A 56,744-nucleotide genomic window follows, 5' to 3' on the forward strand; every position below is an offset into this window, starting at 1 on the left:
GGCGACCGGCGTGATGCGCCATGCCGATGCCGGCTACGAGATCGCCATCGAGTGCGCGAGAGAGCACCAGCTCGACCTGCCGGGCATTCTCGGCTGAGAGGGGCCGCCCATGAAGATCCTGTGCGCCGCCGACCACAAGGTGATGCCGTGGAAGAACGGCGCCGGCTCCACCACGGAGATCGCCGTCTCGCCGGCGGGCGCCGGGCTCGACACGTTCGACTGGCGCGTCAGCATGGCGAGCGTCGTCGAGGACGGGGCCTTCTCGGCCTTTCCCGGCATCGAGCGTACGCTCGCGGTGCTGGAGGGGGAGGGGCTCGTTCTGGAGGTGGAGGGCAGGGCGCCGCAAACGGTCCTCAAGGACGGTGTGCCGGCTTCCTTTCCCGGTGATGCGCCGACCCGGGCGCGCCTGCTGGGTGGCCCGGTCGTCGACCTCAACGTGATGACGCGGCGCGGGCGCTACGCGCATCGCCTGCGCTGGCAACGCATCGACGCACCGACGACGCTGACGCCGGCGGAAGGGGCGCTCCTGCTGCTGGCGCGCACCTCCGGGCTCGCCGTCGAGGGTGCCCGTCTCAAGGCCGGCGACGCCGTGCTGCTGCGTGAGCCGGCGCGTCTCGAAACCCAAGGAACAGGGGAATTCTACCTTGTCGAGCTGTGGGAGGCCGCAGGCGACCTCGACAAGTAGGTCTATACAAATAAGATGGCGCCATGCAGGAGATGACCGGCATGAAGCGCTCGGACAAGTTGAAGCTCGGAACCTTCGTCTACACCTTCGGGTACAACCCGGCCGGCTGGTTGCACCCGGGCAGCGACGTCCACGGAGCCAATGATTTCCGCCACCTGCTCAAGGTGGCGCAGCTCTCGGAGGCCGCGAAGTTCGACTTCATGTTCATGGCGGATTCGCCCGCCGCCGCCATCGGCGATCCCGAGGCGCTGTGCCGCCTGCCGACCAAGATGAACCGGTTCGAGCCGCTGTCGCTGATCTCCGCGCTGGCCGTCTCGACCTCGCGGCTCGGTCTCGTGGCGACCGCCTCGACCTCCTATTACGAGCCGTTCAACCTCGCCCGCATCTTCGCCTCCGTCGATCATCTGAGCGGCGGGCGGGCGTGCTGGAACGTCGTCACCTCCGACCATGACGAGACCGGCTACAACTTCAACCGCGAGGGCCTCGACCCGCACGCGCTGCGCTACGAGCGCGGCAAGGAGTTCGTCGACGTGGTGTTCGGGCTGTGGGACAGCTTCGAGCAGGATGCCCTGCTGCTCGATCGGGCCAGCGGCGTCTATTACGACAAGGACAAGCTCCACACGCTCAACCACAAGGGCAAGCACTTCCAGGTGCGCGGCCCGCTCAACATTGCCGCGACGCCGCAGGGCCGGCCGGTGATCGCGCAGGCCGGCGGCTCGGAGGCCGGCATCGAGCTGGCGGCGGAAACGGCGGAGCTGGTGTTCTCGCTCGCCTCCAATTTCGAGCGCAGCCAGGCCTTCTACGCCACGCTGAAGGACCGGATGGCGAAGTTCGGCCGCGCGCCGGACGATCTGAAGGTGATGCCGGGCGTGGTCCTGAATGTCGGGCGTACCGAGGCGGAGGCGCGGGAGAAGGTCGAGTTCCTCGCCGGCAAGCTGCATCCGGATGTCGGCCGGGCGATGCTGGCCGAATTCCTGGAGGCGGACCTCTCCGGCGTGCCGCTCGACGCGCCCTTCCCGAAGGACCGCCTGCCGGCGGCGCCGAAGGGCTCCAAGGCGCTGTTCGACGAACTCACCGACTTCGTGATGAAGGGCCATACGGTCGGCGAGCTGATCCACCTGTTCAGCGAGAAGCACACCGGCAACGGCATCACCGGCACGCCGCAGGTGGTGGCCGATTTCATGGAGGAATGGTTCCAGGGCCGCGCGGCGGACGGGTTCATCCTCATGTTCCCGACGCTGCCTTCCGCGCTGGAGGATTTCGTCGAGCTGGTGGTGCCCGAGCTGCGCCGCCGCGGGCTGTTCCGTGATGAATATGAAGGCACGACGCTGCGTGCCAATCTCGGCGTGCCCGTGCCGGAGAACCGCTACGCGCTGGCTCGCCGCCAGCGCGGCATGGCGGCGAGCGCCACGGGAGCCTGAGGCGCCTCAACTGGCGGGCATCTTGCTTCCGGGTACGGGGTCGTCTTATCGGGAGGCGGCAGGCCGCGCTCGGGATGGTCGGCCTTCGCGGAACAAGGCGCGTATGCGGCTGGAGCCTTGATGTTCAATACGGAAATCATCGTCAAATCGTTGCCGATGCTGCTCCAAGCCTCGGTCTGGACGGTGATCTACTCGCTCACCTCGGTGGCCATCGGCTTCTGCATCGGCACGCTGATGTGCGCGGCGGGGCTTTCCGCCTCGCGCCTCGGCCGCGCCGTCTCTGCCTTCTATGTGAGCTTCTTCCGCGGCGTGCCGCTGCTGGTGCAGCTGCTCATCTCCTATTACTGCCTGCCGCTGATCGGGGTGAACGTGCCGTCCTCTGTCGCGGCGGTGGGCACGCTGGCGCTGTGCACCGGCGCCTACATCGCCGAAATCCTGCGCGGCGGTTTCCTCGGCATCCCGCCGGGGCTGATCGAGGCGGCGCGCATGGTCGGCCTCAGCCGGGCGCAGATCCTCACCCGCATCGAGGTGCCGCTGGCCGTGCGCTTCACGCTGCCCTCGCTGGTCAACGAGACGACGATGATGGTGAAGGCCTCCTCGCTGATCTCGGTGGTCGGCGTGCTGGAGCTCACCCGCCTTGCCCAGAACATCGCCACCTCGACCTTCCAGCCGCTGGAAATCTATCTGACCGCCGGAGCGATCTATTTCGTGATCAACGGCGCCATCACGCTGGCCGGCGAGTTCGCCGAGAGCCGCTTCCGGATGGAGAAGGCGCGATGAGCTTTATAGGCATGGTGGGCAACTCAGCGGTGTGGCTGGAAACGTCGTCATGGCCGGGCTTGGCCCGGCCATCCACGCCTTCGGTTCCGCCGGTGGAAAGGAAAGTCGTGGATCCCCGGGCCAAGCCCGGGGATGACGGGCGGAGTGGCGGCGAGGGAAATGTCCCATGACCTTCAATCCCGCCATCCTCACCGACAATTGGCGTGAGATCTTCGATGGGATGGTGCTGACCATCCTCATCTGGATCGCCGGCACTGCTATCGGCCTCGTCATCGGCCTCGCGGTGGCGGTCATCCAGCTCTTCACCAACCGATGGGTAGCGGCGCCGCTGACCCTCTATGTCGCGGTGATGCGGGTGACCTGAGACCCTAATCTCCTCCGGTCTATGGTAGAGTCCTGGGTTTCGTTTGTGGCCTCATGCGGCCTGTTTTTCCAGCGTGGATTTCATTGCGAACTCGACCGGCGCCATGTTGCCGAGTGCGGCCTTTACCGGCGATTTTTTCAAGGAGGGTTGGGTCTTCATCTTCGTTCCTTCGTCACTACGACGAAGCCCCAACCCTCCTTAATTCACAACCTCAAATCTGTGCCATTGGTGCTGACGGCGGACAGCCGCGCCGAGATTACTGTCGGTAGACACTGACAGCGTGCCGCCCTTGATCGCCGTACCGCCGGTGTAGCTGTTGTCCGCCGTCAGCACGATGGTGCCGGCCCCGATCTTGACGATGCCGCCGGCGCCTGTGATCGGCGTTGCGAGGGTCGCGGTCGTGCCTGCGCCTTCGGCCCACAAATGCGCCATGCCTGTCGGAGCCAGCGCGCCGCCGCTGCCGGCGACCAGCGCGTAGCCGTCGACGACGAATTCGAGGCTCTCGAAGGCCTGCGTGCCTTCCACCGTCACCGTGCCGGGCGTGCCGTGGAAAATCCCCTGCACCCCGCCCCAGAGCGTGGACATGCTGCCGTCGGCGTTCAGCCAGTTGGTGGCGGTCGCGTTCCAGACCCCGCTGCCCCCGACCGGGCTCGAGCCGCCCTGCCAGAACTGCGTCCTGGTGGGATCGGCGTAGACCGTGAGGTTCACCTGCTGCGCGGTGGCGGTGTTGATCGAGGTCATGAAGTCCGGCGGCTGGCTTGTGATCGTCAGGCCGTTGTCGGTGAGCGTACCGCCATACTCGATCAGGTGATACACGCCCGTGCCGAGCCCCGGGCCGCCGGTGATGTCGAGCGTGCCGTCGAGGGTCACGTCGCCGGCGACGTCGAACAGGGTGCCGCTCGGCGCGCCCAGCACCACATCGACGTTCGAGGTCGGGTTGAGCGCCAGCGCGCCCATGCCCAGCGTCGCTCCGTTCGTGCCGGCGAGGGTGCCGCCGTTCTGCACGGTCACCGTGCCGCCGATGCTGCCGGAGCCGGTCAGCGTGGCGCCACTGGCGACGCTGACCGGGCCGGCGCCGATCGAGCCGGCGACGTCGAGCGTGCCCGCATTTATGCTCGTCGCGCCGCCATAGGTGCTGGCGACGGTGAGGAGGGTGGTGCCGGTGCCGTTCTGCTGCAGGGCGCCGCTGCCGGAGACGACGCCGGCGAAGGTGAGCGTATTGGACTGGTCGAAGGCGAGCACGCCGTTGTTGACGACATCGCCGAGGATCGAGCCGGAGGTGTCGCCGTCACCGACCTGCAGCGTCCCCGCGCCGATGACCGTGCCGCCGGTGTAGCTGTTGGCGCCGGTGAGGATGGTGGTGCCGGTACCGTTCTGCTGCAAAGAGCCGCTGCCGGAGACGACGCTGGCGAATGTGAGCGTATTGGACAGGTCGAAGGCGAGCACGCCGTTGTTGACGACATCGCCGAGGATCCAGCCCGAGGTGCCGCCGTCGCCGATCTGCAACGTGCCCGCCCCGATGGCCGTCCCTCCGGTGTAGCTGTTGGTGCCGGTGAGCGTCAGGGTGCCGCTGCCCGCCTTGGTGAGCCCGCCGGCACCGGAGATGACGCCGCTCACCGTCAGGTCGGCATCGGTCTGCAGCGTGCCACCGCCGGCTTGCAGGGTGATGGCGCGTGCCGTGGCGAAATCGGAGCTGTTCTCCAGCACGCCGCCGTCGAAGCTCAGCCCGCCGGAAGCCGCGCCGAGATTGGCGTCGGAGGAGACCGACAGCGTTCCCTGGCTGATCGTCCAGGAGGTGACGGCACTGGTCGTGCCCGTCAGCGTCCAGGCGCTGGTCCCTGTCTTCTCGAAATTCTCGAAGCCCTGATATTGCTGGGTCGCGCCAATCAAGCCGACAGCGAAGGTGCCATTGGCCGTCCCGCCTAGCGCCAGTGTGTCGTCGGTTCCGCCATTGGCGTTCACATTGCCCTGGATGTCGGAGCCCGCACGCAGTTCCAGCCGGTTGTTGGCGCCTGTGAAAGTGATGGCGTCGGCGTGGTAGCCGGGGAGAACCGCGCTCGTGCCGCCGCTGATCGTGCCGCCGTTGATCACGGTGCCGCTATTCACCGACACGCCGGTGCCACCGACGACGTCGCCTCCGCCGCCGTTGATCGTGCCGTAATTGGTCAGCGTGGCGCCATTGGCGAGCGAGACGCCGGCGCCGCCGCTGCCGGGCCCGCCGCTACCGGCATATCCATAGGCGCCCTGGCCGCCGCCCCCGCCGAGGGCGCCGGCACCGCCGGTAATGGAGCCGCTATTGGTCAGGGTGGCGCCGGTACCGGAGAGCACGACGCCAATCCCGCCGCCGCCTCCGCTGCCGCCCGTGCCGCCATCGTGGACGCCGTAGCCGCCGCTGCCCCCGCCAGCGCCGGCGCCACCGTTGATGGAACCGCTGTTGCCCAGGCTGGCGCCAGTGCCGGAGAGCGAGACGCCGATGCCGCCGGTACCGCCGCTGCCGCCGCTGCCGCCGTCGTTGGCATCGCTCCCGCCAGTGCCGCCGGTACCGCCGGCGCCGCCGGTGATCGTGCCGCTATTGGTCAGAGTGATGCCGGTGCCGGAGAGCAGGACGCCGCCGCCACCACTGCCGCCGGCGCCGCCCGGCGTACCGATGAGGCCCTGGCGACCGATGCCGCCGCCGCCGGCGTTGCCTCCGGTGCCGCCGGCGCCGCCGGTGATCGCGAGGTTATTGGTCAGCGCGGCTCCGGTGCCGGAGAGCCAGACGCCGGCGCCGCCGCCGCCACCGCTTCCGCCATTGCCTCCATTGCCGCCATAGGTGCCGGCGCCGCCGGTGCCACCGCTGATGGAACCGCCATTGGTGAGCGTGGCGCCGGCAGACGAGTAGACGCCCGCCCCGCCGCTTCCGCTGCCGGCGCTGGTACCCGTGTTGGCCATGCCGCCGGAACCGCCGGTGCCGCCGGCAATGGTCGAGGAGGCGCCGATCCCGACCTGGCTGGCCCCGGTGAGCACGAGGCCGATACCGCCGGTGCCGCCCCCGCCGCCGTAGCCGGAAGTGACCCCCGCGCCGTAACCGCCGGTGCCGCCATTGCCGCCGGTGATGTCGCCGCCGATCCGGCCGAGGTAACCCGAACCGGTGACGACCGCGCCGAAGCCACCGGCGCCACCACCGCCACCGCCACCTTTGTGATAAAAGACGGCGCCGCTGCCCTCGCCGCCATTGCCGCCATTACCGCCAGTCGCATCGCCGCCCGACAGAACGCTGCCGTAAAAGCCGTGCGCACCGCCGCCGCCACCGCCGCCGCCGGCCCCGCCGCTGCCGTCGCCGCCATTGCCGCCGTTGCCGCCGGCGGCGGCCCCCGGAAGGCCGCCAGTGCCGGGACTGCCGTCGGTGGCATCATAGCTGCCGTAGCCGCCATAGCCGCCGCTCACGCCGGCGCCGCCGCCGCCGCCACCGGCGCCGCCATAGCCGTTATTGGCGTAGGTGGAGCCGTTGCCACCGGTGCCTGTCGTGCTGTCAGTCCCCCCAGGAGCGCCGGGGTTGCCGTCGCTGCTGGCGCCGCCGCTGCCGCCATCGGCAAAGACCGGCGTCGCCGGCACGAGGAGGAGAGTCCCCACCAAAGCGACGGCAACCAACGCCGTCGTGCCGATGAGCGCCCGCCTCAGCCGGCGCGCGCGGCCGGAAGGATCGCGCGAGAATTTCAGAAACCCTGCCTGACGAACGGCAGTGTCAAATCGCCCCCGCGCGGGGGCGATCGGAGCGCCCGACCGATCCAGGAGGGACCTGGGGCGCGGCGCCACCGCTATACCACCCGCACGCCGCGCAGATTGCGCTTGGTGTCGCTCCAGAAGGCGTCGTTCTCGACGCGGCGGACCAGGTCGGGCGGCAGGATGGTCTGCCGCTCGACATGCTGCACCTTGGCGGCGACGCGATGCAGGCCCGGCGTGCCGAGCCGCGCGTCCAGCTCCTCCTCCGCATAGTCGACATGATCGAAGTCATGGTCGAATGGCGGCTGGCCGATGAAGTCGTAGACCGCCGCCATCGCCCTGGCCGGCTCACGCGTCAGCGTCTCGTAGGTCAGCAGCATGAGCCGGTCGGCCTGCTCGCCGAAATAGGCTTCCTTCAGCGCGTTATAGGCGAAGCCGACCATGCCGTTCATGCCGAGCAGCCCGTCCACCCGGTTGTAGACCGTGCCGCCGGGCTCGAAGCTGAAGATCTTGGACGGCTCGAACTTGTTGCGCCGGACCAGCCGCTCCAGGCTGTCGAGCACCCAGTGTATGTCGCGCACGCAGGCGATCATCTTCGCGTCCGGGAACAGCGCCGCCAGCGCCGGCAGCTTGCTGCACCACAGGCGATTGGTGTCGAACACCAGCTTCGACGCCTGGATGTCCCGGTAATAATTCTCGAACAGGCCGGCGAGGATGGCCTTGCGCTGCGCCTCCGTGATGAACAAGGCGAACTCGTTCTCCTGGCTCATCTGCCGGAGCAGGGCGGTGAACAGCGCGGCGACCGGACTGCTCATGGCGGCATGGACGCCCGGGTTCTGGCGCAGAATGCCGGCCAGCAACGTCGAGCCCGCCCGCGGCAGACCGGAGATGAAATGGATGCCGTGCTGCATGCCGCCTCGCGTGCCGATTGCTTCCACTTAACCCGCGTCACGGCTCAGGCGTAAATGGCAAGCGGCGGTACAGGTTCTTCCTTCCCGTCCACGAATCGCTGCGATTTGCACCATTCCAGCCCCAAGCAAACAACCTGCTCTCAGTTCGGTGACACCAGACAATTCACGCGTTGCGCGCCATGCCGCAACATGCCGATCCATACTGCACCCCAGTATGGGAATGATGCGATACGACCGCCGGGACAGGCCATTACCCGAAGGAGTAAGGGAGGAAATGCCGAACTCGGCCAGGAGCTCGTCGCCCTCTGCGCGGCGGAACCCGACCTGACAAAACGGTCAAGGCACCAGACCTAATCATGCCGCGACGTGGTGAACGCAGGCAGTTCGACCGTCTGGACCAGCCCCCCGGCCGGGCCGTTGGCGATAGTGATGTCGCCGCCGGCCTTGCGGATGATCTCTCGGGAGATCGTGAGGCCCAGCCCGGCGCCGGGAATGTTCTGGCTGCGCGTCCGGTCGGCGCGGAAGAAGGGCTCGAACACCTGATCCAGCATATCGGGAGCGATCCCCGGCCCCTGATCGGCAATCGTGATCCGTGCCGTCGCGCCGCCCGTGACGGTCACCTTGCCCCGCACGCCATGGGTTGCGGCATTGATGCAAAGGTTCCGCAAGGCGCGACTCAGGGTCAGGCGGCTGGCCTTGACGTACACTTCGCAGGCCCCGGCCATTTCGATGTCGAAGTTCTGCTCCCGCAGTTCCGCCACGATGCTGCCGACCAGCTCATCCAGGCGCAATGTCTCGGCCGGCGTCTTCGTCGTCTCCTCATGCACGAGCTGGATGGCGCTGTGCGCGATCAGCTGCAGCTCATCGATATCCTTCAGCCACAGGGCCCGCTCCTCGTCGCCGGGGACGAACTCCGCGCGCAACCTCATGCGTGTCAGGGGCGTGCGAAGATCATGGCCGGCCGCGGCGACCAGGCGCATCCGGCTCTCGATGGCCTGTTTCAGGCGGGCGGAAAGGGCGTTGATCGCCGCCGCGGTCGCGCGCACCTCCGCGGGGCCCTGCTCGGTGAGCGCGGGAAGCGTTCCGTCCGCGTTGACGGCTTCCACGGCGCTTTCGAGAAGCGCCAGCGGCCTGCTCATGCGGTTGGCCGCCTTTACCGCGACCGATCCGACGCCGAGGCTCATCAGGGCCAACCACACCAGGACTTCGGGATCGGAGGGTGGATCGATATCCACGAAGACCCACCGGTCCTGCCCGGCCGGCAGAGAGACGGTGCGAATGCGGAAATCGTCCGCCCTGTGCGTCACCAGGAGCTCGATCCGCGTGCCAAGCCGCTCGGTCGCCGCACGCAGGAGCTCTGTTTGCTCGCCGTCGAGGGCGCCCGCGGCGGGAGCCGACGACAGGCCCTTGACATCCGGACCCTGCCTCGCAAGCCGCTCCATGGTGATGAACTGCTTGGCAAGGAGGTCGACTTCGAGATCCTTCGGGGTCGCGAAGACGTAGATCACCGCGAGCGTGATCAGCGCGACCACCGCGACGATGGAAGCCACCAGCAGCAGGGCGAACTTGGCGCGAAGCGTCCTCATGGCCGGCCGTCGACGGTGCTGACCCTGGCGGCGAACTGATACCCGCCGTTACGGATCGCCTTGAAGAGCTGGGGGGCGCTGTCGTTCGACAGTTTGCGCCGCAGCCGGCTGACCAGAACGTCGATCGACCGGTCGAGGACGTCGGCGCCGCTGCGGCCTGCAAGGTCGAGCAGTTGCTCGCGGGAAAGCACGCGTCCCGGGCGATCCAGAAAGATGATCAGCAGGTCGAATTCGGCGCCTGTCAGCGTAATCGTCCTGCCCTGGGGGTCTCTCACCGAGCGCAGGGACGGATCGACGACGAAGTCCTCGAACTGGTAGAGGCCCGTCGGGCGGGGTTCGGGACGGGCGTTGACGCCCCGCCGCAGGACGGCCCGGACTCGGGCGGCGAGCTCGCGGGGATTGAAGGGCTTGCCGAGGTAGTCGTCGGCACCGATTTCAAGCCCGATGATGCGATCGACATCCTCCTGCAGCGCGGTCAGCAATATGATCGGTATGTTCGATCGCGCGGCTCGCAGATCGCGGCAGAGGTCCAGTCCCGACCCGTCCGGCAGCATCACGTCGAGAATGATGAGATCCAGTTGATGGAGTACGATCTTCTCGCTGACCTCCATGCAGCTCGACGCGAGCAGAACGCGGAAACCTTGCTCGCGCATGTACCGGGCGAGCAGCTTGCGGATTTCGCTGTCGTCGTCGGCAACGAGAATTTGCGGCGCCTGCGTGCTCATGTTCGCTGAACAGTCAGTGTTTTCCAATGTGGAGACACGCTGCCGTAGCGGATCAGTGAGGGCTTTTATATGTCAACATCGACCCAAAACGCTGCCAGACATGTTTCGACATCAAAATAAGTCGCGCAGACGTATTCAGACATTCAAGGCCAGATTTTAATCCACAACCCCGGCTATTGATACCTCAGTGCAATACTAATTGGCACTGATCAATCCCGGGAGGCGCTGAATGCGCGTTCTTTCTGAGATAAGCGATATGCCTGCCAAAGAGTGGCGAGATATTCGCTCTCACGTACGAATTTTCGACTTTCTCTTGATGCGGATATCCTATGCGAGCAGCCGCATCCTTCCCAATTATTGGGACGCTCCCGGGCACCCCGTCGGCCTTGTTGCGATCGCCGCAACACTGACATCGTTCAGCTTCCGACACGTCTCCGGATTTCTCCAGCGCGGCGGCGCTCATTCGGCTGTGTCGACGTTCGGGCCGACCGGGCCGGCGCCCAAGCCGCATACCCCATATGGGCGGGGGGCGTCCGATGCGGCCGCTTCGTAGCATCGGCTATGGCGGCCTGGCGGCCGTGGCGGGTCTTCTCGCCGCCTGCGCCCCCGCGCCGCTGGTGCAGGGCGTCGGACTGTCGTCCTATGACGCCATGGCTCCCTCGGACGGGCTGATCACCAAATCGCGCCTGAAGGTCCGGAAAGAGCAGGTACTGGCCGCCAAGACGGTCAAGATCGTGCCCACCTCGTTCCCGTCCACGATCGCACCCAAGCTGACGCACCAGCAGAGAGAACTTGTCGCCAACGCGGTCAATCGCGGGCTGTGCGTCAGTCTCAGCGATCGCTTCAAACTGGTCAGGCTGGATGAGCCTGCTGATCTGACCGTGCGGGCGAGCGTTACGCAGGCGACGGAGACGGACGAGGTCGCCGCAGGCATTTCCGCGGCTGCGTCGATCGGGATGAACTTCGTGGACATGGCCGTTCCGGTCCCGACGCCGCGCATTCCGATCGGGATGGGCAACCTCTCGATGGAGGCTGAAGCCACCAATCCCTTGGGAGAGCAGGAGGCCTCCATGCTCTGGGCGCGAGGGGCGAACGCCTTCTTCAACTCGCCGAGAGCTTCCAAGGCGAGCGATGTCTACGAGCTGGCGGACGCCTTCGGCGAGGATTTCGGCGAACTGCTCGTCAAGGGCGAGAGCCCTTTCGGCAAATCGGGCATCGACCTGCCGTCCTGGCAGAAGATCAACTCGGCGATGGGCCTGCCTCCCAAGCACGCCGAATGCGAACGCTACGGGCGTTATCCCGGCCTGGCCGGCGTCGTTGGAAGCCAGCTGGGCCTGCCCCCTGAATGGACGGACCGCGGCGCCCGGCAATCGGCACGCTAGCGCGTCTCCCCGATGTTTTTCGAGATGGGAAAACACGTTCTGGCTCGTGGGCAAGCTCCACGAGCGGGAGCGCGCGCGTGCCGCCGCCACGGCTGATGCGGACCGGACCGGTCTCGGTCCTTCGGCAACTCACGCAACTCAAGCCGAACGATAGATCCGATGTTGTCGCTATCACAGACAGAGCCCGTCCGGCATGCGCTGGAACGGACGACCCGACTTTGCGACTTGCCGAGCCCCATGCTCGTCTCGGTCGTCGTCCCGACCTTGAACGAGGTCGGAAATATCGATGATTTGCTCACCGCCATTTTCCGGCAATGTGGCGATAGTCTCGACTTCGAAGTGCTCGTCGCCGACGGCGGCTCCACCGACGGTACGATCGAGCGGGTCCGGGCATGGGAGGAGCGGGCGGATGTGCGCCTTGTTCCTTGCGACGGAAGGCGCGGTCTTGCCGGGGATGTCCTTCAGGCGGCGGCGCTCGCGCGAGCCGAGGTCGTGGTGGTCATGGATGCCGATCTCAGCCATCCGCCGGATCGCCTGCCGGCCATCGTCCGGCCCGTGCTCGACGGATCGAGCGACATGGTTCTGGGAAGCCGCTTCGTGGCGGGCGGGGGGATCTCGGGATGGCCGCTTTGGCGGCTGATCCTGTCGCGGCTGGGTGCCGCGCTCGCCTGGCCCCTGACCGATGTCAAAGACCCCATGTCGGGTTTCTTCGCCGTGCGTCGCGAGCGGCTGCTGGCGGTCGATGCGCAGGCCGCCGGCTTCAAGATCGCGCTGGAAATCATCGCCGGCAGCACCCCCTCCGTGAGGGTGAGCGAGATCCCGATCATCTTCACCGACCGGGTGCATGGCGAATCCAAGCTCGGTTCGGCGGAACTGACGGCCTATCTGCACCGCCTGCTCGTTCTGGCCGGGGGGCGGATATCTCCCGGCAACGCGGTGCGGTTCGCCGCGGTCGGCTTCAGCGGCGCCTGTGTCGACCTTCTGTCGTTCCAAGTGCTTATCGCTCTCAGTGCCGCGATGAACACCGCGCACCTTGCGAGCTTCTGCGTCGCCACGGCCTGGAACTATTACTTCAATGCGCGCTGGGCGTTCGCGGCGGAGACGATGCATGGCAAGGAGCGGGCACCACGACCGTATGGCCGTTTCATCTTGGTATGTCTTCTGGCCCTCGGCATTCGCGGTGGCGTTCTCGAAGCCGGGGTCGGAATGCTCGGCCTGGCGCCGCTGGCCGCCATCGTGTGTGCCATAGGCGCGGCGGCCATCGTCAGCTATCTCGGCCTGGCCTTCTTCGTATTTCCGTCCGCCGATGCGCGCGTTTCCCACACGGTTCGTTGGCGTGTCGCGGCAATCGGTGTGGTCGTATATGCGAGCATGCTGCGCCTGCTCTTCCTTGGCCTAGTCGACCTGTTGCCGCAGGAGGCTTACTACTGGAACTACGCTCAGCACCTCGACATCGGCTATCTTGACCATCCGCCGATGGTGGCGTGGCTGATCTGGGCGACCACCGGCCTGTTCGGCGACAATGAGTTCGGCGTGCGCTTCGCTGCCTGGCTCGGCTGGTTCGCAACCGCCTTCTTCAGTTTCGGCCTTGCCCGGCAGTTGTTCGGCAGATCGGCGGCCTTCGTCAGCCTGCTGCTCGTGGCCGTGTTGCCCTTCTTCTTCACCACCGGGCTGCTGATGACCCCCGATGCGCCGCTGGCCGCGGCCTGGGCCGGGACGCTCTATTTCCTTGCCCGCGCAATGATCGGCGGCCGGCGCCACGCATGGTGGGGTGTCGGCGTCGGCCTTGGGCTCGGGATGCTCTCGAAATACACCATTGTCCTGCTGGTGCCGGCCATGGGGCTGTTCATGCTGACCGATGTGCAGGCGCGCAAATGGCTGAAGCGGCCCGACCCCTATGTCGCCGCCATGCTGGCGCTGCTCATCTTCTCTCCCGTCATCTACTGGAACACCGAGAACGGCTTCGCGTCCTTTGCCTTTCAGGGCGCACGACGCATCGAGGCGGCGTTTCGCTTCTCGCTTCCCTTGCTCGGCGCCTATGCGGTGATCTTGCTCACTCCGCTGGGGCTGGTCGCGGTGCTAGGCGTCCTGTGGGCGCATTGCGAGCATCTGGGCGCAACCGGGGACGAAGGAAGGCGGCGGGTGGCGCGCTTCATCCTCATTTTCACGCTGATACCGCTCTCCGTCTTCGTCGCCTTCAGTCTCGTGCGCGACGTGAAGCTCAACTGGACGGGCCCACTCTGGCTCGCCGCGGTGCCCGCGGTTTCGGCCGCAATCCTTTCCATCGTGGAGAATGGGGCCGGTTTCAAACGCGCCGCGCACCGGCTCTCGGGATCCGCGATAGCCATCGCACTCGTCTTCTACGGGCTTGCCCTGAACTACCTGGCATCGGGCGTCCCGGGGATCGGCTATGTCGTGGGCCTGCCTACCCTGCCGGTCGCATGGCGTGAATTCGGCCGCGAGGCCGCCGGCCTGGCGCAGGAGGTGCGGCAGGAGACCGGCCAGGAGCCGCTGATGATCGGCCTGGACACCTACAACATCGCGAGCCAGCTCGCGTTCTACGGCAGTGGTGACGATCGCCGGACGGGAAACTCGGTCGGGCGCGGCATCGTGGGCCTGCCGGATCTCATGTACGGGTACTGGCATCGCCCGGAAGCGCTGCGCGGGCGGCCCGCGATCATGATTTCCGTCAAGCGCCGGCACATCGACGTCCCCGTTCTCGACCAGCACTTCGCCGTCCTGAGCGAGCCGCGGGAAAAGAGGATCGACAAGCACGGCACGCCGGCCGGGCGCTTCTACTACAGGATCGGCTACGGTTATCGGGGAGCGGATCCGGCAGAAGGATGGGAAGCGCCGTAGACAATGAGCGAAAAGGTGCCCCCGCTGATCCCGTAGTGCCGGTCCGGCCATCGCTTCCGGCCGCCATGATGCCGATGATCAGGCTTCTGTGGACGCCATTTTGGCCTCAGATCACGCCGGCACCGCCACACCTGCGGAGCGAATTTCGCCGATGACGCGGACCCGCACGCGGCGGGCATTGCCCGGCAGATAGGCGATCGGAATATCCTCCACCTCCAGCGTCTGCAGTCCAGCCTCCTCGGCGCCGGCATCGAGTGCCCGCCGCGCCGCCTCGGAGCGTGCGGCCTCAAGTGCCGCCTCGCGATCGATGCCGGTGAAGATGCGGTCGACCTCGCCGCTGACCTGGGCGATCGCCGCGCCGACGGCGTTGGCCACCGCGTGATGCTCGACGCGCACCACATCGGAAATGCCTTCCATCCGGTCCGGCACGAGGAAGCTGCCGCCGCCAACGGCAAGCAGCGGCAAGGGTGTCGCGTCGGTACGCATGCGGTCGACCGCCTCGGTGATCATGTGCTCCATGCGATCGAGGCTGGCGGCGACGAGCGCGGGCGACAGCCCGGCGAGCCGGGCCCGGTCGCCGAGGTCGAGCCGGCCTGCCGCGACCGCGATGTCGGTGGCGGTCAGCGTGTCACCGCCGAAAGCGAGCGCCTTTTGCGGCAGGCGGAAGCCGACGCTGCCCGGCCCGATCCGGCGTCCCCCGTCGGTGATCTCGGTGCCGCCACCGAGGCCGATCGAGGTGAGGTCCGGCATGCGGAAGAGGGTGCGCACACCGCCGATTTCCACCGCTGCGTTGGCCTGTCGGGGGAAACCGCGCTCGATCGCACCGACATCGCTGGTCGTGCCGCCGACATCGACCACCAAGGCCCGCTCGATGCCCGAGAGGAACGCGGCCCCGCGCATGGAGTTGGTCGGGCCGGACGCGAAGCAATAGACGGGCTCGCGTTCCGCCACGGCGCTTTGCACAATGGTGCCGTCGTTCTGCGTCATGAAAAGCGGCGCGGCGATGCCACTGTCGCGGAGCGCCGCGACGAAGGCCTCCGTCGTGCGGCGCGCGAGGCTTTGCAGGGCGGCGTTGAGCAGGGCTGCGTTCTCGCGCTCCAGCAGGCCGATGCGGCCGATGGCGCTCGAGAGCGTGATGCGCGCCTCCGGAACCTCCTCCAGGATGATATCGGCGGCCTCCCGCTCGCATTCGTCGGTCAGCGGCGAGAAGCAGCTGGTGATCGCCACCGATCGCAGCCCGCTGTCGGCGATGCGGCGGGCCTCGTCGCGCACGGCCTTGCGATCGAGCGGCACCAGGCGGCGACCGTCATATTCATGGCCACCCTGCACCATATGCACCCGCCCGCGCGCCACCGGGGCAAGATCCTCGGGCCAGCCGATGAAGGGGGGCAGCCCGGCATTGGCCGGCAGGCCGATCCTGAGAGCCGCCACCCTGTCGAGCGAGCGGCGCTCGATGACCGCATTGGTGAAATGGGTGGTGCCGATCATCACCGCCTCGATCCGGCCGGCAGCCGGGATCGGTCCGGCGGCGGCCAGCAGATCGGCGAGCGCCTGCCGCACGCCATCCGAGACGTCGGCGGTGGTCGGGCTCTTCACCGCCGCGAGCACCTTGCCGCCCTCGACCAGCACGGCGTCGGTATTGGTGCCGCCGACGTCGATCCCGATGCGGCTCATGCCCGGCCCCCCTGCGTCGCCTCGAAGACGCTTCTGAAATCGACGTCGTAGCCGAAGGCGCGCGGCCCGACATGGGCGAGGCCCTCCGGCGAGCAGTGGATGGCGGGAGAGGGCAGGGCGACGACGGTGACGCGCTGGCCGAAGCGCAGGCTCTCGGTGCCGATCGCCTCGCCCGATATGCTGTCGAGCACGCAGATGAGGTCCGGCGTGGTCGCGGTGACCGCCCCATCGCGCCAGGCGATGGTGAATTCGTTCTGGAAGGCGACGTCGAAGCGCGCGCCCGCATCGCCTTCCATGCCGTCGAGCTGGAGCGTGCCGCGCAGGAAGCCCTCGGTCGTCTGGCGCTGCACGTCGATGACCTTGCCGGCGAACAGGCGCTTCCCGGACGCGGCACGAATGGTGGCCTCCACCGGGTCCTCATGGGCGCCCCGCGCGCGATGCACCTCCTTGCCCAGCGAGATCGCCTGGGAAAGGGTACGCAATACGGCGAAACGCTTGATCTCGGCACCGGTTCGGGGTGCCTGGCAGGTGGTCGCGACCGATCCGAACTCGGTGCAGACCTTCCGTCGCACCCGCTCCATCTCGTGCCATCCCGAGGCGCGGGCGATGATGACGTCGTTGTCGCGCACATCTGAAACGGCGTGGGGATACATTTTCAGGCCGGCGATGGAAAAGCTCTGCATTTGCGCTTCCGGATAAGCCCGCCCCATGGCATCGGCGTCGACCACGGGCAGGCCGCTGGCCGCTGCGACCAGGAGGGGCTGAAAGGCGTTGCAGCCGCCCACCTCGACGGTCATGACCGCGCGGAACGATCGGCCGAGATAGTCCTCCATGGCCCGCACCGGCTTTACGGCGAAGGCGGCGTCGGTCATGCGCTCCTGGAAGACGAGGGGCGCGCCCATGGTGGACACCACCGCGACCAGATCGTCCTCCGCGAGTTCGTCAGGGTCGATCAGCGTGATGCGAGCACCCTCGTCGTAAAACCGCCGGACACCCAGATGGGATGCGTAAGGCGAGCCGCCGCCGCCCGTGCCGAGAATCCAGGCGCCGGTGGCGAGGAAATCCAGCTCGTCGGTCTCCAGCAAACGAGGCAATGACCGCATCCTCTCCTATCAAGGGCCACCCAATCTCCGCGACGAGAGATAGCAAAGGCTTCCTCCGACCGCGCCGAATGATGGTCGCCTGCGATCGGGAGCCGGGCATCCCCAGAAGTGGTGACACGGACATGGCTCACGACGCCACGCCTCGTCATTGCCCCTCCTGATCGCAGCCCGCCCAGAATCCGCCACCGAGCTCCATCCCCATCCTCGAAGCTCTCTTCCGAACTTCATGTAGTTGAATGACGGCGTCGACAGTTCCGGAGTTGGCTCCCATGAGCCCGATCACCGGAACGATGACCGCAATGCACGAAGGACGCCTAAGCCGTGAGATAGGCCCGTATGCAGCGAATGGCGATGAACTCGGGCTTGAAAGGGAGGATTGGTCGGGCACCGGAGCGGCCGCGGCGCTCCCTGACACCAGCTTTCTCACGCAGGGTCCCGCCATTGCCGCCATCATGCAAAACGCCGTGGGCGTGCTCGGCCTGTGCATCGTCGTCGTGGATCCGAGGTTGCGGGTCCTCTATGCCAGCGAAACCAGCCAGGCCCATGTATCCCGGCCGTGCGCGGGCTTTGCGATGACCCGGCGCGGCCGCGGCGGAGGAACCTACCTGTCATTGGGAAGCCGAGCTGATACGTCGGAACTGCGCCGATTGGTTGCGGCCGCGACGGCTGAAGGGCCCACCGGCACGACCTGCGCGCATTCCGGCCGGTTCCATCCGCTGTATAGCCCCCGAAGCATTTGCCTCATCTCGTCGATAGCGGATGGATTGGCCGATCCGCTGATGGGCGGGCGCTTCCGGAATGCCGCGCTCCTGATCTTCAAGCCGTTTGCGGCACTTCCCAAGCCTTGCCCGGAACTCCTGCGGACCCTGTTCAACTTCACGCCGGCGGAAGCGAAGGTCGCCAGCGATCTGGCAGGCGGAACCACTGCCGAGGATGTCGCGCGCCTGCGCCAAGTCGGGCTCGACACGATCCGCTCGCAGATTCGATCCATTCTGTCGAAGTCGGGCGCTCCAAATCTGCGCGCCTTCGAGAACCGGATCGGAAGCATCATGGCCCTGCTTCCTGCGAATCCATTCGTCTCCCCCTCGAATAAAGACGGGCGCCGGGAGCTGCACCGCTGATGGGGGTCATCATCCCCTCATCAATCGACAGTCTCCATCAAGCTCACCCCGATGGCTCACATCACTATTTCTGGTGATGACAGCGCCGGACACGCAGTTGCATGAAACACGCCTCGCAATGCCTGTTCCATGGTCCCTTTTTCTCACACTTCGGAAGCACGACGTGCAGAGGAACAGGCTCTCAGCGCCACTGTCGGTGCCGCCCGGCTCGCCTTGCTCTGGAGGCGACCTCCGGCCGCGTCAACGCACCGCCGGCATGGCGAAATGTGAATGATCCAGACGACGCAAGGGATTATCGAATGGTGGGTATTCTACTGAAATCTGCAGCGACCATTGGATTTCTGGCCGCCTCTGCGCTCTCGGCAACAGCTCTGCCGTTGCCCGCCTCTCCGCTCCCGACGTCGCGGGCGCATGTCATTCCGGTGGCCGATGGCTGCGGGCCGGGCTGGTATCGCGGACCCGGCGGCGCGTGTCACCGTTTCGGTTTCGGGCCATATCCGGATGGCTATTTCGGCGACTACGGCGGCGGCGGTGCCTGGAACGGCTGTCCTCCGGGTTATTGGCGGGGGCCCTGGGGGCATTGCCGCAATACGCCCTTCCACGGCCGCCTGCCCGATGGGAGCTGGCAGTGAACAGCCCCCATTCATCGCGGAGAACAAACATGTACAACGTCACGTCCTTCATCTGCGCGGCGATTTCCGGCTGGCTGCTTGTCGCAGCGTCTCCCGCCCAGGCGCAGAATACGCCGGCTGCTCCTGCGGAGACCCGCATCATCGAGATCTACACCGACGCCGATGCAAAGGCGGTCCTCAATGCACGGCTCGCGGCCCTCAGGACCGTGCTCGAGCTGACGCCGGAGCAGGAAAAGCTGTGGTTGCCGGTAGAAGCCTCGATCCGCAAGATCGCCGCGGATTCGATGGCGCGCGGGAAGATGCGTTCGGAAGCGGAGGCGCCCGCCGATTTCCTCGCCGCGCTCGATCGGATCGGAGAAGCTGAGGTCGCCCGTGGTCAGGACCTGAGAAACTTCGTCACCGCCACACGCCCACTCGTCGCCGCGCTCAGCGACGAGCAGAAGCATCGGATGCCGGCATTCCTCGGCATGGTTGTCGATGCCCAGTCGCCGCTGGCGACGCGCTCGCTCTGGCTCTTCGAGGAAGAAGAACGCTGACTGCCAGCCTCGTGGAGTTCCGCGACACCCGCGGATGACATCTCACGAACAGCGCCAGCCTCCGGTGCGCCGTTGCGCATGGAGCGGCGCTGTTCTGCCACGTGGGCACGTCGTTCCTGCTGACCTGCTCACCTTCCGCCTATCATCCGTGCGCTGTTTCTCATTCTCATGCCCGCTCAAGCGGATGCCCGTGCTCCGTCCGCCAGCTAGGCTTTCCTGATCGGCCCCCTCCCCTTTCCGTGCCCGCGTCTCAGGTTGGAAAGATATTGCGGCGTTATATTGAGATATGCGGCGATCAGATGCTGGGGGATTTGTCGCCATTCGGCCGGGAGTTCGAGGCCGAGTTCCGCGTAGCGCTGCCGGGCGGATTTCGAACGAAGCGACATGTGGCGCTGCTGCTTTCGCGCGAACACCTCCTCCGTCATCCGCGTTGCCAGGCGCTCCCAGCCGGAATGACGCTCCACGGCCACATGCCGCAGGTGATAGGGCATTACCGTGACAATGCACGGTGTAACGGCCTCGAACACCACCTCGGAGGGAATACCCCTGGTCGCGCTGTCCAGCGCCAGGGCAACACTGCCCGCGAAGACGAAATCGAGGAGAATCTTCCGCCCTTCGGGCGACAGAGCGAAGACCTGCAGGATCCCCTCTTCCAGGAATCCGATTTCGTGATCTGCCTGCCCCATGGCGCAGAAGACGCCACCGCGCGGCAAGGTTCGCGGTTTGGCCTGGCCAAGAAGCCATTCGATCTCCTCCCGGGGTAGGTCTGCCCGCTGAAGGATGAAGTCGGGAAGCGAAGACATCGATGCACGGTCTCTGAAGGAAGGCTGCGAGCCTGAGCCTCTCTCCTTACCCCGCGGGAGATGACGGGCCGAGGGGCTCCGCATCGGTATGCTCCGGTTTTCCCGCCTTGCACGGCTTCGGTGCACGGCACCGCCGCGCGCTAGGGATTCACCGGCACGTCCTCAGCCGGTATGTCGGCCCCGTATCATGGCGAAGAGGCCGAAGGCGCCGCAGATGGCGGCCGCGAAGAAGGCGAGGCCGTGCCGCGACACCTCCATCGCCGCGCCGGCCGCCAGCGGCCCCAACAACGCGCCGAGCCCCCACATCAGGCCCATCGCCGCGTAGATGCCGATCAGCTCCGCACCTTGGAAGCGACTGCCCACGATGGTCAGCATGAGCGTGTAGACACCGACGAAGGCCCCGCCCCAGAGGAAAAGCAGGGCATAGGTCAGCACCTCGTTCCGGAGAGCCAGCGGCCAGACCAGCGCGCCGAGCGCTGCCAGCAGGGCCAGCGCGGCGACCAGCTTTATGCGGTCCATCTTGTCGCCAAGCCAGCCGATGGGCAGTTGCAGCAGGATCGCGCCGATCATCATGCACGACATCAGGCGGGTCGCCTCGGCCTCCGGCCAGCCGAGATGGACGGCGTAGATCGCGAGGAAGGACAGGCCCGCCGTCTCGATCGCGGCGTTGAGCACGGTGGCGGCGATGGCGACCGGCGCCATGCGCATGAAGCGGACCGGGCTGCCGGCCGCCGGCTCGTCGAAGACCGGGGCCTCGACCTTGGGCGAGGCGACGAAGGCCGCCGCCGCCAGCGCGACCGCGGCGCCGGCAAGATAGGGGGTGAAGCCGGAGGTGCCGATCACCGACAGGATCATCGGGCCGAGCGCGAACCCCACCGAGAGCGCCGCCGTATAGGCCGCCATTGAGCGCGCGCGCGTGGCCTCCGTGCTGAGGCTGTTGGTCCAGGCCTCGGACAGGACGAAGAGCACTTCCGAGGCCATGCCGAGGACGAGGCGGAGCAGGAACCACAGCCAGATGACCGGCATGGCGGGGAAGCTGGCCAGCACCGCCGAGGCGACCACCAGCGCCAGTATGACGAGGCGGCGAATACCGAAGACGGCGATGATGCGCGGCAGCAGCACGGCGGCGAAGAGCACCCCGACGGCATGCATCGCGGCATTGGCGCCGATGACCACCTCGCTCAGGCCGCGCTCGGCCAGGCTGAAGGCGATCAGCGCCGCGCTCAGACTGTAGGTGAGGCCGAACATGGTCGCGGTGGCGATGACGGCGCCGCGCGAATAGAGGTTGGCGACAGGGGTCTGGGATGCAATCTCGCTCACGCGGCAGCCTCGTCTTTTCCAGTCGCACCGGCGCGCAGCCGCCGTACAAAGCCGCTGAAGCGCCGGCTCCATGCGACTTCGCGCTTTTCGACGACCCGCGCCAGGGCATTTGCGTAGTCCAACACCAACCCCGGCGTCCATGTCGCGGAGTGGGCGCGGGTGCGGATCATCGATGCCACCCAGATATCCGGATTGCCCAGCAGGCCGACGAGGCGCAGCCATGGAAAGCGGGTCGTCAGCGAGCCTTCGAGCGCCGCGTCCAGCGCATGGGCGACCACGACGGAGCAATTGCGGTTGGTCAGGTTGTAGGTGTCATCCTGCCGGTAGCCGACCCAGAAACTGCGCAAGCGCATCGGGTTGAAGTTGCGGAACTCGACATGTGCGTCGGCCGGGCACCACCAGTCGGATTCATAGGCGTAGGACGGCTGGAAACGACCCTTGAGGTCGTTCTCGATGGTGCCGCGCAGCGCGGCGATGAAATCGCGGCCCGACCGCTCCAGCTCGGTCGCCGGATAGTGGCTGATATAGAGATCGGGCGGCATCTCCAGCGCCGAATGGCCGGTCGAGATCACGCCGCTGCCGTCGACCGCGGCGATGTAGCGGTCGACCAGCAGCCGGCGCTCCGGCTCGCTGGCGGAGCCGACCGGGGTCCAGACATGCACGATCATCGGGTGCTCGGCGGCGACCTCCTCGCCGGTCTCGATCAGCACGGGCGCATTGTCGTACCAGCCGCGCCCGGTGAAGATCGGCAGGTTGAGGATCGCAACCTCGCTTTCGAGCGTGCGGAACATGAAGCCGACGCGCACCAGCAGCCACCCGGTCAGGGCTACGAGAAGGCTGATGCAGAAGGCGACGCTCCGGTTATGCGGCAGCGGCCACTCGGCGAAGATCAGGACGGCGATGACGATCTCGGCGGCGCCGCACAACGCCATCGCGCGCCAGCCGGGAAAGCGCACCACAAGCGCGGTGGCCAGACGCACCGTCCCATCGACCGCGAAGGCGATGGCGAACAGGACGCCGAGCGCGATGTGCGTATCGATCGGCCAGTCGAGGATGAGCGCGCCGATGACGATGAGGCCGACAGCACGGATCAGCGGGAAATAGCGCCGGTTCCTCCGGTCCTGCACCAGAAAGGCCGACAGGCTCGCCGCGCCGTTCGCGACGAAGAAGAAACCAATGGCCTGCCCGACCGTCAGGAGCACGCTGTCGGTGGCGTAGAGGGACAGGTAGGCGGCGGCCAGAATGAGCGCGCCGCCGAGCATGCTCAGGACATACCATCTCGACTTGAAGGCCTTGGAGCCGATCAGCAGGAAGGCCAGCTTGAGCATCATGCACTCGGAACGTCGGGACCGGCGCCGACGATGGCGACCGGCAACCCCGACTGCATGGCAGCGTTTCTGAAAACTGGCAAATACAGCTTCGGGTTCTGAACGCCTTTTTCTTCGAAATCGATGCCGGATGCTTCCGTGCGGCCCGGCTCCATGGCGCGGCGCATGGCGACGCGGCGCCGGTACGGCATGCCACCTGGAACCGGCAATGGCCCCGGCGCCAGAACCGTTGCCGGCCGCGCCGAGGACCGCGCTCAAATCGATACTGATAAATTAGTACTAATTTGATACGAATTTTATATCTTGCAAGACCGATTCCCGTTCACCCGCCGATCGGCGCACCGGCGCCGTCATTCCAGAAGGGCGCTGCCGTGCCGCCGACACTCCCCTCGTCGTCCCCGCCCGCTCCGTCCGCCTCCCCCTCCGTCCACAGGCCTCAGCGGATTCTCGGCGGCATACCCGACGAATGGGGTCCGAAATTCGAGCATGACGGCGGGGCGGCGACGCGCACCCACACGGGGCCGAACGCCATCCGGTTCACCGCGCCGGCGCATATGGCGCTGGTCCTGCTGACGCCCCAGCCCGGGCGCCAGATCGCCCTCAACAGCGACCGGAAGATCACCGGCTTCGCCCCCGTCGGCTCTCTGGAGATCATTCCCGCCGACAGCGACATCTTCGCGCGCTGGAAGACCGAGAAGCAGAACGTGCTGGTCGCGGCCGATTCCAGCCGCCTCGCGCGTCTCGCCGGCCTCGAATTCGACAAGGACAGTTTCGAGCTTCGCCCTCCGCGCCTCGGCTTCGTGGACGACATGGCCCACATGATGGCGCTGCGCATACGCCGCGAGGTGGAGAATTTCGAGCTGGGCTGCGAGGAGACCCTCGACGCGCTGGTCACGCTGTTCGCAACACATCTGCTGCGCAACTACTCATCCCTGTCGAAGGCGCCCCCACGCATACGGAGCGCCGGACTGACCTACGCCGCGTGGTCGAAGGTGAACGAGTTCATACAGGCCCATATCGGCCGCACGCTGACGCTCGAGGAACTCGCCGCGATCGCGAACCTGTCGCCCAGCCATTTCTCGCGGGCCTTCCGGCAGACCACCGGCCAGTCGCCCTACCAGTACGTGATCTCATCCCGGCTCGTGCAGGCGCGGGACCTCATCGTGAATACCGACACGCCGCTCAACGTCGTCGCCAGCGCGGTCGGCTTCACCAGCCATAGCCATATGGGCATGGTGATGCGGCGGGCATGGGGAATGACGCCCTCCGAATGCCGACAGGAGCGCTAGCCTCCACCGGCAGGCGACACGGTATTGGGAGACCGGAAGATAGCCTCCGGTCTCCCGACACCTCACTTGTTCACGTCGGTCCAGATGCGGGTATAGAGCTCAGCGACGTCCGGCGGGCAGGCGACGAGGAACTCGCCGGCCTTCTCATACTGCGCCGGCACCACCAGCTCGGGAGCGCCCTTCATCTCCGCCGGCAGGAACTGGTCCGAGCCCTTGACGCCGTTGGCGTATTTCGCGAAGGTCGAGATCAGCGCCGCGTTCTCGGGTTCCATGATGAAGTTCATGAACAGCTTGGCGTTCTCGACGTTCTTCGCGTCCTTGAGGATGGTCACGCTGTCCATGAAGACCGGATAGCCCTCCTTCGGATAGCCGAAGGCGATGTCCGGATTCTTCAGCCGCGCGCGCATGATCGCGCCGTTCCAGTAATAGACGCCGGCATAATCGCCGGAGGGCAGCTTCTCGGTGACGGAATAATCCATGGCGAGCCATTTCGGCTTGGCCTCGAGCAGCTTGTCGCGCACCTTCTTCAGCACCTCCCGGTCCGCGGTGCACCAGTCGCCGCCGAAATATTTGATGGTGGCGAACAGGACGTCGTTCATCTCCGGCTCGACATTGATCTTGCCGACCAGCTCCTTGGGCGGATCGAGGAAGATCGCCGAGGTGTTGATGTCCCCACCAAAGACCTTCTTGTTGACGCCGATGCCGCTCACGCCCCACTGCCACGGCACCGAATAGCGGCGGCCCGGGTCCCACGGTACGTTCACCCAGCGCTCGTCGACGTTCTTGAAGTTCTCCATCTGGTCGGGCCGCGCTTCCAGCAGCAGGCCCTCCTTGATCCAGATCGGCATGTAGTTGGCCGAGGGCACCACGATGTCGAAGCCGTGCCCGCCGGCACGCACCTTGGCGAGCGCGGTGTCGTTGGAATCGTAGTCGGTGACGGTGACCTTGACCTTGTACTTGTCCTCGAACTTCTTGATCAGCTCGGGATTCGTGTAGTCGCCCCAGTTGTAGATGTTGAGCGCGCCCTCCGCCGCGGCGCTGCCGACGAAGCCCATGAGGGCGATGGCCGCTCCGGCGGCCGCGGTCTTCCAGTGCATGGTCCCACTCCGTTGATGATTGGCTCAGGCCTTCTTGCGGTTGATGACGAAGAACACGGTCACGAGCAGCACCGAAAGCGCGAGGAACGCGGTCGCGATGGCGTTGACCTCCGGCGTCACCTCGCGGCGGATCTGCCCCAACATGTAGGTGGGCAGCGTGTCCTGCCCGCCGGATTTGACGAATTCCGTAATCACCACGTCATCGAGCGAGATGACGAAGGCCAGCATGAAGCCGGCGATGATGCCGGGGCGCAGCAGCGGCAGCGTCACCCGGCGGAAGGCCCTCCAGGGCGTGGCGTAGAGATCGGCGGCGGCGCGCTCCAGCGACGAGTCCATGCTCTCAAGCCGCGCCCGGATCGGCAGGTAGGCGAAGGGGATGCAGAACGCCGTATGGGCGAGGATCAGGTAGCCGAGGCCGGAATAGCCGGTCCACACCTTGATGCGCGAGAACACGATCAGCAGCGCCACCGCGGTGACGATCTCCGGCACCATCAGGGGCTGGTTGATGAAGGCGTATTTGAAGCCCAGCCCCCGATAGGGAGGCGTGCGGGTCGTGGCGATGGCCGCCATGGTCGCGGCGACGGTGGCCACCGTGGCCGCGCTGGTGGCGATGACGAAGGAACGCCATGCCGCGTCCTGCACCGCTGCGTTGCGCGACGCCTCGACGAACCAGCGCAGGGACAGCCCGCCCCAGACGGTGACGGAATCGCTGGCGTTGAAGGCATAGGTGACCAGCGTGGCGATTGGCAGATAGAGCACCGCGAAGGTGAACAGCGCGATGGCGACGAAGCCCGGCTGGCGGCGGATGTCGAAATGCGGCCGGCTAGCCATGCTGCGCCCCCGAACGCGCCGCGTTGCGCACGTAGAACAGCAGCGCAACCATCACGATCGCCATCAGCGCGATGGAGAGCGCCGCTCCCAGCGGCCAGTTGCGACCGGCGCCGAACTGCAGCTCGATGAGGTTGCCGAGCATCAGGTTCTTGCCGCCGCCGAGCACGCGCGGAATGACATAGGCGCCGAGCGAGGGAATGAAGACGAGGATCGAGCCCGCGACGATGCCCGGCTTCACCAGCGGGATGATGATGCGCCGGAGCACGGCAAGGCGGCTCGCATAGAGATCGTAGCCTGCCTCGACGAGCCGGAAATCCAGCTTCTCCATGCTGGCATAGAGCGGCAGTACCATCAGCGGCAGATAGACATAGACCATGCCGAACAGGATGGCCCAGTCGGTGTACATGATCTGCAGGGGCTGATCGATGATGCCGGTGGCGCGCAGCAGCGAGTTGAGGATGCCCTCGTTGCGGATGACCTGCTGCATCGCGAAGGCGCGGATGAGCAGGTTGGTCCAGAACGGGATGGTGACGAGGAAAACCCAGACCTCGCGCGTGTGGCGGGGCCTCGTCGCGATGAAGTAGGCAGTGGGGAACCCCAGCACGAGCGTCGCGAGGGTGGTGATCACGGACAGCCGGAGCGAGCGCCAGATGATCGACAGATGCGCGTCGGCGAACGTCACCGTGTCGTCGAAGATGTCGCGCTGGAAGAAGACCGAGAACCAGCCGTCCAGCGAATACTGACCCGGCTTCACGTCGCCATAGTCGCCCTTCACCATGAAGGAGTAGGCGAGCATCACGAACAGCGGGCCGATGGCCGCGACGAAGATGATGACGAGCGCCGGCGCCGACAGCAGCCAGCGCCCGCGTATCTGCTTCCGCTCCGCCTGCCTGGCCGTCTCCTCGGCGCTCGCCATGGTCAGTCCCTCAGGACCTGCGCCGCGTCCGGGGCGATCTCGATCCCGGCGCGGTCGCCGACCTCGAAGCCGCAGGACTGCGTCCGGCTGTTCTGCTGGCGCACCATGAAGAGCTCGCCGCCCGCGAGCTTGATGTGGATATGCGTGTCGGTGCCGAAATAGACCACGTTCTCCACGATGCCGGTGAGCTGCCCGCCGGCCGGCACCGCCCGCGCGTGCTCCGGCCGCACGACGATGGTGGCCTCGCTTTTCGGAACCAGCCCCTCGGCGATGGTGGCCGGGATCTCGGCTCCGGAGCTCAGCCGCACCGTCGCGACGCCCTGCTCGATGCCCAGCACGGAGGCGGTAATGAAATTCGTCTCGCCGATGAAGTCGGCGACAAAGCGGTCCGCCGGCTTGTCGTAGATGTCCCAGGGGGTGCCGATCTGCAGCACCCGGCCCTTCGACATCACCGCGATGCGGTCCGACATGGTGAGCGCTTCCTCCTGGTCGTGCGTGACGAAGACGAAGGTGATGCCGGTCTCGCTCTGCATCCGCTTCAGCTCGATCTGCATCTCCTTGCGCAGCTTGTAGTCGAGCGCGGAGAGCGGTTCGTCGAGCAGCAGGACCTTGGGCGCGGGCGCCAGCGCCCGGGCGAGCGCGACGCGCTGGGCCTGGCCTCCGGAAATCTGGTCGGTGCGCCGCCGCGCCAGCTCCTCCAGACGCACCAGCTTGAGCATCTCGGCGACGCGCGCGGCGATCTCCGCCCGGGGCCGCCCCAGCATTTCGAGGCCGAAGGCGACATTCTCCCAGACGGTCAGATGGGGAAAGAGCGCGTAGCTCTGGAACACGGTGTTGATGGGCCGCTTGAAGGGCGGCAGGCCGGCGATGTCCTCGCCGTAGAGCAGGATCGCTCCCTCGGTGGGGAATTCGAACCCGGCGATCATGCGCAGCAGGGTGGTCTTGCCGCAGCCGGACGGCCCGAGCAGCGTGAAGAACTCGTTCTCGCGGATGGCGACCGAAACGTCGTCGAGCGCGCGTAGCGCGCCTGCTCCTTCCCCGAACTGCTTGACGATACCCCTTGCCTCGATGGCGACGCGCTTATCCTGTGCCGCGGCAGGCTCCGGCATCATGCACCCGTCCGATCTGTCTTCATCCTCTGGAAGACACGGGGAAGTCCCGTGCTTCGCATTATTATTTGGATCAGCCTAGGTGACGGGTTGGCTTCCGACAAGGCGCCTCGGTAAGAATGTGATCAAATTTTGGGACAGTCCAAATTTTAGGAGCCGTCATGCCGAGTGCCGACCTTCTCATCGAGAACGCCCGCATCCTCACGATGGATCCGGAGCGTCCTTTCGCCGAGGCGATCGCCTTGAAGGACGGCACCGTTCTGGCAGTCGGCAGCCGTACCGAGGTGGCGGAGGCCGCCCCCTCGGCGAGCCGCCGCATCGACGCCGGCGGCGCCTCCGTCCTGCCCGGCTTCATCGACAGCCACATCCATCTCTTCACCGGTGGTGCGCAGCTCGACAGCCTGTCGCTCGCCGGCTTCACCGGCTTCGACCGCATCGCCGCGGCGATCCGCGCGCGCGCCGCCTCGGACGCTTCGACGGTGCTGATCGCCGAGCAGGCGGCCTATTCGATGTTCGGCGATGACGAGCCGATCACCCGCCAGCTCCTCGACCGCGTTCTGCCCGACCGGCCGCTGGCGCTGTTCGCCAGCGATCACCACACCATGTGGGCGAACACGGCCGCGCTTCGGGCCGCCGGCATCCTGCGCGGCCGGGACGTGCCTCCGGGCAACGAGATCGTCATGGGCGAGGATGGCCTCGCCACCGGCGAGCTGCGCGAATTCGAGGCGATGGCGCCGGTCTCCGCCCTGACCCCGACCGGCGGACGCGAGATGCTGGGCCTCGCCGGCCACGAGCCGAAGACCGCACCCACCGCCGCCCAGCGCGCCATCGACACGGCGATCATCAAGCAGGGGCTCGCCTATTGTGCCTCGCTGGGCATCACCAGCTTCCACAACATGGACGGCAATTTCTACCAGCTCGAACTGCTCGGCGAAATCGAGCGGGCGGGCGAATTGATCGTGCGCGGCCGGGTGCCGTTCCGCTTCACGCCGGGCATGGCCCTGTCGGAGCTGGAGAAGGCGGTGGAGATGCGCCGGCGCTGGAACTCCGACCGGCTGAGGGCCGACTTCGTGAAGATCTTCATGGACGGGGTGGTCGAATCGACCACGGCCCACATGTTCGAGGACTACGACACGGCGCCAGGCGTGCGCGGCTTCTCCTATTTCGAGCCGGAGGAGTTCGACGCCATCTGCACGCAGATCGACCGCCTGGGCTTCCAGATCGCCGTCCACGCCATCGGCGATGCCGCCGTCAACCGCACGCTCAACGGCTACGAAGCGGCGCAGCGCGCCAATGGCCGCCGCGACAGCCGCCACCGCATCGAGCATATCGAGGTGCTGGCGCCGGCCGATCTCGGCCGCTTCGCCGCGCTCGGGGTGATCGCCTCGATGCAGCCGACCCATGCGCCGGGTGGTTACTACCCGCCCGAGCCGATCCTCTCCATGGTCGGGCGCGAGCGGATGCGGCTCGCCTACCCCTGGCAGACCATCCGCGACACCGGGGCGCGGCTGGTCTTCGCCAGCGACTGGCCGGTGGCGCCGCTCGACCCGCTGCTGGGCATCCGCACCGCCATGATGCGCGGCCCGGTGTTCGACGGCGCGCCCGACGAGCGCCAGAGCCTCGTCGATTCCATTGCCGGCTTCACCCGTGACGGTGCGTTCACCGAGTTCACCGAGGATCGCAAGGGCGTGCTCAAGCGCGGCGCGCTGGCGGATGTCGTCATCCTCGCCGGCGACATCGAGGCCCGGGAGCCGGGCGAGATCGACGCCATGAAGGTGGCCGCCACGATCTGCGGCGGCCAGCTCACCTATGAGCGCGGCGCCGCCTAGGACGCCTTGCACTCCCGCTCAGCGGGGCATGCTCACCGGCGGGCGGCGCTGGAACCACGGCGCCGCCTCCTCCAAGCGCGCGCACAGGCCGAGCAGCAGCTCGTCGCGGCCATAGGCGGCGGCGAGGTGAACGCCGACCGGCAGCCCGTCCGCCGTCCAATGCAGCGGCAGCGAGGCGGCCGGCTGGCCGGAAGCGTTGAAAGCGGCGGTGAAGGGCGAATAGGCGAACACCATGCCCGGCCCCATGCGGTAATCGACATAATCCTTGCCGACATGGTTGAAGCGTCCGAGCCTGGCCGGGGGCTCCGCCAGCGTCGCCGTCAGCAGCACGTCGCATTCCTCGAAGAACGCCGCCATCTCCCGCCCATAGGCGTGCACCTTGTTGATGGCTTCGAGATAGTCGGCGCCGCTGATGCTCCGCGCATAGGCGATGGCGGTCCGGGCGACGCTTTCGATCTCGTCGTCGGCCAGCGGCCGGCCGCGGCGGAGCACGGCGCTTTCCACCGAGAGCGCCGTGCCGCAGCCGACGATCTTCGTCCACGCCGCCATCATGCCGGAGGTGTCCGCGCGCGGCAGCCTTTCCTCGACGATGTGCCCCATGCCTTCCAGTAGCCGGGCGGTCGCCTCCACGGCGCTGCGGCATTCCGGATGGATCGCCTCGCCCGTCAGCGTCGTGGTGACGAAGGCAACGCGCAGGCGGCGGTCGCTGGGAGCGAGAGCCGCGGCGAACGAGGCCTCCAGCGGCGGCGCCACATAGGGCGCGCCGAGATCGGGGCCTTGCGTCGCGTCGAGCAGTACCGCCGTGTCGCGCACCGTCCGGGTGAGGAAGCCGTCGATCGCCATGCCGGCCCAGCCTTCGCCGACATAGGGCCCGTCCGGCAGCCGGGCGCGCGTGGCCTTGAAGCCGAACAGACCGCAGCTCGAGGCGGGAATGCGCACGGAGCCGCCGCCGTCCGAACCGTGGGCGACCGGCACGATGCCGGCGGCGACCGCCGCGGCGGCACCACCCGAGGAGCCGCCCGGCGTATGCTCCAGATTCCACGGGTTGCGCGTCGGCCCGCCATAGACGGCCGCTTCCGTCGTCGGCCCGACGCCGCCTTCCGGCGAGGTGGTCCGCCCGAAGGTGACGAGCCCGGCGGCGCGCAGGCGCGCATAGATCGACGAATCCTTGCCGTATCGCGTCTCGGCGAAGAGCCGCGAGCCGTTATTGCCCGGAAAATCGATGGCCTCGGCGCCGAGATCCTTGAGCAGGAAGGGCACACCCTTGAGCGGGCCGTCCGGCAGCCCTTCCTCGATCATGCGGCGGGCTACGCCCTCGCGCATCATCACCACGGCGTTCAGCCGTGGATTGAGGGCCTCGACGCGCCGCAGCGCCTCGTCCAGCAGCTCCGCCGGATGCACTTCCCCGCGCCGCACATGATCGGCCAGAGCGACGGCGTCGCTCGTCTCGTAAAGCTCGCTGACATCCATGAACCGACATTCCCCGGGCGACGACGGACCCCGCGCATACCTGCACCGGCGCGCGCGCTTTGGGAACGGCTATTCGAAGACGGACGTCCGCGATCGCGTCCCACCGGGGGTGTCGCGGATCGCCACCGCAAGCGGAAAAGGGGCACGCGGCAAGCCGCCGCGTGCCCTCTCCGTCGTTCCGGGACGTCGCCGCGCGGGTGGCGAGCGCCCCGGCATGACACGCGTCAGGCGACGCCGAGCTTGCGTTCGAGCTGCTTGAGGCTCGCCTCGCAGCGCCCGGCGATCTCGTCGACCTCGGCCTCGTTGACGATCAGCGGCGGCGAGAAGCCCAGCACGTCGCCCATGCAGCGGGCGATGAGGCCGTTTTCATAGGCGATCTGGTCGAAGGCCGGCCCCGCCTGGAGGTGAGGATCGAGCGGCGCGCGGCTCTGCTTGTCCGCCACCAGCTCGATGCCGAGCATCAGGCCCGCGCCGCGCACCTGCCCGACGATCGGCGAGGCGGCACCGATGCGCTCGAAATGGCCGCGCAGGCGCGCGCCCATCGTGCGCACGTGTTCTACGATGCCCATCTCCTCGTAGATCTTGATGGCCTCCAGCGCGACCGCCACGCCGACGGGATGACCGGAATTGGTGAAGCCGTGGCCGAAATTGCCGCCGGCCTTGTTGAATTCCTTCACCGCCTCGTAGATCGCCGGCGCCACGACGACGGCGGAGATCGGGAAGTAGGAGGACGACAGACCCTTGGCGAGCGCCATCATGTCCGGGCTGGCGTCCACCGTCTCCTTGCCGAACCAGTTGCCGGTGCGGCCGAAACCGCAGACGATCTCGTCGTCGAGGAACAGGATGTCGTACTTCTTCAGCACCTGCTGGATGCGCGCGAAATAACCCTTCGGCGGCAGGATGATGCCGCCGCCGGCATTGATCGGCTCGGCGATGAAGGCGGCGATGGAATCGGGGCCCTCACGCAGGATCAGCTTCTCCAGCTCGGCGGCGAGACGCTCGACGAAGGCCGCCTCGTCCTCTCCCTCCAGCATGCCGCGATAGGGATCGGGGCAGATCGTGTGCAGGAAGCCCGGCAGCGGCAGTCCGAACTCCCGGTGCATGAAGCCGAGCCCGCACATGGAGGCGGCGGCGATGGTCGAGCCGTGGAAGGCCCGGTCGCGCGCGATCACCTTGCGCTTCGTCGGCCTGCCGCGAACCGTGTGGTAGACCCAGGCGAGCTTCACCATGGTCTCGTTGGCTTCCGAGCCCGAGGTGGCGAAATAGGCCTTGCCGCCTTCCATGCCGGTGAGCTCGACCAGCTTCTCCGCCAGCGTCGCCACCCCTTCCATCGTCCGCTGGAAGAAGGTGTGGTAGAAGCCGAGCTGGGCATATTGCCGGCCCGCCGCCGCCGCGAGGCGCTCGTTGGAGAAGCCGAGAGAGGCGCACCAGAGCCCGGCCATCGCGTCGATATAGGACTTGCCGGCTTCGTCGTAGATGCGCACCCCCTCGCCGCGCGCCACCACGAGCGGGCCGCGCTCCTCCATGAGCGTCGGGTTGGTCTGCGAATGAAGATGGTAGGCGATGTCCCGTGCCTCCACGGAGTTCGGCAGAACGGGCTTATTCATGACGCACCTTTTCAAATTGGCGCAGCGGCCCGGCGGCCGCCGCGGACTAAAGCCGCAGGCCGGTTTCCTGATCGAAGACCAGCATGTCGTCGGGTGAGATGGCGGCGCTCACGCGCTCGCCGGGCTGAAGCCGGCTGAAGCCGGGCAAGGTGGCGGTGAGCGAGCCCCCGTCCCAGTCGAGGACGACATGGCTCAGCGGACCGACCGGCTGCACCAGGCGAACCGAAGCGGAAAGATCCCCCGCTCCCAGCCGCACATGCTCCGGCCGGATACCGATCTCGACCTTCTGTCCCGGCCGGAAGCGCCCGTCGCCGGGCAACGGCAGGACCTGCGCGCCCAGCCGGACCGCGGGCCGGCCATCGGCCGCCTCGACCGTCCCCGGCATCAGCTCGATCTGCGGATTGCCGATGAAGGAGGCGACGTAGCGGGTCGCCGGGCGGGCGTAGATTTCCTCCGGGGTGCCGAACTGCTCCACCCGGCCGCGATTCATCACGGCGATGCGGTCGGAGATCGACATCGCCTCTTCCTGGTCGTGGGTCACGAACAGCGAGGTCACGCCGAGGCGCTGGTGAAGCTGCTTCACCTCGGCACGCATCTTCACGCGCAGCGCCGCGTCGAGGTTGGAGAACGGTTCGTCGAACAGGAAGATGCGCGGCTCGCGCACCAGAGCTCGGCCGATGGCCACGCGTTGCTGCTGGCCGCCGGAAAGCTGCGCCGGCAGGCGTTCGAGCACGTGGGAGAGTTCGAGCGAGGCGGCGATGGCCGTCACGCGCGTGGCGATCTCGGCGCGCTTCATGCCGCGCATGCGCAGCGTGAAGCCGATATTCTCGGCCACCGTCATGTGCGGATAGAGCGCGTAGTTCTGGAACACCATGGCGACGTCGCGCTCGACGGGGGAGAGCTCGTTGACCCGGCGCCCGGCCAGCAGGATGTCCCCGCTAGTGCTGTCTTCGAGGCCGGCGACCATGTTGAGCGTCGTCGTCTTGCCGCAGCCCGAAGGGCCCAGCAAGGTGACGAACTCGCCCGTCTCGATCGCCAGATCGACATCCCGGCAGACCTGCACGGTGCCGAAGGACTTGGCGACGCGGCGCAGTTCGATGGCCGGCGGAAGGCGTGGCGGCACGGATGTCATCCTTTCATCATCCCGTCGGCGAAGCCGCGAACGATCCAGTCGCGGAACACGACGGCCAGCACGATCACCGGCACGACGCTGATGAGGGCGGCCGCCATCATCTGGCCGAACACGGTCTGGTACTGGCCGGCGAAGGCGGCGATCACCAGGGGAACGGTCTGCGCCGACTGGCGCGTGAGGATCAGGGCGAAGAAGAACTCGTTCCACGCCTCGACGAAGGCGAAGACGGCGGCGGCACCGAGCGGCGGGATCGAGATGGGCAGCACGATGTGCCAGAAGGTGCGCAGCACCCCCGCGCCATCGATTGCGGCCGCCTTCTCCAGCCCGGCGGGAATGCCGAGGAAGAAACCGCGCAGGATCCAGATCACGATCGGCAGGTTGAAGGAGAGATAGACCACGCCGAGCGAGAACACGTTGTCGATCAGGCCTATGCGGCTGATGACGAGGAACAGCGGAATGGCGATGGCGATGCTCGGCAGCATCTGCGTCGCCAGCACGAGGAAAGCGATGGCATTGGCACGCTGCACCGACAGCCGGGCCAGTGCATAGGCGGCCGGCGCGCCGAGGGCGAGCGCCACGGCGGTCGAGAACAGCGCCACGATCAGCGAGTTCAGGATGCCCCGCCCGAGCGCCGCCGCCGAGGCGACGACGGTGACGAAATTGTCGAGCGTCAGGTTCGCCGGCGACAGGTCCGGCGGCCGGGCGATCAGCGCCTTCTGCTGGAGCAGGCTGGACAGGATCAGCCACACCACGGGAGCCGCCGACCAGACGACGAACAGGACCAGCCCGACGATGGTGACCAGCCGCAACCCCGCTCCGCCGCGGCGATAGAGGGCATAGCTCATCGCGCGGCTCCTTCCGCCGGCCGGACCAGCCGGATGTAGAGGATCGCCAGCAGCAGCGTCAGGACGAAGATGACGTTGGCGATGGCCGCGCCGTAGCCGATGTCGAGGAAGTTGAACGTGACCCGGTAGGCCAGGAAGTTCAGCAGCACCGTGGCGTCCGCCGGCCCGCCGCGCGTCAGCACGAAGACCAGATCGAACACGCGCAGCGACCAGATCGTCTGGAGCACCACCGCGATGGCGACGGCGCCGCGCATCGAGGGAAGGGTGACATGCCGGAAGGCCTGGAGGCGGCTGGCGCCGTCCATATAGGCGGCACGGTAGAGGATGGAGGGCACGCGCTGGAGCCCGGCCAGCAGCAGCAGGGCGACGAAGGGCACGGACTTCCAGACGTCGACCAGCAGCAGGAAGTTCAGCGCCGAGAACGGCGAGCCGAGCCACACCTGATAATAGTCGATCAGCCCCAGCGACTGCAGGATGCCGTTCAACACGCCGTAATTGGCGTTGAGGATCCATTTCCACAGCACGGCGTTCGCCACCGGCGCGATAGCCCATGGCACGACCAGCAGGATGCGGAAGAAGCCCGGCCGGCCGAGCGGATGGTTGAGCAGGAGGGCGACGCCGAAGCCCAGCACGACGACCAGCACCACCTCGGCGACGGAGAAATAGAGCGTGTTGAGCGCCGCATGGCGAAAGGTCTCGTCCGCCAGCAGCCGCTGGAAATTGCCGAGCCCGATGAAGCTGCGCTGGATCTCGCCGGCGCTGAGCTGGACCCTCTGCAGGGCCAGCATCATGGATTCCAGGATGGGATAGCCGAGGATCGCCAGAAGGACGACGATCGCCGGCGCGACGAGGAACAGGCCGGCGGACCGCCGGCGCTGTTCAAAGGTGGCCTGGGACGCCATCGGACCGATCAGCCGCGGCGCTTCACGATCGCGGAGACGAGGTCGGAGGCGTCGGCAATGGCCTGAGCCGCCGTCTTCTGGCCCTGCAGCGCCTTCTGCACTTCCGTGCCGACGGCCTGGGTCACCTGGTTGAAGTCGGGCGTGACGAAGCTGTTGTAGGGGTGTTTCGCCTGTTCCAGCACCACGGCGGCATTGGGCAGCTTCTGCTGCACCTCCGGGTCCGCAAGCACGGAAAGGCGGATCGGCAGCCAGCCCGTGTCCAGCGCCTGGCGCTTCTGCACCTCGGCATCGAGGTAGAATTCAACGAGCTGGCGGGCGAGAGCCGGATTCTTGCTGGCCTTGCTGACCGTCCATGCGTCGGTGCCATCAATCGAGGCACTGCCGGCCGGCCCCGCCGGCAGGATGGCGCTGGCGAGCTTGCCGACGATCTGCGACTGCGCCGGATCCTGCGCCGCGTTCCACATGAAGGGCCAGTTCATCATCATCGAGGCGCGGCCCGCGAGCAGCACGTTGGTGGAGTCGTTGATGCTGGCATAGGAGATCGAGCCCGGATCGGTACCGGCGGCCATCAGGTCCATCATCATCTGCAGGGCGGCGACGCCGGCGTCACTCTTGAAGACGGGCATGCCGTCCTCGCCATACATCTTGCCGCCGGCCTGCTGGAGGAACGCCATCCAGTAGCTCGCCGTACCGCCGATGCCGGCGGGATCGCCGTAGTTCGCGACAAAGCCGAAGCGGCCGTTGCGCGTGAGCTCCTTGGTCGCCCGCTTGAACTCGTCCCAGTTCTTCGGCGCTTCGTTGAAGCCGACCTCGGCGAGGTGCTCCTTGTTGTAGAAGAGGGTCAGCAGGGAGAGGGTGAATATCGCTCCGTAGCGCTTGCCCTGCCAGGTCACGGTCTCGAAACTCGAGACGGGCAGGTCGTCGACGAGGGACTTGGGCAGTTCGTCGGCGAAAGGCGTCAGGAACGAGACGAATTCCGGCACCCAGCCGCACATGTAGATCACGTCCCATGGCGCCGATCCGGACGCGAAGGCGGTCGCCATGCGGTCGTGCAGCTGCGGCCAGGCCAGAAGGTCGTAGGTCACCGAGGCGCCGTGCGCCTTCTTCCACGCCTCGAACGCCGCTTCCGAGAACTTGGCCGCGCCCGGCGGCGCCGGGTCGGGCGGCAGCGGGCCGAAGACGGTGAGCGCTTCCTCAGCGGCGGCATGGGAGGAAAGGCCGAACGGCAAAGCGGCGGCGGCACCGGCCGCCGCAGCGGCCTGGAGCATGCCGCGGCGTGACATCTGGATGGACATGGATGGACCCCTTCTGGCTTTTGAACTACGCCTTGCCGCGCAGAGTGTGGGGTCACCCGTTCCCTGTCAATAATTAATCCGTCAAGATGACTTATTAATTTCCGAAAGGCCGACATGCTGCGCGCGACCAATGCGGTGAAGTCGAAGCTCGTCAATCAGTGGGTCGTCTTCGAAGCGATCCGCATCCACGGGCCGCTGCCGCGCATCGCCATCTCCGAGACCACCGGCCTGTCGAAGCAGGCGACGTCGGATCTGGTGGACGAACTCCTCGCGCTCGGTTTCGTGCGGGAGGAGAAGTCGGGAGAGCGGCGCGTCGGCAAGCCGCCGAAGCCCGTCGCCATCCATCCTGACGGTGCCTACACCATCGGCTTCCACGTCGATTTCGGCCGCGCCGCCGCCGTGGTCATGAATCTGGGCGGCGAGGTGCGCCATCGCGAGGCGCGACCGCTCAGCAGCGTCGATGCCGGGCGCGTGGCGCAGGACCTCGCCGGCCAAGTGCCTGCCCTTCTTGAGCAGGCCGGCATCGACACCAGCCGCTTTCTCGGCATCGGCCTCGCCACGCCCGGCCCCTTCGGCGTGCCCAGCATGAGCCCGCCGCGCCTGCCAGGCTGGGACGGGCTGATCCTGCGTCAGGCCCTGCGCGAGGCAACGGGGCTCCCGGTGGCACTGGCCAATGACGGGCAATGCGCGGTAACGGCCGAGTGGCGCTTCGGCACGGCGGCGCGCAAGCTCCGGCACTTCGTCTATCTCTATCTCGGCAACGGCCTCGGCTCCGGCATCATGACGAACGGCTCGGCCTTCGGCGGCGCCAACGGCAATGCCGGCGAGCTCGGCCACACCATCGCGGTGCCCGGAGGGCATAGCTGCATCTGCGGCAAGCATGGATGCCTGGAGACCTACGTCTCGGTGGATTCGCTGACGCGCTATCTCGGCGAGTGCGGCATCGAGATGCACGACATGCACCGGATCGAGAACGAACTCTCCGCCAGCCACCCGCTGGTGACGGCATGGCTCTCCGAAGCGACCGAACCGCTGCGGAGCGGCATCAATACGCTGGAGAACCTGTTCGATCCGCAAACCATCATGTTCGGCGGCGATGCGCCGGCATGGCTGATCGAGGCGCTCATCGAGCGGGTGGAGCCGCTCTACGACTCCATCTCGCTCACCAACCGACAGCTTCCCCGCCTCATGCGGGCCGATCTCGGCGCCGATGCGGTGGCGCGCGGCGCGGCGACGCTTCCCGTGCTCGCGATGCTGGATCCGCAATACCGCCATCTCGGCGACAGCGACGGCGAACTCGTCGGCGGGTGACGGCCCGGCGCCCGCCGACACCTTGAAGCGCTACCGTCCGCCCGGAAGCGCGAAGACGGTGAGCTGGCCGCCCAGCGCGGTGTAGCTGCCGAGCGCGGCATAGGCGTCCTTCGCGCCCGAGCCGGCATTGGGATCGGCGAGACCGGCGGCAAGCCCGATGCCGGCCCAGCCGCCGACGCCCGACAGCACGGCGACGTACTGCCTGCCGCGATGCTCGTAGGTCATGACGTTGCCGACGATGCCGGAGGGCGTCCGGAAGCGGTAGAGCTCTTTCCCGGTCCGGGCATCGACGGCCTTCAGATAGCCTTCCAGCGTACCGTAGAACACCACGCCGCCCGCCGTGGCGAGGGCGCCGGACCAGACCGAGAAGCGCTCCGGCACCTGCCAGACGACACGCCCCTTCACATTGTCCCAGGCAATGAACCGCCCCGTCCGCCCCTCGCCTCCGGGCGCCGGATACATGGTGAGCGTCGCGCCGACATAGGGTTGGCCGGCGGCGTAATCGACATGGAACGGCTCGTAGTCCATGCACAGCGCGCTGCCCGGCACGTAGAACAGGCCGGTTTGCGGCGAGAAGGCCCCCGGCTGCTGGTTCTTCGCCCCGATGGCGGCGGGGCAGATGCCGCTATAGGTCACATCCTCGCCCTCGGCCTCAGTGCCGTATTTTGGATCGAGGATCGGCCGCCCATAGGTCGGGCTTGTCTCGTCCATGTCGACGCCGGTCGCCCAGTTCACGCCGGGCTCGAACTTCTCCGCCACCAGCAGTTCGCCGGTCGCGCGGTCGAGCGTGTAGGCGAAGCCGTTGCGGTCGAAATGGGTGAGAAGCTTGCGCATGCGGCCGTCGACGGGCTGATCGGTCAGGATCATCTCGTTCACGCCGTCATAGTCCCACTGATCGTGCGGGGTCATCTGGTAGACCCAGCGCGCCATCCCGGTGTCGGCGTCGCGGGCGAAGATGGTCATCGCCCATTTGTTGTCGCCCGGGCGCTGGGAAGGGTTCCAGGTGCCGGGGTTGGCGCTGCCGTAATAGACGAGGTTCAGCGCCGGATCATAGGCGAACCACCCCCACGGCGCGCCGCCGCCGATCTTCCACTGGTCGCCCTCCCAGCTCTTCAACGAGGAATCCGGGCCGACCGGCTTGCCGAGTTCGGTGGTCTTCTGCGGATCGAGCAGTATCTCGGCGTCCGGGCCGGTGGAATAGGCACGCCAGGCCAGCGTGCCGTCGGCGATGTTGTAGGCGCTGATATGGCCGCGCGCACCGAACTCGGCGCCGGCGATGCCGACGATCAGCTTGTCCTTCACCGGCATCACCGTGGCGGTGTTGGTCTCGCCCTTCCTGGGATCGCCGTTCGCCACCTTCCAGCGCACCGCGCCGGTCTTCGCGTCGAGCGCGACGAGGGTCGTATCGGCCTGATGCAGGAACACCAGCCCCTGCGCATAGGCGAGGCCGCGATAGACCAGATCGCAGCACATGATGGCGGCGACGTCGCTGTCCTGCTGCGGCTCGTATTTCCACAGGATGCGCCCGTCATTGTCGAGGTCGAGCGCGTAGACCACGTTGGGAAAGGGCGTATGGACATACATCACGCCGTCGACGACCAGCGGGCTGCCCTCGTGGCCGCGCAGCACGCCGGTCGAGAAGGTCCAGGCCACCTGGAGCTGGCCGACATTGCCGGCGTTGATCCGGTCGAGGCGGGAATAACGGGTGTTGGCGTAATCGACGGTCTGCAGCACCTGCTGGGCGGGATCGGCGGTGCGCCGGAGCACATCATCATTCGCCACGGCGGATGTCGGGGCCATCACCGCCGAGGCAAGCGCCAGGACAAGGGCCATGCTTGGGAATATCGCTGTCCCGCTCGCCTTCATGCGCGTCTCCCCGGGCCCGACGGACAGGGCCGTCGCCGTGGATAGCACGCAAGGCCGGGGCGCAAGCAACAGGCGCGGCACCCGTCAGGTTGCCGCGCCCGCATCTTCATAACGACGGATAGGTCAGTTCGTCCCGCGCGTCTTGCGGATCTCGGCCTGCACCTCGTCCCAGAGCGGCTGGCCGACGCTGTCGATCACGGTCTTGGTCACCGGCGCCGCCTTCTCGCGCAGCTTGGCGACCTCTTCCGGCGGCATGACGGTGACGTCCATGCCATCGGCCTTGAGCTGGTCGAGCGCCTTCGCAGCCTCGGCGCGGGTGTCGGCGCGCTCGAAGTCGCGCGAGGCGACGGCCGCGTCGATGAGGATCTTCTGCTCGTCCGGCGAGAGCTTGTCCCACCACACCTTGCTCGCCGTCATGATCCACGGGCTGTACACATGGTTGGTGACGGTGAGGTACTTCTGAACCTCGTAGAACTTCGACGAGACGATGGTGGTGTACGGGTTCTCCTGTCCGTCCACCGCCTTGGTCTCCAGCGCGGTGAACAGCTCGGCGAAGGCGAGCGGCACGGCATTGGCGCCGGCGGCCTTGAAAGTGTCGATGAAGACGGGGTTCTGCATCACCCGCAGCTTCACGCCCTGCAGGTCCTCGGCCTTCTCGATCTTGTGCCGGCTGTTGGTCAGGTTGCGGAAGCCGTTCTCCCAATAGACGAGGCCGACGAGGCCCTTCTCCTGCAGCTTGTCGAGCAGCTTCTGCCCGACCGGGCCGTCGAGCACCGCGTCGGCTTCCTTCTCGTTGGCGAACATGAAGGGCACGTCCCAGATGGCGAACTCCTTCACCGTGCCGACCAGCGTCGCGGTGGAGCCGACCATCATCTCCTGCGCCCCGCCGATGAGCGCGTTCTGCATCTGCGGGTCGGGGCCGAGCGTGGCGGCGCCGAAGGTGCGCACCTTCAGCTTGCCGCCGGAGCGCTTGGCGACTTCCTCGGCGAAGAAGCGGGCGGCGCGGCCCTGATTGCTGTCCTCATTGAGGCCGTAACCGAAGCGGATCAGCCGGGGCTGGATGTTCTGCGCGTAGGCGTGGGCGCCGAACGACAGGGTGAGTGCCGCCGCGGCGGCGGTAAGCAGCCATTTCTTCATGCGTGTTTCCTCCTTGGCGTCGATATTGGCCGGCGCGGCCGCTGTCAGTGCAGCCAGCCCGCCGGCACGGTGATGATCTCCGGGAACACGACGAAGAGCCCGATCAGCGCCGTATAGGCGACGACATAGGGCCAGACGCCGCGAATAATGCCTTCCATGCTCACCCGGCCGACGCCACACACGACGTTGAGCACCGTGCCGACCGGCGGGGTGAGCAGCCCGACCGCGCCGACCATGACGAACATCACCCCGAAATAGACCGGGTCGATGCCGGCCTTGGTGATGAGCGGCACCAGCACCGGGCCGAGGATCAGGATGGTCGGGGTGAGGTCCATCGCGGTACCGACGAGGGTCAGCAGCACGACGATGGCGGCCATCAGCCATTTGGGATGGTCGAGCATCGGCTCGAGCAGGGAGATCACCTGCCCCGGCAGCTCCGCCAGCGTGATCATGTAGGCCGTGACCATCGCCGCCGCGACGAGGAACATCACCACCGCCGTCGTCTTGGCGGCGGAAACGAACAGCTGCGGAAGGTCGCGGAGGGAGATCTCGCGGTAGACGAACAAGCCGACAATAAGCGCATAGACGGCGGCGACCACCGCCGCCTCGGTCGGCGTGAACAGGCCGAACCGCATGCCGCCGATGATGATCACCGGCATGACCAGCGCCCAGATACCGTCCACCGCCGCCTTGAAGCGGACAGACCAGGGTTGGCGCGGCTGCACCGGCACATCCTCCTTGCGGGCGACGCGCATCCAGATCAGCACCAGCGTCACGCCCATCAGAAGGCCCGGCACGATGCCGGCCATGAACAGCTTGGTGATCGAGATGTTGGTGGCGACGCCGTAGATGATGAAGGACATGCTCGGCGGAATGATCGGCGCGATGATACCGCCCGCGGCGATGAGGCCCGAGGAACGTTCGAGATTGTAGCCGTTGTTGCGCATCATCGGGATGAGCAGCGCGGCGATGGCCGCGGTATCCGCGATGGCCGAGCCCGACAGGCTCGCCAGCACCACCGAGGTACCGATGGCCACATAGCCGAGCCCGCCCCGGATGTGGCCGAACAGGGTGACGGCGAGCGCCACGATACGCTTCGACAGGCCGCCGGCGTTCATCAGCTCGCCGGCCAGCAGGAAGAACGGCACCGCCATGAGCGGGAAATTGTCGGCCCCGCCCAGCATGTTCTGGGCGAGCAGCTGGGCGTCGAAGAAGTCGAGCTGGTACATCAGCGCGACGCCGGTCAGCATCAGCGCGAAGGCGATCGGCATGCCGATGGCCATCAGGCCCAGCAGCGAGCCGAGAAACAGGGCGATTGTCATGGCGCCTTCCCCGAGTGAGCCGTGCTGCCGCCGGCGGCGAATTCGCGCTCGAATTCCTTGATTTCCTCGGCATCCGCCGTCTCGCGCACCTGCACGAGCTCGGCGTCGGCCATCCGGCCGCTGAACAGCCGGACCAGATCCGCCAGGAACAGCGCCGCCATGGCCACCGAGGTGACGAGCCCGGCGGCGGCGAAGGCGGCCAGCGAGATGTCCGTGACCGGCATGCGGCTGTTGAGGCCGACGATCACCTGCTGCCAGCTCCCCTCGGCGAAGAGCCACAGGGCATAGAGGATGAGAAGGTTGCAGATGACGAGGCAGGCCTTCCGCCCGGCGCGCGGCAGGCGCTGCACCAGCATGTCGACGCCAACATGCGTGCGCTCGCGCACCGCGAGGATGGCGCCGAGGAAGATGAGCCAGACGAAGGCGAGGCGGGCGATCTCTTCCGAGGCAGCGACGCCCGTGCCGAAGAGATAGCGCCCGGCGGCATTGGCGAAGACCAGCACCACCATCACGAGGAGCATGGCCCCGATCAGCCATTCGATGGCGGTCTGGAGGCCGTTCGCGATACGTTTCATCGGGCACTCTCCTGGAGCTGGAGCCGGTCGAGCCGATCCTCGGCCTCGTCCAGGAGCGCCCCCGGCTCCATGTCGATGGGCAGGGTCACGGCGCGCTCGTCGGGCTGCGGGGGCTCCAGCGTCGCGAACTGGCTGTCGATGAGGCTGAGCGGCATGAAATGGCCGGCACGCGCCGCCATGCGCGCCTCGATCAGCGCGCGGTCGCCGGAAAGGTGCAGGAACATCACCCGCGGGCTGACGGCTGAGAGCTGGTCGCGATAGCTGCGCTTCAGCGCCGAGCAGGCGACGACGAGCCCGGCACCGGCGTGATCCGCTTCCGCGATCCGCTCGCCGATGGCGGCGAGCCAGTCATGGCGGTCGTCGTCGGTCAGGGGCTGGCCCTGCGACATGCGCTCGACATTGCCGGGCGGATGCAGGTCGTCGCCTTCGAGGAACGACCAGCCGTGACGGCCGGCCAGCGCCCGGCCGATGCTGGACTTGCCGCTGCCGCACACGCCCATCACCACGACGATAGGAGCAGTGATGGGGGCAATAGTGGACGCCGCGCCGTTCATGGCCGCGCGCGCACCGATAGGACAGCGCTAACAGACACCCGTCTTCCTCCCGATCATCCCCTTGATTCCAGCCCAGATTTGTCCGGACCAAGGAGCGGCAGATTCACTGCTCTTGTTATGAAGTCGAAAAATGTTAGCGCTATCAAATCGGCTTGTAAAGAACGCCGCTCCGGCCGGATCGCTCAGATGGCGCGGACCGGCGCCTTCTGCAACGGCGCCTGCGCGCTTCCCCGACGCATCGTACTGGCGCGCACCTGCAGCTCGACGCCGACATCGACAACGCGCTCGGCCGGGCGCCGGCCGGCGATGGCGGCGCGCGCCATCTGCACCGCCCGGCTGCCGATCTCGTAGCGCGGCGTGCGCACGCTGGTCAGCGCCGGCCAGGCGGCCGCCATCATCTCCAGATCGTTGAAGCCGGCGATGCCGATGGTATCCGGCACGGCGAGCGCGGCGCTCTGGCATTCGAACAGCGCGCCGAGCGCCAGATCGTCATTGATGCAGAACACCGCGTCGGTGTCCGGCATGCGGGCGAGCAGGTCGCGCAGCAGGTCGCGGCCGAGCGTCACGCTGGAAGGGGTCGGGGTAGCGGTGACGCGGTCGGGATCGTAGAGGCCGGCTTCCATCAGCGCCGCGCGGTAGCCCTCCAGACGGCGCTGGGTGCGCGGGTCCATGCGCGCGCCGAGGAAGCCGATGCGCCGGTAGCCGGCCTCCACCAGATGGCTGGTGACGAGATGGCCGGCCGCCCGGTGCGAGAAGCCCACCATCATGTCGATGGGATCCTCGCCCAGCTCCATGATCTGGACGACCGGGCAGCCGGCATTCTCAAGAAGCTCGCGGCTCCGCGCGGTCTGGTCGATGCCGGCGACAATGAGGGCCGCCGGCCGCTGGCTGAGGAAGGTGGCGAGCAGGCGCTCCTCCTCGATCGGGGAATAGCGGCTATTGCCGAGCTGCACCTGATGGCTGGTCTGCGCGAGGCCGTCATAGATGCCGCGCAGCACGTCGGCAAAGACGTTGTTGGTCAGCGACGGGATGATGACGCCGACGACATCGGTGCGGGCCGAGGCGAGCGCGCGGGCGTGTTGGTCCGGCACATAGTCGAGCGCGCGCACCGCCTCCTCGATCTGCTGGCGCAGCTGCGGCGATACCCGCTCGGGGTCGCGCAGGGCCCGCGAGACGGTGATCGAACTCACCCCTGCGCGCTTGGCAACATCCGCGATGGTCGGGCGCCCCCCGTTCCGTCTCCTGCGCATGCACGAATCCTCACAGCCTCACCCGGACATGATAGCGCTGCCATGCGCCGGATTGGAGAGGCGTGAACGAGGCGCACACAGGCGGATCGACCGGAACTCGGCAGGATGTCGGCAGAGCGGTGGCGGGGCGGGCCTACGCCACCGCCTTCTGGCACCTCAGCAGCATGCCGAAGAGATCGCGCGGATCGTCCGGGTCCGCCAGCAGGTCGAGTTCCTCGTAGAGGCCCGTCCCGGCGATCTTGTCGCGCACATAGCGCAGCGCGGAGAAGTCCTCGGTGGCGAAGCCCACGCTGTCGAACAGCGTGATCTGGCGCGCGTCGCGACGCCCCTCCCGCTTGCCGGCGATGACTTCCCAGAGCTCGTTGACCGGGTAGTCCGGCGGCAATTGCTGGATTTCGCCCTCGATGCGCGTCTGCGGCGGGTATTCGACGAAGATATCGGAGCGCCGCAATATGTCCGGGTGCAGCTCGGTCTTGCCGGGGCAATCGCCGCCCACCGCGTTGATGTGCACGCCCGGCCCGACCATGTTGTCGGTAAGGATAGTCGCGAGCTGCTTGTCGGCGGTGACGGTGGTGATGATCTGCGCCCCTTCCACCGCCTCCTCGGGCGAGCGGCAGGTCTCGATGGCGAAGCCCTGACCGGCGAGATTGCGCGCGCATTTGGCGGTGGCCGCAGGATCGAGATCGTAGAGCCGCAGCCGGTCGATGCCGAGCAGGGCCTTGAAGGCCATCGCCTGGAACTCGCTCTGCGCGCCATTGCCGATGATCGCCATGCAGCGCGCGCCCTTCGGCGCCAGATAGCGCGCGGCGAGCGAGGAGGTCGCAGCGGTGCGCAGCGCGGTGAGCAGCGTCATCTCGGTCAGCAGCATCGGGTAGCCATTGCCCGCATCCGAGAGCGCGCCGAACGCCACCACCGTCTGCAGCCCCTCCCGCATGTTCTTCGGGTGGCCGTTGACGTATTTGAAGCCGTAGAGCTGCCCGTCGCTGGTCGGCATCAGCTCGATCACCCCCTCCGCCGAATGCGCGGCGACGCGGGGGGTCTTGTCGAAGACCTCCCAGCGGCGGAAGTCCTCCTCGACATAGCCCGCCAGCTCCTTCAGGAACGTCTCCACGCCGATCCGAAGCACCAGCTTCATCATGTGGTCGACGCTGACGAACGGCACGATGTTCAGGTGGGGCGCGCGAACCATCAGAAGCTCCTTGTCGGGCGGTCGAGAACGCGGCGGCCCATCAGGCTGCCGGTCAGGTCCACCAGCAGCCGCGCGGTACGGCCGCGCTCGTCGAGGAAGGGGTTGAGCTCCACGAGATCGAGGCTGGTGACGAGGCCGCTGTCGTGCAGCATCTCCATAACCAGATGAGCCTCGCGGAAGGTGGCGCCGCCCGGCACCGTCGTGCCGACGCCCGGCGCGATGTCCGGGTCGAGGAAGTCGACGTCGAGGCTGACATGCAGCATTCCGTCCTCGGCCGCCACCTTCTCCAGGAAGGAGCGCAGCAGCACGCCGACGCCGTGCTCGTCGATCATGCGCATGTCGTGGACGGTGATCGCCGTGCGGGCCAGCGCCTCGCGCTCGGCGGGATCGACGCTGCGTATGCCGATCATGCAGACGCGGGCGGGATCGACCGGCGCCGCCAGCGGCGGCAGATAGCCCTCGAAACCCTCGTGGCCGGTGAAATAGGCCATCGGCACGCCGTGCAGATTGCCACTCTGCGTGGTCTCCAGCGTATGGAAATCGGTGTGCGCGTCGAGCCACAGCACGAAGAGCGGACGCCCCGCCTCCGCCGCCCGGCGCGCCACGCCCGCCACCGTGCCGGCCGAAAGGGCGTGATCGCCGCCGAGGAAGATCGGCATCGCGCCTTCGCTTTCGCGGTACGCCACCTCGGCCAGCAGCTCCGTCCACGCCGCCATGTCGGCGAGGTGGTGCACCGCGCCGTTGGGATGGCGAAGGTCAGGAATGTCGGCGGGAACGACGTTGCCGAGGTCGCTGACGCGGTAGCCCAGTTCCTCCAGCGCAGCACGCAGCCCCGCGGTGCGCAACGCGCTCGGCCCCATCTCGCAGCCCAGATGCCCAGCCCCGACCTGGATGGGGGCGCCGATCAGCGTGCAGCGGGTGTTCCTGGGTTCGGTCATCATGTCCCGTCGAATACGCGATCCGGAGATCGAATCTGGTGTCGCCACCATTTCGGCACACGACGCTGGCAGTTTGAACAGGCCAAATTGCCGGATATGATAGGTCTTCTTGCCAAAACGGCGGACACTTCGGACAAAACGTCAGTGGACGATCTCGACCAGAGACTGATCACCCTGCTGCGCCACGACGGACGGCGCAGCCTGTCGGACATCGCGCTGGATCTCGGCGTCTCGCGGGCGACAGTGCGCGCGCGCATGGAGCGTCTGGAACGCTCGGGCACCATCATCGGCTACACGGTCATCCTGCGCGCCGACGCTGTGGAGCTGCCGGTGCGGGGCATCATGATGGTGGAGGTGGAAGGCCATTCGGCCGACCGCGTCATCCAGGCGCTCGGCGGCTTCCCGGAGATATCGAGCGTTCACACGACGAACGGCCGCTGGGACCTCGTCGTCGAACTCTCCACCTCGACGCTGACGGATTTCGACCACGTGCTCCGGCGAATCCGCCTCATCCCCGGCATCACCGGCAGCGAGACCAGCCTGCTGCTGGCGACGCCGCGCAGCACAAGGGCGAAACTGTAACAAGGGCGAAGCCGTGAGCGCGGGCCGCGCTAGCGCCGCCGCTCCAGCGTGGCGAAGAACAGGATGGTGAGGCCCAGCACGATGAGCAGCAGCACGAAGGCGGCGGCCGCGCCCTCGTTGAGCGAGAGGCCGAGGAAGGCCCGGCGATAGGCGAAGAAGCTCAGCACCTCGGTCGCGTTGCCCGGCCCGCCCTTGGTGAGGATGTAGGGCAGGTCGTAGGTGCGGAACTCGTTGATGAGCTGGATGATGACGGCGATCGCCGCCACCGGCCGCAGCATCGGTAGGGTGATGTACCAGAATTGCTGGAGCGGCGTGGCGCCGTCCACCTCCGCGGCTTCGTAGGGGTCGCGCGGCAGCGAGGCGAGGCCGGCGGCGAGGATCAGCACCACGAAGGAGGTCTGCTGCCAGATGTCGATGGCCGCCATCGTCCACAAAGCGAGGTCCGCATTGCCCAGCCAGTCGATGCGCGGCAGGCCGAGGCTCTCCATCACCTGATTGGCGATGCCGAGATTGGGCTGCAGCAGCATGCGCCAGATCAGCGCCACGCTGACCGGCGACATCGCCATCGGGATGGTCAGCACCGCGAAATAGACCGGCTTCATCGTCACCGTGCGGTTGAGCATCAGCGCGATGCCCAGCCCGATGACGAACTCGCCGAGGACGGTGACGACCGAATATTTGATGGTCAGCCACAGCGCGCTCCAGAACAGTGGGTCGGCCATGACGGTGGCGAAGTTCTTCAGCCCGACGAAGGGCTGGAGCATCGGCTTGAGCAGCGTCAGCGAGGAAAGCGAGATGAGCGCCGCATAGACCAGCGGGAAGCCCATGACGATGGCGAGCGTCAGCAGCCCCGGCGCGGCGAAGGCCCAGCCGGTCCGCCAATCCCGATCCGCAAATGCCGGAACGCGCATGCTCGTCTTTCCGTCTCGTCGGGGTCAGAAAAGCCGGCGCGCCGAACCGAGGGGGTGGTCGGCGCGCCGGACGGCGGACACTTCGGGGGAAGCGCCCGCCAAGGCGATCAGTCGGTGAAGAGCGCGATCATTTGGCGAGAAGCTGGGTCAGGCCGTCGGCCGCCGCTTTCAGCGCGTCCTCGGGCTTGGCCTGGCCGCCGGCCGCCAGCGAGAGCTGGGCGCCCAGCACGTCCTCGTACTGCGCCGAATAGGCGAAGATCGGGAAGGACTTGCCGGAGGCGACGATGTCGAGGCCGGTCTTGTAGAAGGGGTACTTCTTCAGCACCTCCTCATCCTCGAACACGTCCGAGCGCACCGGCGCATGGCCTTCCAGCGCGCGGGCGATCGAGACCTTCTTGCCCTGCACCCACTCGATGAACTTCCAGGCCGCGGCCTTGGATTCGTCGGAGGTGTTCTTCGGAATGCCCCAACCCCAGCCGCCGCTCTCGCCATGGCCGCCGGGCATGACCGACAGCGCCAGCTTGCCGGCGACTTCCGGGCACTTCTCCTTGTTGTCGAGCTGCGGCAGCATCCACCAGTAGGTGACCATGCTGAACGCCTTGCCCGCGCACATCAGGCGCATCGTGTCGTCGAGCGTGGCCGACAGCGCGCCCTGCTGGGCGCCGTTCTGCACGTTGTCGGCGTAGAGCTTGAGCGCGGTCAGCCCTTCCGGGCTGTTCAGCACCACCTTGCGGCCGGCGTCGAGATAGGCGCCGCCGGAGGAGAACAGGTAGTTGGAGAACTCCATGGCGTTCGGATCGCCGCGCTGCGCCTGCATGGCGGCGCCGACGACATTGCCGCCGGCCTTGAAGAACTTGGAGAGCTCCACATACTCGGCGAGCGTCTTCGGCAAGGCGAGTTCCTTGCCGGTCTTGGCCTTGTAGTCGGCCTTGACCTTGGCGTCATCGAGCAGGTCGGCCCGGTAGATCAGGCCCATGGAGTAGTTGTACATGGGCAGGATCGGCGTCGCGTCCTTTGTCTGGCCGAGCAGCTCCAGCATGGACGGAATGAAGGGCTTCAGGTCGAAGCCGGACTTGGCGATATAGGGGTTCAGGTCCTCCAGCCAGCCGGCGGTGGGGAACTCGCCGGCCCACAGGAAATCGACCTCCAGCACATTGTAGTAGCTCTCCGGCGAGACGAGCTGGGCCACCAGCTTGTCGTGCATGTCGCCATAGCCGATCTTCTCGAACTCGACCTTGATGCCGGTTTCCTTCTCGAATTCCGGCAGCAGCTTCTCGATGATCTGCGTCTCCGGCACGTCCTCCATGAGGGCGCGCAGCGTGACGTTCTGGGCGTGCGCCGAACCGGCCGCCGCCAGCAGGGTGGCGCCGAGCAGGGCGGCCTTGAGGCTACACTTCAACTGCATCTGGTTCTCCTGTTCCTCTGGTACGGGCACTGTTTCGCCCGCTTGTTGGCGCGCGCCCGGCCGGGCGCGGCGCAATCGACGTCACTTCACACTGCCGAAAGTCAGGCCCTGGACGATGAAGCGCTGGATGAAGCGGGAGGCGATCACCAGCGGCAGCACGGCGAGCACCACCCCGGCGGAGACCTTGGCGATCTGCACGCCGTTCGATGTCTGGAGCGAGGCGAGCGCCACCGGCACGGTGGCGGTCTGCGGACCGCTGAGCACCAGCGCGAACAGGAACTCGTTCCAGGTAAGGATGAAGCCGAGCACGCCGGCGGCCGCGATGCCCGGCAGCGAGACCGGCAGCACGATCCGCCAGAAGGCGCCCCAGGCGGTCGCCCCATCCGTCTGCGCCGCCCATTCGAGATCGACCGGAATGCCCTCGAAGAAGCCCATCAGGATCCAGATGAGGAAGGGCAGGTTCACCGCCGCGTAGACGATGATCAGGCCGGTCAGCGAATTGGTGAGGCCGACGGTGCGCAGCAGCGCGAAGGCGGGCAGCACGATCGCCACCGGCGGCAGCATCTGCGTCGCCAGCACCGCGAAGCGCCCGGCCCGCCCCCCGGTCTTGAAGCGGGCGAAGGCATAGCCGGTCATCGCCGCGAAGGGCAGCGCGACCACGACCGAGCCGAGGGCGACGATCAGGCTGTTGAGGTAGGACTGGCCGTAGCGGGTCGAGGTGAACAGCGCGACGTAATTGTCGAGCGTCGCCGCCGGCATCAGCTCCGGCGAATAGGACAGCGGCTCCGGCAGGAAGCTGGTGCGGACCACCCAGAGGATGGGCAGGAGGATGACGGCGCAGGTCAGAAGCAACCCGAGATGAAGTGCGACGCGCCGCATGGCCTCCCCTCCGCTTCGATCAGGATTTGACGATGCGGAGGGCGGGACGCGGAAAGGCCCGCGTCGTCTCCGGGTCGAACAGATGCATGGGCCGCGCATCGAGGTAGAGCGGAACGCTCGCTCCCACCGGCGCCGTGAAATGACGCGAGAGCCGGGCGGCGATCTCCACCGGCTTTCCGCCCGTGCCGCCGATCTGGCCGACGAGAATGTTCTCGACGCCGAGCGCCTCCATCGCCACCACGGTCACGTCGATGCGCACGCAGCCGGGCTGGGGCGTCTCGTGCAGGTCCTCGGGACGCAGCCCGAAGATCACCTCGCGCCCGGCCACCGGCGCATAGGCGGTCCGGTGCATGTCCGGCACCGGCACGTCGAGGCCGTCGCCGATGACGGCGAGCCCGTCGCCCCGGCCTTCCAGCCGGGCGGGGATCAGGTTCATCGGCGGCGTGGCGAGAAAGCGGGCGACGAAGGTGTCGACCGGGTTGGCGTAGACCTCCAGCGGCTTGCCGACCTGGATCATGCTGCCCTCGCGCATGATGCAGATGCGGTCGCCCATGGTCATCGCCTCCACCTGGTCGTGGGTGACGTGGACGATGGTGCGGCCGAGCCGGCGGTGCAGCTTCACGAGCTCGAGCCGCATCTCCGCGCGCAGCTGCGCGTCGAGATTGGACAGCGGTTCGTCGAGGAGGAAGGCGACGGGATCGCGCACGATGGCGCGGCCGAGAGCGACGCGCTGGCGCTGGCCGCCCGAGAGCGCCGCCGGCTTGCGGTCGAGATAGGGGGTGAGGCCGAGCAGGCCCGCCGCCTCGCGGATCTTCTCGTCGATGACGGCTTTGCCCACGCCGCGCATCTTGAGGCCGAAGCCCATATTGTCGCGCACGCTCATGTGCGGGTAGAGCGCGTAGGACTGGAACACGACGGCGATGTTGCGGTCGCGCGGGGGCACGTTGTTCACGCTCCGCCCGCCGATGCGCAGATCGCCCGAGGAGATGCCCTCCAGCCCGGCGATCATGCGCAGCGTGGTCGACTTCCCGCAGCCCGAGGGGCCGAGGAAGATCACGAACTCGCCTTCTCCGATGGAAAGATCCACGTCACGCACGCCATAGGCGCCGTTGGCGTAGAGCTTGGAGACATGATCGAGCTCGATCGACGACATCAGCAATCCTCTGCCCGGAACGGGAACCGCCCCGTCGCGCGGGAAGCACCGGAGGGTTTTCCCAGGCCGGGGCACCGGCAGTTCGCGGATAGTAGTGGAACAAAAACGAACATCGCAAGCACTAATTCGAACGGATCAGTTCTGCAACCGATCACATTCGCACAGCACGCCCGACCTCAGGTCGTGTAGACGCCGCCGGTGACGTTGACGCCCTGCCCGGTCATGAAGCGGGCCTGCTCCGAACACAGGAAGACCACCACGTCGGCGACGTCCTCCGGCTGCTCCAGCCGGCCGAGCGGGGTCTGGGCGATGTAGTCGTCGACCACCCGCTGCGGGGTCACGCCGCGCAGCGTCGCTTCCCACTGCACCTCGCGCGATTGCATGCCGGTCGCCACGAAACCCGGGCAGACGGCATTGACGCGGATTCCCTTGGAGGCAAGCTCGCGGGCCAGCGCCTGCGTCCAGCCGAGGACGGCGAACTTGGACGCCGAGTAATGCGCCAGCAGCGGCGCGCCGACCTTGGCGGCGAGCGAGGCGGTGTTGACGATGCAGCCCTTGCCCTTCGCCACGAAATGCCGGGCCACGATCTGGTTGGTGAGGAACACGCCGCGCGTGTTGACGTCGAAGTTGAAGTCCCACTCCTCGTCGGTCAGTTCCAGCGCCGCCTGCATGGTCGAGACGCCGGCATTGGCGACCAGCAGGTCGCAACCGCCGAGCAGATCGAGCACACGGGCGAACCCCGCCTCGACCGAAGCCCGCTGGCGTACATCCACCTGGACCGCCACGGCGCCGCCGCCAATCGCCACCGCCGCGTCCTCGGCCGCCGCGAGATTGATATCGCCGATCGCGACCCGCACGCCCTGGCGGGCCAGGGCCGTGGCGATGGCCCGCCCGATCCCCGTCGCCGCCCCCGTCACGAAGGCCAGCCGGCCGGAAAGTTCGGGGTAGACAGGCGTCGGGGCGGTCGTGGGGATCATGGTCGGCTCCTCATGTTCGACGTGCACTTTATCCGAACATCATCGCACATCAAGAACAATCTGATGTTTGATCTTGTTCGATTGATGCGCTAGAGAGGAGTGGCCGACGCGCGGCGAATCCGTTCATCTCCGACGGATCCGCAACGAGGCAGGGTGCAATGATGGCCGACGACGTGTCTTTCCCGGACAAATCCGTTGCCGAACTCGCGGCTGGCGAGGACCGCCAGCGCATGCTCTCGCATGTGCGCCACGCCCGCATTCTCGATCAGCTCGCGCTTTCCGGCTCGATCAGCGTCACCACCATCGCCGCCGAGCTGGGGGTGTCGGACATGACGATCCGCCGCGACCTGCTGGAGCTCGAACGCGAGGGCCGGCTGGTGCGCGTGCATGGCGGCGCCGTGCTCGCCGAAACCCCGGCCAGCGTCGCCATGGACAGCGAGGAGCCGCGCTTCGACGCGCGCCTGCGCCGCGGCAGCGAGGCCAAGAGCGCCATCGCCGCCTATGCCGCCGGCCTCGTCGCCGGCTACCGCACCGCCGCCATCGACGTGGGCACCACCACCTATCTCATGGCCGGCCATCTGCGCGATGTCGGACACCTGAAGATCTTCACCAACAGCCTGCGCGTCTCGGCCCTTCTCGACGGCGGCGCGGCCGAGGTCTACGTGGCCGGCGGGCGCGTGCGCCCGGAGGAGATGTCGGTGTGGGGCCCCACCGCCATCGCCCAGTTCGAGAAGCTGTGGTTCGACGTCGCGGTGCTCGGCACCTCGGGCGTCACCGCCGACGGCTTCTTCGATTATTCCTTCGAGGACACCGACATGAAGCGCGTCTATCTGCGCCGGTCGGGCCTGCGCATCCTGCTGTGCGATTCCGCGAAGTTCCAGCGCATGTCGCTGGTGCAGGTCGGCGCCCTCGCCGACATCAACATCCTCGTCACCGATGCCGAACCGCCCCCGCGCATCGCCGCCGCGCTCGCTGCCGCGCGCGTCGACCTGCGCATCGCGCCGCCGGCCCCCGCAGATTGATGCGCCCCGCGCGCGTCCCGTCCCCCAAGGAGTAGTTGGAATGGTATTCGAGTGTTTCGGCGCCAAGAAGAAGGTCGTCATCGCCATGGCCCATATCGGGGCCCTTCCCGGCGCCCCGCTCTATGACGCAGACGGTGGCCTCGACAAGCTGATCGAGGGCGTGCTGGCCGATGTCGAGAAGCTGCAGGCCGGCGGCGTCGACGCCATCATGTTCGGCAACGAGAACGACCGTCCCTACGTCTTCAAGGGCTCGCCCGCCGCGATCGCCGCCATGTCCGCCATCGTCCAGGCGGTCAAGCCGAGCCTGAAGGTGCCGTTCGGCGTCAACTATCTCTGGGATCCGGTCGCCAGCGTCTCCATCGGCGCGGTCACTGGCGCGTCCTTCGTGCGCGAGATCTTCACCGGCCTGTTCGCCTCCGACATGGGCCTGTGGGAGCCGAACGCCGCCGAGGCGGCGCGCCTGCGCCACGACCTGCGCCGCGACGACATGAAGCTGCTCTTCAACATCAACGCCGAGTTCGCCCATTCGCTGGACCAGCGTCCGATCGAGCTGCGCGCCAAGAGCGCCGTCTTCTCCTCGCTCGCCGACGCCATCCTCGTCTCCGGCCCGCTCACCGGCCAGCCGGCCGACCAGTCCCACCTCAAGAAGGTGGCCGAAACCGTCAAGGACGTGCCGATCTTCGCCAATACGGGCGTGAACATCGACAACATCCGCGACATCTTCTCCGTCGCCTCCGGCGTCGTCATCGGCACCCATTTCAAGGTCGACGGCAACACCTGGAACCCGGTCGAGGCGGGGCGCGTGTCCCGCTTCATGGACGTCGTGAACGCCATCCGCTGATCCCTCCCTCCTCCCTTCCGGTTGCTTCATGAGCTGCGTTCTCGGCCTCGACATCGGCACGACCTCGACCATCGGCCTGCTTCTCCGGCTTCCGGGGGAGATACTGGGCGTGGTCTCGCGGCCGGTCACGCTGACCTCGAAGCATGCCGGCTGGGCGGAGGAGGATCCCGCGGAATGGTGGGCGAATGTATGCGCCATCACCCGTGAGCTGATCGACACGGCCGGGATCGACCCGGCCGAGATCGCCGCCGTGGGTGTCACCGGCATGCTGCCGGCGGTCGTGCTGCTGGATGCGCAGGGCGGGCTCCTTCGCCCCTCCATCCAGCAGAGCGACGGGCGCTGCGGAGCGGAAGTCGCCGAGCTGCGCGACGAGCGCGACGAGGCCGCCTTCATCGCCAAAGCCGGCAACGGCATCAATCAGCAGCTCGTCACCGCCAAGCTGCGCTGGATCGCCCGACACGAGCCGGACGTCTTCGCGCGCATCGCCACCGTGTTCGGCTCCTACGACTATGTGAACTGGCGCCTCACCGGCGAACGGGCGGTGGAGCAGAACTGGGCACTGGAGGCCGGCTTCGTCGACGTGGCGAGCCACGAGATCGACGACGACCTCGTCGCCTGGGCGCGTATCCCGCGCGGTGCCATCCCGCGCAAGACCGCCTCGCATGAAGTGATGGGGCGCGTCTCGGCGGAAGGCGCGGTCGAAACCGGCCTCGCCCCCGGCACGCCGGTCATCGGCGGCGCGGCGGACATGATCGCCTCGGCGCTCGGCGCCGGCGTCACCCGGCGCGGCGACATATTGCTCAAATTCGGCGGCGCCATCGACATCCTCGTCGCCACCGATCAGGTAAAGCCCGATCCGCGCCTCTATCTCGACTATCACCTCATCCCCGGCCTGTTCATGCCCAACGGGTGCATGTCGACCGGCGGCTCGGGACTCAACTGGTTCGTGCGCAACTTCGCCGGCGGCGAGGCGGCGGCCGCCGAGTGCGCCGGGTTGAGCCTGCACCAGCATCTCGACCGCCTCGCCGACGCCCGCCCCGCCGGTGCGGAAGGGCTGACCGTCCTGCCTTATTTCCTCGGCGAGAAGACCCCGATCCACGATCCCGCCGCGCGAGGCGTCGTGGACGGGCTCACCCTCTCGCACGATATCGGCCATGTGTGGCGGGCGCTGCTGGAAGGCTACGCCTACGCCTGCGCCCACCATGTCGAAGTGCTCCGCGACATGGGGCATGCCGCCGCCCGCGTCATGGTCTCGGACGGCGGCTCGAACTCGCGCGTGTGGATGCAGATCATCGCCGATGTGCTGCAGCAGCCCGTCCATCGCCTGAAGGGACATCCCGGATCCTCGCTCGGCGCGGCCTGGACGGCGGCGGTCGGCATCGGCGCGGCGGACTGGGCGGGCATCTCCCGCTTCGTCCAGCAGGACGAGACGCTGGAGCCGAACCCTGCCCACGCACAGGCCTACGCCGCCGGCTATGCGCGCTACCGCGACCTCTACCGGCGTCTCGCCGGAAGGGACGCGGCAAGGGACTCAGCATGAGCGCTCACGGGCTGCGCGCGGTCGCATGGGACATCGAC

At 67.2% G+C, this 56,744-nt stretch carries 51 protein-coding genes (2 of these 51 cut by a window edge); 18 read left to right on the top strand and 33 right to left on the bottom strand.

Annotation, left to right across the window (positions count from 1 at the left end; genetic code table 11):
- From hutU to STARVERO_RS17145, 5 genes are all read left to right on the top strand, one after another.
- A protein-coding gene (gene hutU, locus STARVERO_RS17125; protein WP_159600278.1) for a urocanate hydratase crosses the window boundary here: on the top strand, positions 1-97 show its end. 1,583 nt of this gene lie to the left of the window's left edge; only the last 97 of its 1,680 coding nucleotides appear in the window; its start codon lies beyond the left edge, outside the window; the stop codon is at positions 95-97.
- A gap of 12 nt (positions 98-109) precedes the next feature.
- A complete protein-coding gene (locus STARVERO_RS17130) occupies positions 110-685 on the top strand; it encodes a HutD/Ves family protein (protein WP_159600280.1) in 576 nt (191 codons plus the stop codon).
- A gap of 41 nt (positions 686-726) precedes the next feature.
- On the top strand, positions 727-2,106 hold the full coding sequence (locus STARVERO_RS17135) for an LLM class flavin-dependent oxidoreductase (protein ID WP_144344080.1): 1,380 nt from the start codon (positions 727-729) through the stop codon (positions 2,104-2,106).
- Positions 2,107-2,241: 135 nt separating this feature from the next.
- On the top strand, positions 2,242-2,886 hold the full coding sequence (locus tag STARVERO_RS17140) for an amino acid ABC transporter permease (RefSeq protein WP_418655061.1): 645 nt from the start codon (positions 2,242-2,244) through the stop codon (positions 2,884-2,886).
- Positions 2,887-3,052: 166 nt separating this feature from the next.
- Positions 3,053-3,250, top strand: a complete 198-nt coding sequence (locus STARVERO_RS17145) for an ABC transporter permease (protein ID WP_200837847.1) — start codon at positions 3,053-3,055, stop codon at positions 3,248-3,250.
- A 198-nt stretch (positions 3,251-3,448) separates the two neighbouring features.
- On the opposite strand, the gene STARVERO_RS23725 is transcribed toward STARVERO_RS17145, so the two are convergent.
- The 4 genes from STARVERO_RS23725 to STARVERO_RS17165 all read right to left on the bottom strand — a co-directional run bounded on the left by STARVERO_RS23725 (position 3,449) and on the right by STARVERO_RS17165 (position 10,174).
- Complete coding sequence (locus STARVERO_RS23725; protein WP_159600282.1) at positions 3,449-6,862, bottom strand: autotransporter-associated beta strand repeat-containing protein; 3,414 nt, start codon at positions 6,860-6,862, stop codon at positions 3,449-3,451.
- 185 nt (positions 6,863-7,047) lie between these two features.
- Positions 7,048-7,863 (bottom strand): sulfotransferase family protein, encoded by an 816-nt coding sequence (locus tag STARVERO_RS17155; protein ID WP_159600284.1) that lies wholly within the window; start codon positions 7,861-7,863, stop codon positions 7,048-7,050.
- Positions 7,864-8,213: 350 nt separating this feature from the next.
- Positions 8,214-9,449: an ATP-binding protein gene (locus STARVERO_RS17160; protein ID WP_144341640.1), complete on the bottom strand. Its 1,236-nt coding sequence runs from the start codon at positions 9,447-9,449 to the stop codon at positions 8,214-8,216.
- Positions 9,446-10,174, bottom strand: coding sequence for a response regulator transcription factor (locus tag STARVERO_RS17165; RefSeq protein ID WP_159600286.1), 729 nt, complete (start codon positions 10,172-10,174; stop codon positions 9,446-9,448). The genes STARVERO_RS17160 and STARVERO_RS17165 overlap by 4 nt, the downstream gene beginning before the upstream one ends.
- Positions 10,175-10,710: 536 nt before the next feature.
- Here STARVERO_RS17165 and STARVERO_RS17170 point away from each other — a divergent pair.
- Together STARVERO_RS17170 and STARVERO_RS17175 are read left to right on the top strand one after the other, a co-directional pair.
- On the top strand, positions 10,711-11,556 hold the full coding sequence (locus STARVERO_RS17170; protein WP_159600288.1) for a DUF3313 domain-containing protein: 846 nt from the start codon (positions 10,711-10,713) through the stop codon (positions 11,554-11,556).
- Between the two features lie 237 nt (positions 11,557-11,793).
- Positions 11,794-14,415, top strand: a complete 2,622-nt coding sequence (locus STARVERO_RS17175; protein ID WP_159600290.1) for a glycosyltransferase family 39 protein — start codon at positions 11,794-11,796, stop codon at positions 14,413-14,415.
- A 111-nt stretch (positions 14,416-14,526) separates the two neighbouring features.
- Here STARVERO_RS17175 and STARVERO_RS17180 read toward each other — a convergent pair whose 3' ends face one another.
- Positions 14,527-16,089 carry a hydantoinase/oxoprolinase N-terminal domain-containing protein gene (locus STARVERO_RS17180; protein ID WP_159600292.1) on the bottom strand — a complete coding sequence of 521 codons (1,563 nt, stop codon included), beginning with the start codon at positions 16,087-16,089 and terminating at the stop codon, positions 14,527-14,529.
- Entirely contained in the window at positions 16,086-17,192 is a 1,107-nt protein-coding gene (locus tag STARVERO_RS17185) for a DUF917 domain-containing protein (protein WP_159600294.1), read from the bottom strand. The genes STARVERO_RS17180 and STARVERO_RS17185 overlap by 4 nt, the downstream gene beginning before the upstream one ends.
- A 269-nt stretch (positions 17,193-17,461) precedes the next feature.
- Here STARVERO_RS17185 and STARVERO_RS17190 point away from each other — a divergent pair, with 269 nt between their 5' ends.
- From STARVERO_RS17190 to STARVERO_RS17200, 3 genes are all read left to right on the top strand, one after another.
- Positions 17,462-18,313 (top strand): helix-turn-helix transcriptional regulator, encoded by an 852-nt coding sequence (locus tag STARVERO_RS17190; RefSeq protein WP_159600296.1) that lies wholly within the window; start codon positions 17,462-17,464, stop codon positions 18,311-18,313.
- A 299-nt stretch (positions 18,314-18,612) separates the two neighbouring features.
- Positions 18,613-18,945 carry a GCG_CRPN prefix-to-repeats domain-containing protein gene (locus STARVERO_RS23845; RefSeq protein ID WP_418655033.1) on the top strand — a complete coding sequence of 111 codons (333 nt, stop codon included), beginning with the start codon at positions 18,613-18,615 and terminating at the stop codon, positions 18,943-18,945.
- A gap of 29 nt (positions 18,946-18,974) precedes the next feature.
- Positions 18,975-19,481 (top strand): Spy/CpxP family protein refolding chaperone, encoded by a 507-nt coding sequence (locus tag STARVERO_RS17200; protein WP_159600298.1) that lies wholly within the window; start codon positions 18,975-18,977, stop codon positions 19,479-19,481.
- Between the two features lie 206 nt (positions 19,482-19,687).
- Here the strand turns inward: STARVERO_RS17200 and STARVERO_RS17205 are convergent, their stop codons facing one another.
- From STARVERO_RS17205 to STARVERO_RS17220, 4 genes are all read right to left on the bottom strand, one after another.
- Positions 19,688-20,284, bottom strand: coding sequence for a Crp/Fnr family transcriptional regulator (locus STARVERO_RS17205; protein WP_159600300.1), 597 nt, complete (start codon positions 20,282-20,284; stop codon positions 19,688-19,690).
- A gap of 162 nt (positions 20,285-20,446) precedes the next feature.
- Entirely contained in the window at positions 20,447-21,532 is a 1,086-nt protein-coding gene (locus STARVERO_RS17210; RefSeq protein WP_244616931.1) for an MFS transporter, read from the bottom strand.
- 68 nt (positions 21,533-21,600) lie between these two features.
- Positions 21,601-22,935, bottom strand: a complete 1,335-nt coding sequence (locus tag STARVERO_RS17215) for an HdeD family acid-resistance protein (RefSeq protein WP_244616803.1) — start codon at positions 22,933-22,935, stop codon at positions 21,601-21,603.
- Positions 22,932-23,123, bottom strand: a complete 192-nt coding sequence (locus STARVERO_RS17220; protein ID WP_159600304.1) for a hypothetical protein — start codon at positions 23,121-23,123, stop codon at positions 22,932-22,934. The genes STARVERO_RS17215 and STARVERO_RS17220 overlap by 4 nt, the downstream gene beginning before the upstream one ends.
- Before the next feature lie 180 nt (positions 23,124-23,303).
- Here STARVERO_RS17220 and STARVERO_RS17225 point away from each other — a divergent pair, with 180 nt between their 5' ends.
- Positions 23,304-24,221 (top strand): helix-turn-helix domain-containing protein, encoded by a 918-nt coding sequence (locus STARVERO_RS17225; RefSeq protein WP_144341630.1) that lies wholly within the window; start codon positions 23,304-23,306, stop codon positions 24,219-24,221.
- Positions 24,222-24,283: 62 nt separating this feature from the next.
- On the opposite strand, the gene STARVERO_RS17230 is transcribed toward STARVERO_RS17225, so the two are convergent.
- Genes STARVERO_RS17230 through STARVERO_RS17245 form a run of 4 tightly spaced genes read right to left on the bottom strand, consistent with a single transcriptional unit; the run spans position 24,284 to position 28,174 of the window.
- Positions 24,284-25,318, bottom strand: a complete 1,035-nt coding sequence (locus STARVERO_RS17230; RefSeq protein WP_159600306.1) for an extracellular solute-binding protein — start codon at positions 25,316-25,318, stop codon at positions 24,284-24,286.
- Between the two features lie 24 nt (positions 25,319-25,342).
- On the bottom strand, positions 25,343-26,149 hold the full coding sequence (locus STARVERO_RS17235; protein WP_159600308.1) for an ABC transporter permease: 807 nt from the start codon (positions 26,147-26,149) through the stop codon (positions 25,343-25,345).
- Entirely contained in the window at positions 26,142-27,065 is a 924-nt protein-coding gene (locus tag STARVERO_RS17240; RefSeq protein WP_159600310.1) for an ABC transporter permease, read from the bottom strand. The genes STARVERO_RS17235 and STARVERO_RS17240 overlap by 8 nt, the downstream gene beginning before the upstream one ends.
- 2 nt (positions 27,066-27,067) lie before the next feature.
- Positions 27,068-28,174, bottom strand: coding sequence for an ABC transporter ATP-binding protein (locus STARVERO_RS17245; protein WP_159601860.1), 1,107 nt, complete (start codon positions 28,172-28,174; stop codon positions 27,068-27,070).
- A gap of 161 nt (positions 28,175-28,335) precedes the next feature.
- Here STARVERO_RS17245 and STARVERO_RS17250 point away from each other — a divergent pair, with 161 nt between their 5' ends.
- On the top strand, positions 28,336-30,003 hold the full coding sequence (locus STARVERO_RS17250) for an amidohydrolase (protein WP_159600312.1): 1,668 nt from the start codon (positions 28,336-28,338) through the stop codon (positions 30,001-30,003).
- Positions 30,004-30,021: 18 nt separating this feature from the next.
- Here the strand turns inward: STARVERO_RS17250 and STARVERO_RS17255 are convergent, their stop codons facing one another.
- The 6 genes from STARVERO_RS17255 to STARVERO_RS17280 form a co-directional block, all read right to left on the bottom strand.
- On the bottom strand, positions 30,022-31,473 hold the full coding sequence (locus STARVERO_RS17255) for an amidase (RefSeq protein WP_159600314.1): 1,452 nt from the start codon (positions 31,471-31,473) through the stop codon (positions 30,022-30,024).
- 224 nt (positions 31,474-31,697) lie between these two features.
- Entirely contained in the window at positions 31,698-33,080 is a 1,383-nt protein-coding gene (locus STARVERO_RS17260) for an aminotransferase (RefSeq protein WP_159600316.1), read from the bottom strand.
- 46 nt (positions 33,081-33,126) lie between these two features.
- Positions 33,127-34,203 (bottom strand): ABC transporter ATP-binding protein, encoded by a 1,077-nt coding sequence (locus tag STARVERO_RS17265; RefSeq protein WP_280178132.1) that lies wholly within the window; start codon positions 34,201-34,203, stop codon positions 33,127-33,129.
- 5 nt (positions 34,204-34,208) lie between these two features.
- Positions 34,209-35,057, bottom strand: coding sequence for a carbohydrate ABC transporter permease (locus STARVERO_RS17270; RefSeq protein WP_159600318.1), 849 nt, complete (start codon positions 35,055-35,057; stop codon positions 34,209-34,211).
- A complete protein-coding gene (locus STARVERO_RS17275) occupies positions 35,054-35,959 on the bottom strand; it encodes a carbohydrate ABC transporter permease (RefSeq protein ID WP_159600320.1) in 906 nt (301 codons plus the stop codon). The genes STARVERO_RS17270 and STARVERO_RS17275 overlap by 4 nt, the downstream gene beginning before the upstream one ends.
- A gap of 8 nt (positions 35,960-35,967) precedes the next feature.
- Positions 35,968-37,254 carry an extracellular solute-binding protein gene (locus STARVERO_RS17280; RefSeq protein ID WP_159600322.1) on the bottom strand — a complete coding sequence of 429 codons (1,287 nt, stop codon included), beginning with the start codon at positions 37,252-37,254 and terminating at the stop codon, positions 35,968-35,970.
- Positions 37,255-37,368: 114 nt separating this feature from the next.
- Here STARVERO_RS17280 and STARVERO_RS17285 point away from each other — a divergent pair, with 114 nt between their 5' ends.
- Positions 37,369-38,565, top strand: a complete 1,197-nt coding sequence (locus STARVERO_RS17285; protein ID WP_159600324.1) for an ROK family transcriptional regulator — start codon at positions 37,369-37,371, stop codon at positions 38,563-38,565.
- Between the two features lie 30 nt (positions 38,566-38,595).
- Here the strand turns inward: STARVERO_RS17285 and STARVERO_RS17290 are convergent, their stop codons facing one another.
- The 8 genes from STARVERO_RS17290 to rocF form a co-directional block, all read right to left on the bottom strand.
- Positions 38,596-40,398, bottom strand: a complete 1,803-nt coding sequence (locus STARVERO_RS17290; RefSeq protein ID WP_159600326.1) for a methanol/ethanol family PQQ-dependent dehydrogenase — start codon at positions 40,396-40,398, stop codon at positions 38,596-38,598.
- A 156-nt stretch (positions 40,399-40,554) separates the two neighbouring features.
- The gene (locus STARVERO_RS17295; protein ID WP_144341618.1) at positions 40,555-41,568 is read right to left on the bottom strand and encodes a TRAP transporter substrate-binding protein; all 1,014 of its coding nucleotides are present in this window, start codon (positions 41,566-41,568) and stop codon (positions 40,555-40,557) included.
- A gap of 44 nt (positions 41,569-41,612) precedes the next feature.
- On the bottom strand, positions 41,613-42,890 hold the full coding sequence (locus tag STARVERO_RS17300) for a TRAP transporter large permease (RefSeq protein WP_159600328.1): 1,278 nt from the start codon (positions 42,888-42,890) through the stop codon (positions 41,613-41,615).
- Entirely contained in the window at positions 42,887-43,465 is a 579-nt protein-coding gene (locus STARVERO_RS17305) for a TRAP transporter small permease (RefSeq protein WP_200837851.1), read from the bottom strand. The genes STARVERO_RS17300 and STARVERO_RS17305 overlap by 4 nt, the downstream gene beginning before the upstream one ends.
- Positions 43,462-44,019, bottom strand: coding sequence for a gluconokinase (locus STARVERO_RS17310; protein WP_159600330.1), 558 nt, complete (start codon positions 44,017-44,019; stop codon positions 43,462-43,464). Before STARVERO_RS17310 ends, STARVERO_RS17305 begins: the two co-directional genes overlap by 4 nt.
- A 182-nt stretch (positions 44,020-44,201) precedes the next feature.
- A complete protein-coding gene (gene gntR / locus STARVERO_RS17315; RefSeq protein WP_159600332.1) occupies positions 44,202-45,269 on the bottom strand; it encodes an HTH-type transcriptional regulator GntR in 1,068 nt (355 codons plus the stop codon).
- 133 nt (positions 45,270-45,402) lie between these two features.
- Positions 45,403-46,458, bottom strand: coding sequence for an ornithine cyclodeaminase (locus tag STARVERO_RS17320; RefSeq protein WP_159600334.1), 1,056 nt, complete (start codon positions 46,456-46,458; stop codon positions 45,403-45,405).
- Positions 46,458-47,396 carry an arginase gene (rocF, locus tag STARVERO_RS17325; RefSeq protein ID WP_159601866.1) on the bottom strand — a complete coding sequence of 313 codons (939 nt, stop codon included), beginning with the start codon at positions 47,394-47,396 and terminating at the stop codon, positions 46,458-46,460. Before rocF ends, STARVERO_RS17320 begins: the two co-directional genes overlap by 1 nt.
- A 144-nt stretch (positions 47,397-47,540) precedes the next feature.
- On the opposite strand from rocF, the gene STARVERO_RS17330 reads away from it, so the two are divergent.
- The gene (locus tag STARVERO_RS17330) at positions 47,541-47,978 is read left to right on the top strand and encodes an Lrp/AsnC family transcriptional regulator (protein WP_144341613.1); all 438 of its coding nucleotides are present in this window, start codon (positions 47,541-47,543) and stop codon (positions 47,976-47,978) included.
- Between the two features lie 29 nt (positions 47,979-48,007).
- Here STARVERO_RS17330 and STARVERO_RS17335 read toward each other — a convergent pair whose 3' ends face one another.
- From STARVERO_RS17335 to STARVERO_RS17355, 5 genes are all read right to left on the bottom strand, one after another.
- Positions 48,008-48,889, bottom strand: a complete 882-nt coding sequence (locus tag STARVERO_RS17335) for a carbohydrate ABC transporter permease (protein ID WP_159600336.1) — start codon at positions 48,887-48,889, stop codon at positions 48,008-48,010.
- A 127-nt stretch (positions 48,890-49,016) separates the two neighbouring features.
- Positions 49,017-50,294, bottom strand: coding sequence for an extracellular solute-binding protein (locus tag STARVERO_RS17340; protein WP_159600338.1), 1,278 nt, complete (start codon positions 50,292-50,294; stop codon positions 49,017-49,019).
- A gap of 81 nt (positions 50,295-50,375) precedes the next feature.
- The gene (locus STARVERO_RS17345; protein ID WP_159600340.1) at positions 50,376-51,173 is read right to left on the bottom strand and encodes a carbohydrate ABC transporter permease; all 798 of its coding nucleotides are present in this window, start codon (positions 51,171-51,173) and stop codon (positions 50,376-50,378) included.
- A gap of 19 nt (positions 51,174-51,192) precedes the next feature.
- Complete coding sequence (locus tag STARVERO_RS17350; protein WP_159600342.1) at positions 51,193-52,326, bottom strand: ABC transporter ATP-binding protein; 1,134 nt, start codon at positions 52,324-52,326, stop codon at positions 51,193-51,195.
- Between the two features lie 176 nt (positions 52,327-52,502).
- Positions 52,503-53,303 carry an SDR family NAD(P)-dependent oxidoreductase gene (locus STARVERO_RS17355; RefSeq protein ID WP_186291821.1) on the bottom strand — a complete coding sequence of 267 codons (801 nt, stop codon included), beginning with the start codon at positions 53,301-53,303 and terminating at the stop codon, positions 52,503-52,505.
- Positions 53,304-53,464: 161 nt separating this feature from the next.
- Here STARVERO_RS17355 and STARVERO_RS17360 point away from each other — a divergent pair, with 161 nt between their 5' ends.
- The 4 genes in view from STARVERO_RS17360 to STARVERO_RS17375 are tightly spaced (at most 40 nt apart) and all read left to right on the top strand, a layout consistent with a single transcriptional unit that may run on beyond the window.
- On the top strand, positions 53,465-54,325 hold the full coding sequence (locus tag STARVERO_RS17360) for a DeoR/GlpR family DNA-binding transcription regulator (protein ID WP_159601868.1): 861 nt from the start codon (positions 53,465-53,467) through the stop codon (positions 54,323-54,325).
- Positions 54,326-54,365: 40 nt separating this feature from the next.
- Positions 54,366-55,166, top strand: coding sequence for a BtpA/SgcQ family protein (locus STARVERO_RS17365; RefSeq protein WP_144341608.1), 801 nt, complete (start codon positions 54,366-54,368; stop codon positions 55,164-55,166).
- Between the two features lie 28 nt (positions 55,167-55,194).
- On the top strand, positions 55,195-56,706 hold the full coding sequence (locus tag STARVERO_RS17370) for an FGGY-family carbohydrate kinase (RefSeq protein ID WP_159600344.1): 1,512 nt from the start codon (positions 55,195-55,197) through the stop codon (positions 56,704-56,706).
- Positions 56,703-56,744: the 5' portion of an HAD family hydrolase gene (locus STARVERO_RS17375; protein WP_159600346.1), read on the top strand. 597 nt of this gene lie beyond the right edge of the window; only the first 42 of its 639 coding nucleotides appear in the window; it begins with the start codon at positions 56,703-56,705; its stop codon lies off the right edge, out of view. Before STARVERO_RS17370 ends, STARVERO_RS17375 begins: the two co-directional genes overlap by 4 nt.

Origin of the sequence: Starkeya nomas (genome assembly GCF_902703545.1) — a bacterium.
Classification (GTDB): domain Bacteria; phylum Pseudomonadota; class Alphaproteobacteria; order Rhizobiales; family Xanthobacteraceae; genus Ancylobacter; species Ancylobacter moscoviensis.

Bases quoted from the DNA above. Each gene is read 5' to 3' on its own strand.
- STARVERO_RS17220 (WP_159600304.1), bottom strand. From the start codon at position 23,123: ATGCCGTACCGGCGCCGCGTCGCCATGCGCCGCGCCATGGAGCCGGGC.
- STARVERO_RS17230 (WP_159600306.1), bottom strand. From the start codon at position 25,318: ATGCACTGGAAGACCGCGGCCGCCGGAGCGGCCATCGCCCTCATGGGC.
- STARVERO_RS17320 (WP_159600334.1), bottom strand. From the start codon at position 46,458: ATGGTTCGCGCGCCCCACCTGAACATCGTGCCGTTCGTCAGCGTCGAC.
- STARVERO_RS17280 (WP_159600322.1), bottom strand. From the start codon at position 37,254: ATGTCCATCCAGATGTCACGCCGCGGCATGCTCCAGGCCGCTGCGGCG.
- STARVERO_RS17215 (WP_244616803.1), bottom strand. From the start codon at position 22,935: ATGATGCTCAAGCTGGCCTTCCTGCTGATCGGCTCCAAGGCCTTCAAG.
- STARVERO_RS17155 (WP_159600284.1), bottom strand. From the start codon at position 7,863: ATGCAGCACGGCATCCATTTCATCTCCGGTCTGCCGCGGGCGGGCTCG.
- STARVERO_RS17335 (WP_159600336.1), bottom strand. From the start codon at position 48,889: ATGCGCGTTCCGGCATTTGCGGATCGGGATTGGCGGACCGGCTGGGCC.
- STARVERO_RS17300 (WP_159600328.1), bottom strand. From the start codon at position 42,890: ATGACAATCGCCCTGTTTCTCGGCTCGCTGCTGGGCCTGATGGCCATC.
- STARVERO_RS17165 (WP_159600286.1), bottom strand. From the start codon at position 10,174: ATGAGCACGCAGGCGCCGCAAATTCTCGTTGCCGACGACGACAGCGAA.
- STARVERO_RS17190 (WP_159600296.1), top strand. From the start codon at position 17,462: ATGAGCCCGATCACCGGAACGATGACCGCAATGCACGAAGGACGCCTA.
- STARVERO_RS17205 (WP_159600300.1), bottom strand. From the start codon at position 20,284: ATGTCTTCGCTTCCCGACTTCATCCTTCAGCGGGCAGACCTACCCCGG.
- STARVERO_RS17210 (WP_244616931.1), bottom strand. From the start codon at position 21,532: ATGTTCGGCCTCACCTACAGTCTGAGCGCGGCGCTGATCGCCTTCAGC.
- STARVERO_RS23845 (WP_418655033.1), top strand. From the start codon at position 18,613: ATGGTGGGTATTCTACTGAAATCTGCAGCGACCATTGGATTTCTGGCC.
- STARVERO_RS17250 (WP_159600312.1), top strand. From the start codon at position 28,336: ATGCCGAGTGCCGACCTTCTCATCGAGAACGCCCGCATCCTCACGATG.
- STARVERO_RS17285 (WP_159600324.1), top strand. From the start codon at position 37,369: ATGCTGCGCGCGACCAATGCGGTGAAGTCGAAGCTCGTCAATCAGTGG.
- STARVERO_RS17245 (WP_159601860.1), bottom strand. From the start codon at position 28,174: ATGCCGGAGCCTGCCGCGGCACAGGATAAGCGCGTCGCCATCGAGGCA.
- STARVERO_RS17310 (WP_159600330.1), bottom strand. From the start codon at position 44,019: ATGAACGGCGCGGCGTCCACTATTGCCCCCATCACTGCTCCTATCGTC.
- STARVERO_RS17360 (WP_159601868.1), top strand. From the start codon at position 53,465: ATGGCCGACGACGTGTCTTTCCCGGACAAATCCGTTGCCGAACTCGCG.
- STARVERO_RS17290 (WP_159600326.1), bottom strand. From the start codon at position 40,398: ATGGCCCTTGTCCTGGCGCTTGCCTCGGCGGTGATGGCCCCGACATCC.
- STARVERO_RS17350 (WP_159600342.1), bottom strand. From the start codon at position 52,326: ATGTCGTCGATCGAGCTCGATCATGTCTCCAAGCTCTACGCCAACGGC.
- STARVERO_RS17340 (WP_159600338.1), bottom strand. From the start codon at position 50,294: ATGCAGTTGAAGTGTAGCCTCAAGGCCGCCCTGCTCGGCGCCACCCTG.
- STARVERO_RS17175 (WP_159600290.1), top strand. From the start codon at position 11,794: ATGCTCGTCTCGGTCGTCGTCCCGACCTTGAACGAGGTCGGAAATATC.
- STARVERO_RS17180 (WP_159600292.1), bottom strand. From the start codon at position 16,089: ATGAGCCGCATCGGGATCGACGTCGGCGGCACCAATACCGACGCCGTG.
- STARVERO_RS17270 (WP_159600318.1), bottom strand. From the start codon at position 35,057: ATGAGCTATGCCCTCTATCGCCGCGGCGGAGCGGGGTTGCGGCTGGTC.
- STARVERO_RS17135 (WP_144344080.1), top strand. From the start codon at position 727: ATGAAGCGCTCGGACAAGTTGAAGCTCGGAACCTTCGTCTACACCTTC.
- rocF (WP_159601866.1), bottom strand. From the start codon at position 47,396: ATGACCGAACCCAGGAACACCCGCTGCACGCTGATCGGCGCCCCCATC.
- STARVERO_RS17370 (WP_159600344.1), top strand. From the start codon at position 55,195: ATGAGCTGCGTTCTCGGCCTCGACATCGGCACGACCTCGACCATCGGC.
- STARVERO_RS17255 (WP_159600314.1), bottom strand. From the start codon at position 31,473: ATGGATGTCAGCGAGCTTTACGAGACGAGCGACGCCGTCGCTCTGGCC.
- STARVERO_RS17365 (WP_144341608.1), top strand. From the start codon at position 54,366: ATGGTATTCGAGTGTTTCGGCGCCAAGAAGAAGGTCGTCATCGCCATG.
- STARVERO_RS17170 (WP_159600288.1), top strand. From the start codon at position 10,711: ATGCGGCCGCTTCGTAGCATCGGCTATGGCGGCCTGGCGGCCGTGGCG.
- STARVERO_RS17240 (WP_159600310.1), bottom strand. From the start codon at position 27,065: ATGGCGAGCGCCGAGGAGACGGCCAGGCAGGCGGAGCGGAAGCAGATA.
- STARVERO_RS17295 (WP_144341618.1), bottom strand. From the start codon at position 41,568: ATGAAGAAATGGCTGCTTACCGCCGCCGCGGCGGCACTCACCCTGTCG.
- STARVERO_RS17130 (WP_159600280.1), top strand. From the start codon at position 110: ATGAAGATCCTGTGCGCCGCCGACCACAAGGTGATGCCGTGGAAGAAC.
- STARVERO_RS17345 (WP_159600340.1), bottom strand. From the start codon at position 51,173: ATGCGGCGCGTCGCACTTCATCTCGGGTTGCTTCTGACCTGCGCCGTC.
- STARVERO_RS17355 (WP_186291821.1), bottom strand. From the start codon at position 53,303: ATGATCCCCACGACCGCCCCGACGCCTGTCTACCCCGAACTTTCCGGC.
- STARVERO_RS17260 (WP_159600316.1), bottom strand. From the start codon at position 33,080: ATGAATAAGCCCGTTCTGCCGAACTCCGTGGAGGCACGGGACATCGCC.
- gntR (WP_159600332.1), bottom strand. From the start codon at position 45,269: ATGCGCAGGAGACGGAACGGGGGGCGCCCGACCATCGCGGATGTTGCC.
- STARVERO_RS17160 (WP_144341640.1), bottom strand. From the start codon at position 9,449: ATGAGGACGCTTCGCGCCAAGTTCGCCCTGCTGCTGGTGGCTTCCATC.
- STARVERO_RS17185 (WP_159600294.1), bottom strand. From the start codon at position 17,192: ATGCGGTCATTGCCTCGTTTGCTGGAGACCGACGAGCTGGATTTCCTC.
- STARVERO_RS17305 (WP_200837851.1), bottom strand. From the start codon at position 43,465: ATGAAACGTATCGCGAACGGCCTCCAGACCGCCATCGAATGGCTGATC.
- STARVERO_RS17275 (WP_159600320.1), bottom strand. From the start codon at position 35,959: ATGGCGTCCCAGGCCACCTTTGAACAGCGCCGGCGGTCCGCCGGCCTG.
- STARVERO_RS17145 (WP_200837847.1), top strand. From the start codon at position 3,053: ATGACCTTCAATCCCGCCATCCTCACCGACAATTGGCGTGAGATCTTC.
- STARVERO_RS17200 (WP_159600298.1), top strand. From the start codon at position 18,975: ATGTACAACGTCACGTCCTTCATCTGCGCGGCGATTTCCGGCTGGCTG.
- STARVERO_RS17235 (WP_159600308.1), bottom strand. From the start codon at position 26,149: ATGGCTAGCCGGCCGCATTTCGACATCCGCCGCCAGCCGGGCTTCGTC.